The 57,671-nt window shown below is 69.7% G+C and carries 47 protein-coding genes (2 of these 47 cut by a window edge); 24 read left to right on the top strand and 23 right to left on the bottom strand.

Annotated features, from left to right (window positions below):
• The 5 genes from JGU66_20230 to JGU66_20210 form a co-directional block, all read right to left on the bottom strand.
• Positions 1–746: the 5' portion of a sigma-70 family RNA polymerase sigma factor gene (locus tag JGU66_20230; protein ID MBJ6763102.1), read on the bottom strand. The gene continues 88 nt to the left of window position 1, outside the view; 746 of the gene's 834 nt are visible here — the first part of the coding sequence; the start codon lies at positions 744–746; its stop codon lies beyond the left edge, outside the window.
• Between the two features lie 9 nt (positions 747–755).
• A complete protein-coding gene (locus tag JGU66_20225) occupies positions 756–1,151 on the bottom strand; it encodes a hypothetical protein (protein ID MBJ6763101.1) in 396 nt (131 codons plus the stop codon).
• A gap of 12 nt (positions 1,152–1,163) precedes the next feature.
• Positions 1,164–1,595 (bottom strand): tetratricopeptide repeat protein, encoded by a 432-nt coding sequence (locus tag JGU66_20220; GenBank protein ID MBJ6763100.1) that lies wholly within the window; start codon positions 1,593–1,595, stop codon positions 1,164–1,166.
• A 95-nt stretch (positions 1,596–1,690) separates the two neighbouring features.
• Positions 1,691–2,254, bottom strand: a complete 564-nt coding sequence (locus JGU66_20215; protein MBJ6763099.1) for a hypothetical protein — start codon at positions 2,252–2,254, stop codon at positions 1,691–1,693.
• Positions 2,255–2,393: 139 nt separating this feature from the next.
• Complete coding sequence (locus tag JGU66_20210) at positions 2,394–2,666, bottom strand: hypothetical protein (GenBank protein MBJ6763098.1); 273 nt, start codon at positions 2,664–2,666, stop codon at positions 2,394–2,396.
• A gap of 301 nt (positions 2,667–2,967) precedes the next feature.
• Here JGU66_20210 and JGU66_20205 point away from each other — a divergent pair, with 301 nt between their 5' ends.
• The 8 genes from JGU66_20205 to JGU66_20170 all read left to right on the top strand — a co-directional run bounded on the left by JGU66_20205 (position 2,968) and on the right by JGU66_20170 (position 12,156).
• Positions 2,968–3,624: an RNA-binding protein gene (locus JGU66_20205; protein MBJ6763097.1), complete on the top strand. Its 657-nt coding sequence runs from the start codon at positions 2,968–2,970 to the stop codon at positions 3,622–3,624.
• A gap of 188 nt (positions 3,625–3,812) precedes the next feature.
• The gene (locus tag JGU66_20200) at positions 3,813–4,289 is read left to right on the top strand and encodes a MarR family transcriptional regulator (protein ID MBJ6763096.1); all 477 of its coding nucleotides are present in this window, start codon (positions 3,813–3,815) and stop codon (positions 4,287–4,289) included.
• Positions 4,286–5,026 carry an ABC transporter ATP-binding protein gene (locus tag JGU66_20195; GenBank protein MBJ6763095.1) on the top strand — a complete coding sequence of 247 codons (741 nt, stop codon included), beginning with the start codon at positions 4,286–4,288 and terminating at the stop codon, positions 5,024–5,026. The genes JGU66_20200 and JGU66_20195 overlap by 4 nt, the downstream gene beginning before the upstream one ends.
• Positions 5,027–5,029: 3 nt before the next feature.
• Positions 5,030–7,132, top strand: a complete 2,103-nt coding sequence (locus JGU66_20190) for an ABC transporter permease (GenBank protein ID MBJ6763094.1) — start codon at positions 5,030–5,032, stop codon at positions 7,130–7,132.
• 3 nt (positions 7,133–7,135) lie between these two features.
• Complete coding sequence (locus JGU66_20185) at positions 7,136–8,437, top strand: ABC transporter permease (GenBank protein ID MBJ6763093.1); 1,302 nt, start codon at positions 7,136–7,138, stop codon at positions 8,435–8,437.
• A 5-nt stretch (positions 8,438–8,442) separates the two neighbouring features.
• Positions 8,443–9,225 (top strand): outer membrane lipoprotein-sorting protein, encoded by a 783-nt coding sequence (locus tag JGU66_20180; GenBank protein MBJ6763092.1) that lies wholly within the window; start codon positions 8,443–8,445, stop codon positions 9,223–9,225.
• Positions 9,222–10,853 (top strand): hypothetical protein, encoded by a 1,632-nt coding sequence (locus JGU66_20175; GenBank protein ID MBJ6763091.1) that lies wholly within the window; start codon positions 9,222–9,224, stop codon positions 10,851–10,853. Before JGU66_20180 ends, JGU66_20175 begins: the two co-directional genes overlap by 4 nt.
• Before the next feature lie 88 nt (positions 10,854–10,941).
• On the top strand, positions 10,942–12,156 hold the full coding sequence (locus JGU66_20170; protein MBJ6763090.1) for a hypothetical protein: 1,215 nt from the start codon (positions 10,942–10,944) through the stop codon (positions 12,154–12,156).
• A gap of 24 nt (positions 12,157–12,180) precedes the next feature.
• Here the strand turns inward: JGU66_20170 and JGU66_20165 are convergent, their stop codons facing one another.
• Positions 12,181–13,623 carry a hypothetical protein gene (locus JGU66_20165; protein ID MBJ6763089.1) on the bottom strand — a complete coding sequence of 481 codons (1,443 nt, stop codon included), beginning with the start codon at positions 13,621–13,623 and terminating at the stop codon, positions 12,181–12,183.
• A 182-nt stretch (positions 13,624–13,805) separates the two neighbouring features.
• Here JGU66_20165 and JGU66_20160 point away from each other — a divergent pair, with 182 nt between their 5' ends.
• Positions 13,806–17,306 carry a tolB protein precursor protein gene (locus tag JGU66_20160; protein ID MBJ6763088.1) on the top strand — a complete coding sequence of 1,167 codons (3,501 nt, stop codon included), beginning with the start codon at positions 13,806–13,808 and terminating at the stop codon, positions 17,304–17,306.
• 7 nt (positions 17,307–17,313) lie between these two features.
• Here JGU66_20160 and JGU66_20155 read toward each other — a convergent pair whose 3' ends face one another.
• Positions 17,314–17,784: a hypothetical protein gene (locus tag JGU66_20155; GenBank protein ID MBJ6763087.1), complete on the bottom strand. Its 471-nt coding sequence runs from the start codon at positions 17,782–17,784 to the stop codon at positions 17,314–17,316.
• 261 nt (positions 17,785–18,045) lie between these two features.
• Here JGU66_20155 and JGU66_20150 point away from each other — a divergent pair, with 261 nt between their 5' ends.
• The 4 genes from JGU66_20150 (at position 18,046) to sthA (ending at position 23,193) form a co-directional block, all read left to right on the top strand.
• A complete protein-coding gene (locus JGU66_20150; GenBank protein ID MBJ6763086.1) occupies positions 18,046–18,798 on the top strand; it encodes an rRNA methyltransferase in 753 nt (250 codons plus the stop codon).
• A 109-nt stretch (positions 18,799–18,907) separates the two neighbouring features.
• Positions 18,908–20,869, top strand: a complete 1,962-nt coding sequence (locus JGU66_20145; protein ID MBJ6763085.1) for a glycoside hydrolase family 15 protein — start codon at positions 18,908–18,910, stop codon at positions 20,867–20,869.
• A gap of 63 nt (positions 20,870–20,932) precedes the next feature.
• Positions 20,933–21,733 (top strand): rRNA pseudouridine synthase, encoded by an 801-nt coding sequence (locus tag JGU66_20140; GenBank protein ID MBJ6763084.1) that lies wholly within the window; start codon positions 20,933–20,935, stop codon positions 21,731–21,733.
• Between the two features lie 53 nt (positions 21,734–21,786).
• Positions 21,787–23,193: a Si-specific NAD(P)(+) transhydrogenase gene (sthA, locus tag JGU66_20135; protein MBJ6763083.1), complete on the top strand. Its 1,407-nt coding sequence runs from the start codon at positions 21,787–21,789 to the stop codon at positions 23,191–23,193.
• A 31-nt stretch (positions 23,194–23,224) separates the two neighbouring features.
• On the opposite strand, the gene JGU66_20130 is transcribed toward sthA, so the two are convergent.
• A complete protein-coding gene (locus tag JGU66_20130; GenBank protein MBJ6763082.1) occupies positions 23,225–23,530 on the bottom strand; it encodes a hypothetical protein in 306 nt (101 codons plus the stop codon).
• A gap of 25 nt (positions 23,531–23,555) precedes the next feature.
• Positions 23,556–23,918, bottom strand: a complete 363-nt coding sequence (locus tag JGU66_20125; GenBank protein MBJ6763081.1) for a nuclear transport factor 2 family protein — start codon at positions 23,916–23,918, stop codon at positions 23,556–23,558.
• Positions 23,919–24,064: 146 nt separating this feature from the next.
• Here JGU66_20125 and JGU66_20120 point away from each other — a divergent pair, with 146 nt between their 5' ends.
• On the top strand, positions 24,065–26,179 hold the full coding sequence (locus JGU66_20120; protein ID MBJ6763080.1) for an elongation factor G: 2,115 nt from the start codon (positions 24,065–24,067) through the stop codon (positions 26,177–26,179).
• 88 nt (positions 26,180–26,267) lie between these two features.
• Positions 26,268–28,199: an ABC-F family ATP-binding cassette domain-containing protein gene (locus tag JGU66_20115; protein ID MBJ6763079.1), complete on the top strand. Its 1,932-nt coding sequence runs from the start codon at positions 26,268–26,270 to the stop codon at positions 28,197–28,199.
• 36 nt (positions 28,200–28,235) lie between these two features.
• On the opposite strand, the gene JGU66_20110 is transcribed toward JGU66_20115, so the two are convergent.
• Positions 28,236–30,689 (bottom strand): ABC transporter permease, encoded by a 2,454-nt coding sequence (locus JGU66_20110; protein MBJ6763078.1) that lies wholly within the window; start codon positions 30,687–30,689, stop codon positions 28,236–28,238.
• Between the two features lie 273 nt (positions 30,690–30,962).
• On the opposite strand from JGU66_20110, the gene JGU66_20105 reads away from it, so the two are divergent.
• Positions 30,963–31,850, top strand: coding sequence for a flagellar motor protein MotB (locus JGU66_20105; GenBank protein ID MBJ6763077.1), 888 nt, complete (start codon positions 30,963–30,965; stop codon positions 31,848–31,850).
• A gap of 40 nt (positions 31,851–31,890) precedes the next feature.
• Here the strand turns inward: JGU66_20105 and JGU66_20100 are convergent, their stop codons facing one another.
• On the bottom strand, positions 31,891–32,379 hold the full coding sequence (locus tag JGU66_20100) for a peptidylprolyl isomerase (GenBank protein ID MBJ6763076.1): 489 nt from the start codon (positions 32,377–32,379) through the stop codon (positions 31,891–31,893).
• 69 nt (positions 32,380–32,448) lie between these two features.
• Positions 32,449–33,729: a dicarboxylate/amino acid:cation symporter gene (locus tag JGU66_20095; GenBank protein ID MBJ6763075.1), complete on the bottom strand. Its 1,281-nt coding sequence runs from the start codon at positions 33,727–33,729 to the stop codon at positions 32,449–32,451.
• 106 nt (positions 33,730–33,835) lie between these two features.
• On the opposite strand from JGU66_20095, the gene JGU66_20090 reads away from it, so the two are divergent.
• Complete coding sequence (locus JGU66_20090; GenBank protein ID MBJ6763074.1) at positions 33,836–34,474, top strand: 2OG-Fe(II) oxygenase; 639 nt, start codon at positions 33,836–33,838, stop codon at positions 34,472–34,474.
• On the opposite strand, the gene JGU66_20085 is transcribed toward JGU66_20090, so the two are convergent.
• From JGU66_20085 to JGU66_20060, 6 genes are all read right to left on the bottom strand, one after another.
• Positions 34,453–35,226: a site-specific DNA-methyltransferase gene (locus JGU66_20085; GenBank protein ID MBJ6763073.1), complete on the bottom strand. Its 774-nt coding sequence runs from the start codon at positions 35,224–35,226 to the stop codon at positions 34,453–34,455. The genes JGU66_20090 and JGU66_20085 overlap by 22 nt on opposite strands.
• A 64-nt stretch (positions 35,227–35,290) precedes the next feature.
• Positions 35,291–36,055 carry a hypothetical protein gene (locus JGU66_20080; GenBank protein ID MBJ6763072.1) on the bottom strand — a complete coding sequence of 255 codons (765 nt, stop codon included), beginning with the start codon at positions 36,053–36,055 and terminating at the stop codon, positions 35,291–35,293.
• Positions 36,056–36,121: 66 nt separating this feature from the next.
• A complete protein-coding gene (locus JGU66_20075; protein ID MBJ6763071.1) occupies positions 36,122–37,072 on the bottom strand; it encodes a DUF2381 family protein in 951 nt (316 codons plus the stop codon).
• Between the two features lie 83 nt (positions 37,073–37,155).
• Positions 37,156–39,264, bottom strand: a complete 2,109-nt coding sequence (locus JGU66_20070; protein MBJ6763070.1) for a protein kinase — start codon at positions 39,262–39,264, stop codon at positions 37,156–37,158.
• Between the two features lie 276 nt (positions 39,265–39,540).
• Entirely contained in the window at positions 39,541–40,722 is a 1,182-nt protein-coding gene (locus tag JGU66_20065) for a hypothetical protein (protein MBJ6763069.1), read from the bottom strand.
• Positions 40,719–41,888, bottom strand: coding sequence for a YcaO-like family protein (locus JGU66_20060; protein ID MBJ6763068.1), 1,170 nt, complete (start codon positions 41,886–41,888; stop codon positions 40,719–40,721). The genes JGU66_20065 and JGU66_20060 overlap by 4 nt, the downstream gene beginning before the upstream one ends.
• Positions 41,889–42,005: 117 nt before the next feature.
• On the opposite strand from JGU66_20060, the gene JGU66_20055 reads away from it, so the two are divergent.
• Complete coding sequence (locus JGU66_20055) at positions 42,006–42,485, top strand: peroxiredoxin (GenBank protein ID MBJ6763067.1); 480 nt, start codon at positions 42,006–42,008, stop codon at positions 42,483–42,485.
• Between the two features lie 5 nt (positions 42,486–42,490).
• Here JGU66_20055 and JGU66_20050 read toward each other — a convergent pair whose 3' ends face one another.
• Entirely contained in the window at positions 42,491–43,069 is a 579-nt protein-coding gene (locus tag JGU66_20050; protein MBJ6763066.1) for a TIGR02265 family protein, read from the bottom strand.
• A 222-nt stretch (positions 43,070–43,291) separates the two neighbouring features.
• On the opposite strand from JGU66_20050, the gene JGU66_20045 reads away from it, so the two are divergent.
• Genes JGU66_20045 through JGU66_20035 form a run of 3 tightly spaced genes read left to right on the top strand, consistent with a single transcriptional unit; the run spans position 43,292 to position 44,915 of the window.
• The gene (locus JGU66_20045) at positions 43,292–43,873 is read left to right on the top strand and encodes a sigma-70 family RNA polymerase sigma factor (protein ID MBJ6763065.1); all 582 of its coding nucleotides are present in this window, start codon (positions 43,292–43,294) and stop codon (positions 43,871–43,873) included.
• Positions 43,873–44,400: a zf-HC2 domain-containing protein gene (locus tag JGU66_20040; protein MBJ6763064.1), complete on the top strand. Its 528-nt coding sequence runs from the start codon at positions 43,873–43,875 to the stop codon at positions 44,398–44,400. The genes JGU66_20045 and JGU66_20040 overlap by 1 nt, the downstream gene beginning before the upstream one ends.
• Before the next feature lie 8 nt (positions 44,401–44,408).
• Positions 44,409–44,915, top strand: coding sequence for a hypothetical protein (locus JGU66_20035; GenBank protein ID MBJ6763063.1), 507 nt, complete (start codon positions 44,409–44,411; stop codon positions 44,913–44,915).
• Positions 44,916–44,941: 26 nt separating this feature from the next.
• Here the strand turns inward: JGU66_20035 and JGU66_20030 are convergent, their stop codons facing one another.
• On the bottom strand, positions 44,942–46,333 hold the full coding sequence (locus tag JGU66_20030) for a glutamate decarboxylase (protein MBJ6763062.1): 1,392 nt from the start codon (positions 46,331–46,333) through the stop codon (positions 44,942–44,944).
• Positions 46,334–46,534: 201 nt separating this feature from the next.
• Positions 46,535–47,692 carry a chemotaxis protein gene (locus tag JGU66_20025; GenBank protein MBJ6763061.1) on the bottom strand — a complete coding sequence of 386 codons (1,158 nt, stop codon included), beginning with the start codon at positions 47,690–47,692 and terminating at the stop codon, positions 46,535–46,537.
• 256 nt (positions 47,693–47,948) lie between these two features.
• On the opposite strand from JGU66_20025, the gene JGU66_20020 reads away from it, so the two are divergent.
• Positions 47,949–48,671 carry an outer membrane beta-barrel protein gene (locus JGU66_20020; GenBank protein MBJ6763060.1) on the top strand — a complete coding sequence of 241 codons (723 nt, stop codon included), beginning with the start codon at positions 47,949–47,951 and terminating at the stop codon, positions 48,669–48,671.
• A gap of 70 nt (positions 48,672–48,741) precedes the next feature.
• Here JGU66_20020 and JGU66_20015 read toward each other — a convergent pair whose 3' ends face one another.
• Both JGU66_20015 and uvrA read right to left on the bottom strand, forming a co-directional pair.
• A complete protein-coding gene (locus JGU66_20015; GenBank protein MBJ6763059.1) occupies positions 48,742–49,299 on the bottom strand; it encodes a redoxin domain-containing protein in 558 nt (185 codons plus the stop codon).
• Between the two features lie 33 nt (positions 49,300–49,332).
• The gene (gene uvrA, locus JGU66_20010; protein ID MBJ6763058.1) at positions 49,333–54,627 is read right to left on the bottom strand and encodes an excinuclease ABC subunit UvrA; all 5,295 of its coding nucleotides are present in this window, start codon (positions 54,625–54,627) and stop codon (positions 49,333–49,335) included.
• Between the two features lie 171 nt (positions 54,628–54,798).
• On the opposite strand from uvrA, the gene JGU66_20005 reads away from it, so the two are divergent.
• Together JGU66_20005 and JGU66_20000 are read left to right on the top strand one after the other, a co-directional pair.
• The gene (locus JGU66_20005) at positions 54,799–55,806 is read left to right on the top strand and encodes a trypsin-like peptidase domain-containing protein (GenBank protein ID MBJ6763057.1); all 1,008 of its coding nucleotides are present in this window, start codon (positions 54,799–54,801) and stop codon (positions 55,804–55,806) included.
• Between the two features lie 300 nt (positions 55,807–56,106).
• Positions 56,107–57,671: the 5' portion of a M4 family metallopeptidase gene (locus tag JGU66_20000; protein ID MBJ6763056.1), read on the top strand. 583 nt of this gene lie beyond the right edge of the window; 1,565 of the gene's 2,148 nt are visible here — the first part of the coding sequence; its start codon is at positions 56,107–56,109; the stop codon falls past the right edge of the window.

Raw genomic sequence — 57,671 nt, 5'->3', positions numbered from 1 at the left:
CCGCGGAGATGCCGCTCATCGGAGCCGCCATGTGACACCCTCCTTGCATCCGCCGAGGGAGGGAGTTCCTCTTCCTCGGTCAAAAGTTCCTTGAGCTTATCAATGGCGCGCGCATGAAGCCGCGACGCCCAGCTCTTCGATTGCCCAATCTCCGCGCCCGCTTCTTCCAGTGTACGGCCCTGGAAGTAATACCCCTGCAGGAGCTTGCGCTCCTTCTCCGGCAGCTTCTCGATGGCCGAGCGGACCCGGTTCTTCAGTTGCTCGGCCTCCATCCGCTGATCCGCCGGAAGAGACTCATCCACATACCCCGCCGCCTCCGCCCCATCCTGACCCGCAGCGAAAACCAGGGCCAGGCCCGCGACAGCATTCGAGATGTCACTGACATCATCGTCAAATGAGGTGCCGCGGTTGCTTGCGCCCTGCTCGCGATCGGAAAGATTTCCCAGATAGGCCGCCGCCCGCTCCCCTTGGTACGCCGTGCGCGCGTCCGCGCCCCGCAACACCCCCATCTTCCTCAGGCCGTCGAAGATGGCGCCCTTGATGCGGTAGTGGGCAAAGGTGAGGAAGTTGGCGCCCACCTTCGCGTCGAAGCGCTCGGCGGCCTCCAGCAGGCCAATCTGTCCGTAGGCCATCAGTTCATCCAGCTCGAGCTGGGCGCTGAACTGCTTGCGCACGGTCGCCGCGAGCGACCGTACGTAGGGCCCGTACTTCTCCAGGATGACCTTCCTGTCTTCACCCAGAGGCAAGCGGAGCGCTCACTCGGCCTTGGACCACAGCCGCTCGAGAACCTGGTTCAGCCGGGGATCATCCTGCAACGCATCCGCGATCCGGCTCGTCAAGGCGTCGGACTTCATGCGCAGTTTCTCCTCAAGCACCTCGGAGACGAGCGCCTTCGTCGCCTCTTCCTTGTTCTTGAAGCCCCCGTTCTTCAGCCGCCGGGCGATGGCGAACGCCTGCGCCGCGATCGGATCCATGGGCTGGGGGCCCTGAACGTTGCTGGAGCCTACCAGACCTGAGGGCCCGACAAGAGACTCCGCGCGGTCCACCTTGGCGCCGAAGGACGCGCCCGCCGCGGGTGCGCCGCCGGACGCCCCCTTCGCGCCACCCGCGCGGCCTTTTCCACCCCCACGTCCGACGCCACCGACAGCCATCAGCGCACCCCTTTACTTCTTGGGCGGAGGCAGGGCCCCCGCGTCCTTGGCCTGGATGAGCGCCTGGGCCAGACGACCGCCGTCGCCTTCCGGATCCAGATCCATGGCGGACTTCAGCTCCTTGAGCGCCTCGGGCACCTTCCCCATGAAGAGGAGCGCCTCGCCGGCGTGGGCGCGCGGCAGCGCGGAGTGCGGCGCGAGCCGCTGGGCCGCGCGGTACGCCTGGAGGGCCTTGTCATGCTTGCCCTGCGCGAACTCCACCGCGCCCAGGCCAATCTGGGGAACCTCGCTGCGCGGCATCAGGACGGCGGCGCCCGCGAACAGCTCCCGCGCCTTGTCGTAGTGGCCCATGTCCAGCCACAGGTAGCCCGACTCCAACAGCACCATGGCCTGCTGGCGCGTGAGGGGGACGAAGCTGTTCGAGATCTCCGAGGTCTCCGCCATGGGACGCCGCGCTTCCTTTCCAAGGGCCGGAAGCACGGAAGGCGGCCGTCGTGGCCGCCCTCCTTGCTCCGGTCAGTCGCCGCCAGCGTGGGATGCTAGCGGACGTTGCCGATCGAGTTCTTGATCGTATCGTGCCGCGACTTCATCACGTTGGAAACCGCCGTGAACACCTGCGACTCGTGCTGCATCGCAGCCTGCAGGTTCAGCAGCTTCACGTTGTCGTTCTGCATCTGGCCCAGGCTGAAGTTGCCGTTGACCTGGTCACCGACGCTGCCGCCCACGCCGCTGGTGCCCAGCGTGCTGGGGCTGCCCGTGGAGCCGCCCACGTTGGTGGACGCCACCGCGCCCGCGCCGGCCAGCAGCGACGCCGAGCCCGCGCCCGCGCTCATGGTGCCCGCGTACGGACCGCCCGCGATACCCGAGCCGGCGCTGCCGGAGAACGTCTGCGCGGACGAAACCGCCGCCGAAACGATGCTGCCGCCGGGAACCATTCCGGCCACCGCGCCCACACCCGCGCCCACCGCACCCGCCGCGTTGTTCAGGCCCGACTGAACCCGAGCGCCGAAGGTGGTGTTCGGGGTCTGACGCGCCGTCGTCATCTGGGTGTTGAGACGCATGTTGCTGGGGCCCATCATACCGCCGTCAATCTTCACGCTCATCACTGCCTCCACGCGCTGGTGCCAGCGAAAACCGGGAGCCGCTGGATGATCCAATGGCTCTTTTCTGATTATCGGTCCGAGGGATTCTCGGGTTGCTTGGTGCGGGTGAGAAAAGTGGCCTGACTCACCCGACCCTCAGTCATTTCCTGCCTTTACCGCCCTTCGATTCCGCCACGAGGCGCTCGCGGACGTCCACGAGCATGCTGAGCAGCTCCTCGGAGCGGGCGATCGCAGCCTGGACTTTCTTGCCCTGCTCGGCGCGCGGGCCCTTGAGGTCCGTGAGGGACGTCTTCACCGAGCCGAAGAAGGCGCCGACCTCCTCCGGGGTGGCCCGCTCGATGTACGACTCGATGGCGGGATAGGACGGAACCGGCAGCTCCGGGGCGGGCGACGGCTTGGCGGGCGGGGGCATCGCGGGAACGGTCTCCTGGCAAGGTGCCGGCCAAGAGGCCGGGAATGCACGTCTTGCGAACGGTAGGGGAAAGCCCTGTCCGCATCAAGCCACCCAGGCGCCTGCGTTCGACTCGCCGACACGCACGCCGGGCCCCTGGCCCGTGGCCCGGTGTGGGGGCGGACGCGCGACCCGGGCGCTCGGGGGCTGTGCCCGCAAGCCCCCGCACCTAGTTTTGACGTGGCGGGGGCCCACGCCCCCCTCGATCTGGCGGGGGGCCCACGCCCCCCTCCCGTCCCATGTCATCACGAGGAGGCTTTCCATGAAGAAGCTGGTTGGGGTGTTCGTATCGATGACCATGTTGGGCTCGGGCGCGGCGCTGGCGCAGGGAGACAGCGCCAGCCAGGACGCGCGGCAGCAGACCTCCGGCGCGGCGCAAGGCGGCTCTGGCGCGGCGGGCTCGGACAGCATGCAGGGCGCGTCCGGGACCTCGTCGTCGTCGGGCTCCATGGATCAGGGCGGCAGCGGCAGCGCGGGCAGCGCCAGCAGCATGACTCGGGATTCGATGGGCCAGCAGGAGCTGACCGGCAAGGTCGTCAAGGCGAACAGCAAGATGGTCTGGGTGGACCACATGGGCGCCGTCGTCCCGCTCGAGGTGGACAGCAAGACGCAGTTCACCGACCCGAGCCTCAAGGCCGCCAAGAACCTGAAGGAAGGCCAGGAGATCCGCGCCAGCTTCGAGGTGAAGGACACCAAGAACGTGGCCAAGAGCATTGCGCCCAGCAGCGCGCCGAGCACCGGCACCGGTGGCTCCAGCACCCCGGAGGGCACCTCGCCCGATTCCTCCGTTCACCCTGGCACCGGTGGCTCCGGGATGGGCACCTCGCCCGAGGACCAGGGCACCGGTGGCTCCACCAAGGACAAGGGCATGAACCCCGACACGAAGTCGGGCTCCTCGGCCTCGCCCGACACGTACTAGCGGTTCGCTCACGCCGCGCGCCGCACTTCCGGCCCCTCGTCTTCGCTCTGGAGACGAGGGGCTTCGAATGTCCGCCGTTCACGCCTTCGTGACACGGCGTTCAGTTCATTCAGTCTTGACTGAACGAACTGAACTCAATAAATGCCGACCTCGACGTTGAGTGACGCGAGGGGCGGCTCGGAGGCGACATGCAGCAGTTGAAGGCGGCTGAGCAACGCTTGGTCGAGGCCATGGGGCTGCACTTCGAGTCGCAAGGTGCCACGCGCATCGCCGGGCGCATCCATGGCTTGCTGATGCTCGCGGACGAGCCGTTGTCGCTGGACCGCATCGGGCGGCTCCTCAAGGTGAGCCCCGCGTCGGTCTCCACCAACATTCGCCAGTGCCTGGCCGCGGGGCTGGTGGAGCCGGTGAGCGTGCCCGGAGACCGCAAGCACTACTACGTCATCAGCACCCAGGGCTGGGAGACGCGGATGCGCAGCGCGGAGGAGTCCCTCAAGCGCTTCATCCGCCTGTGCAAGGAAGCCCTGGAGAACCCCGCGCTGGGCGACAAGCCGCATGTGCGCGAGGCCTATGACTTTGGAGAATTCTACCTGGCCGAGATGGCCGGCATTTCCGAGCGGTGGCGCGCCACTCGCGGGAAGGCCTCGAAAGGACGTACGTCATGAACGCCGGACAGTCCCCCATTGTTTCCATCGCCGATGTCACGAAGGACTACAGCCTGGGGAAGGTGGTGGTTCCCGCGCTGCGGGGCGTGGACCTGCAGGTGTTCCCCGGGGAGTTCATCTCCATCGCGGGCCCCTCGGGTAGCGGAAAGACGACGCTGCTGAACCTCATTGGCTGCGTGGACACGGCCACCGCGGGCGTGGTGAGCGTGGCGGGCCAGGACACCAAGAAGCTGACGGAGAAGGAGCTGACGAACCTGCGGCTCCACACCATCGGGTTCATCTTCCAGAGCTTCAACCTGGTGTCGGTGCTGAGCGTCTTCCAGAACGTGGAGTTCCCGCTGCTCCTGCAGCGCAAGCTGAACAAGGCCGAGCGCAAGGACCGCGTGATGCAACTGCTCGAGCAGGTCGGGCTCGCGCAGCACGCGAAGCACCGCCCCAACGAGCTGTCCGGCGGTCAGCGCCAGCGTGTCGCCGTGGCGCGCGCGCTCGTCACCCGGCCGCAGCTCGTGCTCGCGGACGAGCCGACGGCCAACCTGGACTCGGTGACGGGCCAGCACATCATCGACCTGATGAAGGAGCTGAACCAGAAGGAAGGCACCACCTTCATCTTCTCCACCCACGACGCGAAGGTGATGAACCACGCGAACGCCGTCGTGCGATTGGCGGACGGGAAGATCCTCGACCGGATCTCCTCCGCGGAAGCCCAGCGCGCCATGGCCGCTGGCGGGGGCCACTAGGTCATGGGACAGCTCAAACTCCTCATCCAGGTCGCGTTTCGCAACCTGTTCGCCAGCCGCATCAACCTGCTCATCGGGGCCATCATCTTCTTCGGCACCCTGCTCGTCGTCGTGGGCGGCGGCCTGGTGGACAGCGTCGACACGGCCATGAGCCGCAGCATCATCGGCAGCATCGCCGGACACCTGCAGGTCTACTCGGACCACTCCAAGGACGAGCTGGGCCTCTTCGGTCAGATGGGCGGCGAGCCGGACCTGGCGGCGGTGGATGACTTCAGCGTCATCAAGCCGCTGCTGGAGAAGCACCCCAACGTGAAGACGGTGGTGCCCATGGGCACCAGCGGCGCCATGGTGACCTCCGGCAACACCGTGGACCTGCTGCTCGCGCGGCTGCGTGAGCTGTACCGCCAGCGCGCGGACCACGGCGAGACGCCCGAGCTGCGCGAGAAGCTCGACAGCCTCAAGGGCCACGTGCGGCACATCGTCACGCTGCTGGAGTCCGACCTGGCCAACAAGGATGCCCTCTTGTCCGACGGAGCCCTGGAGCCCGTGGAGGAAGAGGCCATCGCGAAGGCCCGCTCGGATGCGTTCTGGGTCGGCTTCGAGCAGGACCCCTTCAGCTCGCTGGAGTTCCTGGAGAACCGCATCGCTCCCCTGCTCCCGGACGGCTCCATCCTCTACCTGCGCTACGCGGGCACGGACCTGGAGGCCTTCCAGAAGAGCTTCGATCGCATGGAGCTGGTGGACGGCCAGCCGGTGCCGCCGGGCAAGCGCGGCATGCTGCTGTCCAAGTACTTCTACGAGGAGTTCCTCAAGCTGAAGACGGCGCGCCGCCTGGACCTCATCAAGCGCGAGCGCGACATCAACAAGAAGCTCATCGCCAAGGACCCGGAGATGCAGCGCTGGGTGAAGGAGAACACGCAGCAGCTTCGCGAGTTCGCCCTGCAGTTGGATCCGCTCAAGACGAAGCTGGCCATCGAGCGGCTGCAGAACCACCTCGGGACGAAGGAGCCCAACCTGGAGAAGCTCCTGGCCTCGTTCCTCGCCACGACCGACGAGAACTTCGATGCCCGCTACGCCACGTTCTACAAGGACCTGGCGCCGCTCCTGGAGCTGTACCGGCTGCGGCTGGGTGACGCGCTCACCATCACCGCCTTCACGCGCACGGGCTACGTGCAGAGCGTGAACGTCCGCATCTACGGCACCTACCAGTTCAAGGGACTGGAGGAGTCGCAGCTCGCGGGCGGGCTGAACCTCATGGACCTGATGACCTTCCGCGACCTGTACGGCTACCTCACGCCGGACCGGAAGGCGGAGATCGCCGAGATCCAGAAGAAGAGCGGCGTGACGGCGGTGGCTCGCGAGAACGCCGAGGACACCCTCTTCGGCAGCGCCGCCGCGCCCCTGGTGGCGGATGCGACGCCGGGCCTGCTCAACGAGAAGGACGGCATGGACGGCATGGGCCACCTGCGGCGCGAGGACCTGGCCGAGCGCGTCTACAACCAGCAGGAGGTCGAGAAGGGAATGGTGCTGAGCGCGGCCGTCATCCTCAAGGACCCCTCGAAGTTGAAGGAGACGCTGGCCGAGCTTCAGCAGTCCGCGAAGGACGCCAAGCTGCCCCTGCGCGTGGTGTCGTGGCAGCAGGCCGCGGGCATCATCGGGCAGTTCGTGATGATGGCGAAGATGGTGCTCGCCATCGCCGTGCTCATCATCTTCGTGGTGGCCCTGGTCATCATCAACAACGCCATGATGATGGCCACCCTCCAGCGCGTGCGGGAGATTGGCACCATGCGCGCCATCGGAGCGCAGCGCTCGCTGGTGCTCAGCATGGTGCTGGTGGAGACGCTGGTGCTGGGGCTCGTCTTCGGGGCGGCCGGCGCGCTCCTCGGCAGTGGCCTCATGGCGATGTGGGGGCACTCGGGCATCCCCGCGGGCAACCCCACCCTGTACTTCTTCTTCTCCGGTCCCCGCCTCCACCCGACGCTCAGCCTGGGAATCCTCGTGGCTGCGTTCGTCATCGTGCTGGTGGTGTCCGCGCTGTCCACCCTCTACCCCGCGTTCCTCGCGGCGCGCGTGTCGCCCCTCCGGGCGATGCAGACGGACGAGTGAGCCATGTTCCAACTCTTCCTGATTGCCTTCCGCAACCTCGGCACCCATCGCCGGCGCACGCTGCTGTTGGGCGGCGCCATCGCGGGCGTCACCGCGCTGCTCGTCATCCTGCAAGGCCTGTCCAGCGGCATGCAGGAGTCGATGCTGCGCTCGGCCACCACGCTGATGACCGGCCACGTCAACGTGGGCGGCTTCTACAAGCTCGCCGCCGGCCAGTCCGCGCCGGTCGTCACCAACTTCCCCAAGGTGATGGAGCAGATTCGCAAGGACGTGCCCGAGCTGGACTACGCGGTGCAGCGCGGGCGCGGCTGGGCCAAGGTCGTCAGCGAGACCGGCTCCGTGCAGGCCGGTATCGGCGGAATCGACGTGACCACCGAGACGGGCTTCCGCAAGGTGCTCCAGATTCGCGAGGGCACCCTGGATGGACTGAATGAGCCCAACACGCTGCTCATCTTCCAGCAGCAGGCCGAGAAGCTCGGCGTGAAGGTGGGCGACACCGTCACCATCGTGGCGCCCACGATGCGCGGCATCAACAACACGGTGGACGTGCGCGTGGTGGCCATCGCGGCCAACGTGGGCATGCTGAGCAGCTTCAACGTCTACGTCCCGTCCGCGACGCTGCGCGCGCTCTACCGGCTGAAGGACGACACCACCGGCGCCATCCTCCTGTACTTGAAGGACCTCAAGCAGGTGCCCGCCGTGCAGGCGCGGCTGCGTCAGACGCTCGCGGCCGCCGGCTACGAGTTGATGGACAATGATCCGCGCGCGTTCTGGATGAAGTTCGACACCGTCAACCGCGAGGCGTGGACCGGGCAGAAGCTGGACATCACCAACTGGGAGGACGAGATCTCCTTCGTCAAGTGGACATTGACCGCGCTCAACATCCTCTCCGGCCTGCTCATCGCCATCCTGCTCGTCATCATCTGCGTGGGCATCATGAACACGCTGTGGATCGCCATCCGCGAGCGCACGCGAGAGATTGGCACCCTGCGCGCCATTGGCATGCAGCGCTCGCGCGTCGTCTGGATGTTCCTCATGGAGGCCCTGACGCTGGGCGCCCTGGGGACGCTGGCGGGCGCCGGGCTGGGCCTGCTCGTGTGCACCCTCGTCAACGCCGCGCAGATCGCCGTGCCCAAGGTGGTCGCGGTGTTCATCCTCAGTGAGACGCTGACCCTCGCCGTGAGTCCGAAGGTGATGCTGGGCTCGATGCTGTTCATCACCGCGTGCACCACCGCCATTTCGCTCATCCCCTCCTTCCTCGCCGCGCGGCTCAAGCCAGTCACGGCGATGCACCACATCGGGTGAATCCCATGTCGCTCTCGAAACTGCTGTCCGCCGCGGTGGTGGCCGCGGCGCTGCTGTCCGCCCGCGTGGCGTCCGCTCTGGACACGCCCACGATGACGAAGATGCTGCAGGTCATTGATGACCGGCAGCGCAATGGCGGCGACTACAAGGCGCTCGTCTATTTGGAGCAGAAGGAGAAGGACAAGACAGACGTGGCCCGCGAGGCGTGGGTGTACCGGCGCGACGCGGACGACAAGCTGATGATCCTCTTCTCCAAGCCCAAGGGAGAGGCCGGCAAGGGCTACCTGCGGCTGGACAAGAACCTCTGGAGCTACGACCCCAACGTGGGCAAGTGGGAGCGGCGCACGGAGCGCGAGCGCATTGCGGGCACCGACAGCCGCCGCGCCGACTTCGACGAGTCTCGTCTGGCCGAGGAGTTCGACCCCTCGGACAAGGGCGAGGAGACGCTCGGCAAGTACAAGGTCCACCACCTCATCCTCAAGGCGAAGGCCAACGTCGATGTGGCCTACCCCATGGTGGAGCTGTGGGTGGACATGGACTCGGGCAACATCCTCAAGCGCCAGGAGTTCGCGCTGTCCGGCCGGCTGATGCGCACGCTGTACTATCCGACGTGGCGCAAGCTGTTCAGCGAGTCCAAGAACGCCGACGTGTGGTTCCCGGACCAGATTCGCATCTATGACGAGGTGGAGAAGGCCAACTCCACCGTCATCGCCATCAAGAGCGTGGACCTCCACTCGCTGGAGGCGAACCTCTTCACCAAGGCCTGGCTCGAGAGCAAGAGCCGATGAGCTCCCGCACCCTTGGCAGGGCCACCGCGCTGGCCCTGGTGCTCGCGCACGTGGGCGCGCAGGCCCAGGAGCCGGCGTCTCGGCCGGATGAGAGCGCGCTGTTCGGCGGCGACGCGCCGGCGCCCGCTCCGGCCGCGACCTCTTCCGACGCTCGCCCCTCCGAGGACAACCTCTTTGGAGCAGGGTCGGGAGGCAATTCGGCGTCCCCCGCCGAGGCCGCGGCAGCGCCCGCGGATACGAATGGCTCGGACTCGGCGCCGGATCGGACCGGGTCCGCGCAGTCGCCGGACCTGGTGGATCGCGACGCGGCATCGCTGTCTGGGGGCGCCGCCCGCAACGCGTTCGATACCGCGGAGTCCACGGATGATCCGCTGAAGATTGGCGGTCAGTTCTACCTGCGCGCCAGCGCGTCTGGCGCGGCGGGGCGCTCGTTCTCCGATACGAGCCTCACCGCGCCCACGTTGGTGGATGGGTATTTCGATGCCCGCCCCACCGAGCGGCTGCGCGGCATGGTGGTGGGCCGGTTGAGCTACGACCCCACCCGGCCCTCGGGCGCCACGGCCACGGGCGGCAGCGCCTTGTCGCTCTCCGGCGCGGCGGCGGCGAATCCGCGCGTGCTGTTGGATCAAGCGTGGCTGCGCTTCGACATCGAGCGCACGGTGTTCCTCACCGTGGGCAAGCAGCACGTGAAGTGGGGCACGGGCACCATCTGGAATCCCACCGACTTCCTGTCGCCACAGCGCAGGGATCCGCTGGCCTTCGTGGACCTGCGCACCGGCGCGTCCATGATCAAGGTGCACGTGCCCTGGGAGTCCAAGGGCTGGAACTTCTACGGCATCGCGATGCTGGACAACGCGGGGCCGGCGGACAGCCTGGGCAAGATTGGTGGCGCGCTGCGCGCGGAAGCCGTGTTCGGCCCCGCCGAGGTGGGCGTCAGCGCGGTGGCGCAGAAGGGGCGCAAGACGCGGCTCGGCATCGACGTGTCGTCGGCGGTAGGCCCTATCGACATGTACGGTGAACTCGCGCTCAAGCGCGGGTCTGACTTGCCGGTCTACAAGTTGCCCGATGGCGTCTCCGTTCATGACGTGCTGAGCAGCGGCAACCTCGGCCTCATCACCGAGGACACGCCGACGGGACTCACGCCCCAGGCGACCCTGGGCGCGAACCACACGTTTGCCTATTCGGAGAACGACACCGCCGTGGTGGGCGTGGAGTACTTCTACAACTCCACCGGCTACACCACTCGCGAGGCGTATCCGTACCTGCTGTTCGTCAACCAGTTCGATCCGTTCTACGCGGCTCGGCACTACGCGGCGCTCTACGTGCTGCTGGCCCAGCCGGGGTCCCTGGACAAGACGACGTTCAACCTGTTCACGCTCGGCAACCTGTCCGACCGCTCCTTCACCACGCGGTTGAACGTGGTGCATCGCGCGCTCTCCTACCTCACGGTGGAGGCCTACGGCTCGGTGTACTACGGCCAGAAGGGCGGCACGTTCCGACTCGCGATGGATCTGCCGGAGATCCGCCGCTTCAATCCGGAGACCCAGCAGTCGGAGGTCATCTTGAAGCAGACCTCCGTGCCTGCCCCCACGTTCGACCTGGGCGTGGGCCTGCGCATCAACATCTGACGTTCCGGGCTCGCTCCCCCGCGCGACAAGCGGGCGGAGCGGCCCTCGCCGATGGGCGAGAGCGTCGCCGCGTGAACACCTTCGCGGCATGCCTCTGTGGATCGCCATCGCCGCCAGCCTGTGCCTCGGCCAGACGCAGGACACGCCTCCCAGCCCGCCCGAGGACCCAGGCATCCGCGACCCCGCCGCTGCCGCGCTCCAGGATTCCTATGAGCAGGCACGGGACGCCGTGGACGGCTATCGCCCGCCCGAGGGCTACACGGTGCAGGTCCCCATGGATCCCTATATGGCCGCGGGGGCCGTCGTTCCCCTGCTCCCCAATGGCGAGCCGCCTGTCACGACGGGCGAGATCGCCAATCAAGAGGCCGCGGCCCCCATCGCCCCACCCGTTGTCCGTGAGCCCGCCACCGGCGGAAGTGGATCCACGGACACCACCGCGAATCCTTCGGGCACCGAAGCGACGACCGGCACGGACACGGAGCAGTCACCGGCGTCGGGTGGATACGGCGCGCCGTCGGACACCTCCGCGCAGACTTCGAATGGCGGCACCGAGCAGTCCGGCACGACTCCGGCGACGAGCGGTGCATCGTCCACCGCAACTCAGGAGTCCGCGGCGCAAGCTGCGGGCACGGGCGGATCCGGCACGGCGCAGAGCGGTGCCACTCCCCAGGCGAACGCCGCTACCGCCACGGGACCGAACGCCGCGCCTCAAGACTCGAACGCGGTGGGCTTCGGTGGCGCGGAAGTCATCGAGCCCACGCAGCCGGGCGCGCCCACGGCCTCGCCCGCCACCAAGCCCGAGAACGCTCCCGCGACTCAAGACGAGGTCGCGCGACTGCGCGCTCGCGTGAAGGAGTTGGAACAAGACGTGGCCCAGCGCGATGCCCAGGCCCAGGCGCGCACGGATGCCGTGCAAGGCCAGGTGGATACCTACGAGCAGCGCGCCTACACCGATGAGCGGGCGAGGCAGGGGCGGCTCGCAGGCATCCAGTCCGCGGGACAGTGGATGGTCGCGGCCGATCAAGCCCTGGAGCAAGGCGAGGTGGACGTGGGCCACGCCCTCGATGTCGCGGACCAGAGCTTCGCCTCGGTCCGTGAGAGCGCCTCCGGCGCGGGACAGGGGCTCGTCGTCGTCCACTCCGAGCGGGCCCGCGCGCTCATCGAGACGGCCCGGGAAGCCGCCGCGCGACAGGATGTCTATGCCGCGCGGGTCGCCCTGCAGAGCGCGGGCTACGAGTTGGCCCAGGCTCGCGCCGCCAGCCTGGACCGTCCCGGTTCGAGCAACACGTTCCTCGAGCGCTGACGCGCCGAGGAACAGCGCCCGCGATTACTGCGCCTTGCGAAACACGAGCATGCCGCGAGCCGTGTCCACGCCGTACACGAGCCCGTCCGGCGCCACGCGGACGGCAGCCAGTCCCTCGTAGTACGCCGCCCCGCGCTTCTCGTTCTCTTCCCACGTGTTGAAGTAACCGGTCAGCTTGGGCGCCCCCGGGGCCGCGACGTCATAGACGCGCAGACCATCCTGGAAGTTGGCGACGTACAGCGTCGTGCCCGACATCGCCATCCCGCTCACCGAGACCTCCGGGCGCGACGCGAACTGCGAGACCTGCGCGATGGAGGTCGGCGTCGTCACGTCCAGCGACAGCACCGTGCCGCCCCACGCATCCGAGCCCTGGAAGGCCACCATGCGGTCGCCAATCGCGCCCACCGCCAGCGAGTTCGTCGCCGGGCCCGCGAAGCGCCCCACCAGCTTCGGCGTCTTCGGCGTGGTCACATCCGAGACCGTGAGCCCGAACGTCCAATGGCTCACGTAGAGCTTCTTGTTCACCACCGCGAGGCTCAGCGGCCGGTCACCCACCAGCGGCTGGCTGCCCTCCACCGTGTACCGCGCCACCAGCACCGGCGACGCGGGCGTGCTCACGTCGTGGATGATGACGTCCGCGTTCGGCGTGGGCGACGCCGAGTACAGCAGGTTGCCGTCCAGCACCATCGACTCGACCGCGACCGACTTGTCGGCCAGGAGCGACTTGTCGCAGCGCGGCTTCGTGGGGTCCGCCACGTCGCAGATCCGGATCCCCTTGCCATTGGTGCCCACGTAGAGCGTGGTGCCCGTCGCCACCGCGTCGTTCCAGGTCTCGCCGGAGATCTTCTGCTCGGCCACTTGCACCGGATGCGCCGGGTCGGACACGTTGTAGATGAAGAGGCCTTCCTCGCGCGCCGTCACGTAGGCGTAGTTGCCGGAGACGAAGACACTCGACGCCGCGCCGTGGGGCAGCGCCGTCTCGGAGACCAGGTCCACCCCGGAGCCCACGGACTCGCCCGCCTTGCGCACGACGCGCGTGGCCTCGAAGGTGCCACGGCGCGTCAGGGCGCCATCACGGCACACGCGCATGATGCCGGACATATGGGTCGGGCTCGTCGCGCGGCAGCCCGCGAAGGCGTACGTCAGCGGCGTCCCATCCGTCGCCGCCAGCTCACTGGTGAGGAACACCGTGTCCGGAGTGACCTGCTTGCTGGAGACCGCCAGTCCGATGATCAACGGCGCCCCCGGCGAATAGCGCAGGGTCGCGGGCGCGATGAGCCCGTCCTCGAACGTGAGGTTCATGTTCCAGATGCCCTCGCTCTGCAGAGACGCGAGGCTGGAACGGTCACAGGCCGACAGGTCGATGGCGTCAAGCTGACACTCGGCCTTCGTTTGGGGGGTGGAGTCCTTGCCGCAACCCACGACGAGCGCCACGGTGCCAGTCAATGCAAGAAGGCTGTTCTTCATGACCCCCATCCATACCGGGCGGGCCGACCCAACGAAAGTCCCGTCAAGCCGAGCAAGCCGGCCCGCTGGACGTACACCGTAACGCAAAGAAACAATCGAGCCGCTTGTACGTTCCGAGGAGGCGAGCGAGCCTTCTCCCAAGCCGTCGATACGCCTGTCTCCTCTACCCCAGAGGTGCCTTCGTGAACCCCCGTTCCAGCCTGACCGCCTTGCTGCTGGCCCTCCTCCTTCCGGGGGTGGCCGCCGCCCAGGTGTTCGTCATCCCCCGTCAGGCGGGCAAGACCCCCGTCAACACGTTCGATCTCGCCTGGCGCCACGTGGACATCCTCGTGGGCCCGGACGCGGAGGGACTCGCCAAGCCCCCGGAGCACACCGCGCATGATCAGCCTGGGGCCCCCCAGGATGCGAGCAAAGCCGCGGCCCCCATCGCGACGAAGTCGAGCGACGCCACCCCGCCGATCGCGCCGCCAGCGGACAGCAAGCCCATCCCCAGCGCGAACATCCCCGTCGACACGTCCGACGCGGGCCCGCTGCCCCAGGAGATCGCCGCGGCCAACGCGGGCCCGGATGGCGGCGTGCCCAACGCCGATGGTGGCGTCCTGGCGCAGGCGGGAGGTGACGGAGGGACCTCGGTGGTGAGCGGCCCGCTGCTGCTGGGCGACTCGGACGGAGGCTTCAACTACACCTACGCGAAGACGCTGGGCGCGAAGACCGGCGGCGTGCGCTTCTACTTCTACGAGCGCGAGCGCGAGGTCGCCGAGCGCGCCGTGCCCGTCATCGAGGAGGCATACCGCTACCTCGTGGGGCGCTTCAAGTACGTCCCCACCCAGACGTTCCCGTACATCCTCTACAACAGCTACGCCGAGTTCCTTCAGACCAACGTGTTCCCCGTGTCCGAGGGAACGCTGGGTGTCACCAGCACCGAGGACCTCAAGCTGACCCTGCCGTACCTGGGGGACCATCGCCTCTTCGAGGAGATCAGCAGCCACGAGCTGACCCACCAGTTCACCATCCAGAAGGTCCGCACCGTGGCCGAGCAGGCCAAGGTCTTCGGGGATCCGCTGAGCAACATGCCCCTGTGGTTCATCGAAGGGCTCGCCGAGTTCTACGCCAAGCGCGGCCTGGACCCCGAGACCGAGATGCTGGTGCGCGACCTGCTGGTCAACCCGGACCTGATGAAGGGCTATGCGTTCCTCGACTTCTTCTCGCCCGGGCCCTACGGCTACCTGTGGATCTACAAGGTGGGCCAGACCCGCGTCGCCTTCCTCGAGGACGAGTACGGCGACGGGATCTCGCAGCGCATCCTGGAGGAGTCGCCGCGGCTGGTGGGCGGCTCGCGCGACTCGCCGTCGCTCAAGTTCGAGGAGCTGCTGGAGCGGCTGACGGGAGATGATCCGAAGCGGCTGGCGGCGCGCTTCGAGAACTGGCTGAAGCGGCGCGCGTTCAAGACGTACCTGGGCTCGGAGCAGTCCGCGCCCGCGCTCGACTCACTCTCCGACCTGCCCGGCATCGTCACCGCGATGGCGAGCGGCCCGGATGGGTACGTGCTGGCCGTGCGCACCATCATCCCGGAGACGGGAGAGAGCCGCCTGTACCTGTTGGATCCGCGCATGCCCGAGAAGACGGTCCAGGTGGCCGCGGACGGCCAACCCGGCATCGAATCGCTGCATCCGGTCTCCGGCCGAAACTTCGCGGTGGGCAAAGACAAACTCGCGTTCGTCGCGGAGGTGACAGGGCGCGACGTGCTCTACGTGCAGGACTACGGTCACTCCGCGGAGAAACACGCCACGGATGTGCTCGTCCGACGCTCGGCGATCCGGACTGGCATCGATCGCGACCCGAGCCTCGCGGTGAAGCTGGAGACCGGCGGTCGGCGCGCGGTCCGCATCGACAAGCAAGGCATCGTCGCCGTGTACTCGCCCGCGTTCTCACCGGACGAGCGCTACCTGGCGTTCATCGGCATCGACGACAAGGGCCTGCGCGATGTCTACATGGTGGACCTGGCCGCGGGTGACAAGGCGGCGCCGCGCAAGCTCACGGACGACGTGTTCGCGGAGCGGCAGCTCACCTGGGGTCCCACCGGCATCATCTACACGTCGGACGCCACGTCGCATCGCAAGTACAACCTGTTCCGCATCAAGCCCGACGCGCCGGGCCCCGCCGAGCGCCTCACCTCCGAGGACCGCGACGAGGCGGATCCCGTCGCGCTTCCGGACGGGCGCATCTTCTTCGTCGCGTACACGCACAGCAGCTCGGACCTGCATGAGCGACTGCCCGATGGACGGCTGGTGCGTCGCACCGACCTGACCACCGGCGTGTTCGAACCAGGCCCCGGCCCCGAGGGCTCCCTCTGGATGTTGTTCCACCTGTCCGGCGAGCGACGCCCGTCCCTGCTGCGCCCGCCGCGCATGCTGGCGCTGGAGGAAGAGAAGGAGCCGCCCGCCGAGCCTCCCGGTCCGCTGGCGATCCGTCCCCTGACGGACGCGCAGCAGTATCGGCCGTTCGCCCGGCAGAACCTGGAGTTCGGGCCCATCTTCGGCTTCGCCGGAGCAGGCGGTGGCGGCTTCGTGGGACAGGTCTTCGCCTCCGCCACGGACCGACTGCGCAACCACCAGATGATCCTCACCCTGGCGGTGTACGGCTCGTTCGAGCTGACGGACGGCCTGCTGCTCTACGTGAACGACGAGAAGCGCGCGACGTGGGGCGGCGGTCTCTTCCAATCGCTCCGCTTCCGCGTGGATCAGACGTTCAAGGACGTGAACAAGGACCTCTTCTTCACGTCCGCCGAGCGCTACTTCGGCGTGTTGGGCAGCTACCGCTATCCGCTCAGTACCTTCCTGTACCTCCAGGGCGACCTGAGTCTGGGCGGCACGAAGTACTTCCTGGATGACCCCGTCGAGTTCTACCTGGCATTCCCCGAGCGCAACGAGGCGAACCAGGCGCTGCTCGGCGAGTGGCGGGCGAAGAACCAGGCCATCCGCTTCCAGACCGAACTGAGCGGGCGCCTGGGGTACGACAGCATCAAGTACCACTACGCCACAGGGCCGCTGTCCGGCAGCAGCGTGTTGATGGAGGCCACGGTGGGCGTGCAGCCCTTCAACGACGAGGCGTACAGCAACGTGCGGCTCGACGCGGAGCGCTACTTCCCTATCTACGGGCGGACGAACATCTTCGCGCGCCTGGGCACGGGCACGACGCTGGGCGGGCGGTACGCGCGCTCGTACTACCTCTCCAGCTTCGACACCCTGCGCGGCGTGAACTTCGGTGACGAGCGGTGGCTGCTCGGCCGGCACTTCGTCTACTCCACGGTCGAGATGCAGCTGCCCCTCAACGACATCATCCGCGTCGCGTTCCTCAGCGACCTGGAGGCCATCGTGGCGATGGACACCGGCGGCGTGGGCGACGGCGCGAAGGACCTGTGGGACCACCGCGTCCTCAATGCCGTGGTCGGCTTCAACGTGTCCCTGGGGCCCTTGCTGCTGCGCCTGCACTTCGCGCGGCCGTTCGACATCAACGCCGCGGCGGGCAAGCCCGACCCCGGCTGGGTGACGAACTTCTCGCTCGGCATCGCGGGGCTCAACGGCTTCTTCGATCAGCGAGACACGGGACGGCAGGCGCCCCCTGTCAACCGAGCGTCCCTGCCCGCGCTGGGGGGCGGATACCTCACGCCTGGGGTGCCCTGAAGCAGGCTCAGGACTGAGCGGCGACGAGGGCGGCGTTGGCGCGAGCCAGCGGCCCCCCGTCGCTGGGGATGCGCTCGAAGTCGCCGCGCAGCGCCTTGAGGGCGAACTTCTCCAGGTCGATCTCCCGGCGCGTGCGCACCCCGAGCGCGCGCATCACCCCGGCGAGCGGCCCGAAGCCCAAGAGCCCGTGCTGAAGGAGGAGCCCCGCGGCGACGCCGCTGAGCACGCGCCACCGGCCGCCGTCCTGGCGGCCCATCATCAGGCCCAGCACCGCCAGCGCCGATGCCCCCACGGACACGGCGCGGTTGAGGTCCCACTCCCGCTCCAGCTTCGCGAGGTACTGGCTCATCGCGACGCGGTCGCCGCGCTCCGCCATGGAGCGGACGCAGGCCTCCACGTGCGCGTCGATGCGCCGGTTCACCTGCGTCGGCGTGTGGGTCCGCACGGCATCCGATGACATCTGGTTCCACGTCTCCATCGCGCCTCCCTCCGTGAACACGGAGGAGGTCTGTCCCCCGTCGCCTCAAAAGTAGGGCGGCCCCCTCGCGCCTGGCATCGCGAGGCCGCCGCGCTCCGCCGCTCGCCCGGACGCCCTCCACTCCGGGGATGACCGGCTGCCCGGGTCCGGTGGGCGAGGCGGCGAGCAAGCCCTGCGGTGTACTCGGCGCAGCGGCCCCTTGCGGACAGGGCTCACTCGGGCGCGTCCTCTTCCGGAGGGTGGCGATAAGGTGCGCGCCGTATGGTGCTTCCCATCCGATTCGTCCTGATGCGCCCGCGCAACGCGGAGAACCTCGGTGCCGCCGCCCGCGCGCTGAAGAACTGCGGCCTGGCGGACTGGGCCTGGGTGACGCCCGAGGCCGAGGACCTCGCTCCTGCGCGGCGCCTCGCGGTCCACGCGGAGGACTTGCTGGAGGGCGTGAAGCGCCCAGATTCGCTGGAGGCGGCTGTCTCCGATTGCGTCTGGGTGGTGGGCACCAGCTCTCGCAAGGTGGAGGGCAAGCGGCGGATGTCGCCTCGCGCGGTGGGCGAGGAGCTGGTCGCCCGCGCGGCGCAGGGCCCCGTGGCGCTCGTCTTCGGAGATGAGCGCAGCGGCCTGACCAACGCGGAGGTCGAGCGCTGTCATGACCTGTCCGCCGTGCCCACCGCACCCGAGCAGCCGTCCATCAACCTGGCGCAGGCCGTGCTCCTGTACGCCTACGAGGTCCGGATGGCCGTGCTGGAGCGGTCCGCGCCTCCGCCGGGTCCCCTGCCCGTCGCGGCCACGGACGCGGAGCTGGCGCGCGTGGAGGAGACCCTGGAGACCCTGCTGACGTCCGGCGGGTTCCTCGTCGATGCGCATCCAGGCCGCACCGCCGTGCGCGACCTGTTCGCGCCGCTGCGCCGCTCGCGACTCACGCGCCAGGAGGCCCGCTTGTGGCTGTCCGCGCTGCACACCGTGCGCAAGCGCCTGCCCTCTCCGACCGCCGAGGAGACAGACGCGCGAGAGGACTGACGGCCACGACAGGAGCCCGGCGAGCGATCCTCCTCGCGGCGTCCTGGAAGCCAGCCAGCCCGAGCGGCCCGGGCGCTCGTCGCGTCCTTGCGTGCGCAGCATGTCGCGCATGACCTCCGAGAAGACGAAGTTCACGCGACCGGTGGGGAACGACTACCCCCCCATCTCCGACTATGCCTTCGTGAGCGATTGCCACTCGCTCGGGCTGGTGGCTCGGGACGGAACGTGGGAGTGGATGTGCTTCCACCGGTTCGACGCCAGCCCCGTCTTCGCCTGCATGCTCGACCGCGAGCAGGGAGGCTTCTTCCGCATCGCGCCCGTGGGCGAGGCTCGCGTCTCCCGCCGCTACCTGCCGGACACGAACATCCTGGAGACGCGCTTCGTCACCGACACCGGCGTGCTGACCGTGACGGACTGCCTGCCGTGCTGGGAGGACGAGCGCCAGCCCGGGAAGTTCGTCATCTCGAATCCTCGACACCTGCTGATCCGCCTGGTGCGCTGCGAGCAGGGCGAGGTGGACGTGGCGTTGACGTTCTCGCCCCGCTTCGACTTCGGTCGCACCACGCCGTTCCTCCATCGGCTGGCGGATGACCTCGCGGTCATCTTCGGTGGCGCGGACTCCCTGTTGCTGCAGAGCAACCTGGGCCCGCTCGTGTCGGACGCGAAGGGCGGCGCGGACTCGCGCGCGGTGCTCAAGGCGGGCGACACGCGCGAGGTGGCGCTCACCTGGAGACATCCCCAGGACATGAAGGCCGAGCGGCTGGAGGCCGATGACCTGCGCACGCGGGTGGAGCGGACCGCCGACTTCTGGCGCTCGTGGGCGGGGCGCTGCACGTACGAGGGAGCGCACCGGGACGTGGTGGTGCGCAGCCTGTTGGTGCTCAAGGGCCTGACGTACGCGGAGACAGGCGCCGTCATCGCCGCGGGCACCACGTCTCTCCCCGAGGAAATCGGGGGCGTGCGCAACTGGGACTATCGCTTCAGCTGGCTGCGCGACTCGTCGGCCCTGCTGTGGGCGCTCGGCGCGTTCGGCTACGAGGACGAGGCCCGAGACTTCGCGCGGTTCCTCCTGCGCACCACCGCGGGCCGCACCGACGAACTCCAGATTCTCTACGGCATCAACGGCGAGCGGCTGCTCCAGGAGACGAACCTCGGGTTCCTGGATGGCTACCGAGGCAGCAAGCCCGTGCGCACGGGCAACGGCGCGTTCGACCAGTTCCAGATGGACACCTACGGGGAACTCATCGGGCTGATGTTCTTCCTCGTGAAGCGCCTGGGCCTCACGTACTCGGTCCAGCAGGCCAACCCCATCAGCCGCTACTGGATGGAGTTCATCCGGCAGGTGGCCGACACCGCGGCGCGCCGCTGGAAGGAGCCGGACGACGGCATCTGGGAGACGCGCGGCGGCCGGCAGCACTTCGTGTTCTCCAAGTTGATGGCGTGGATGGCGTTGGATCGCGCCATCCAGCTCTTCGAGCGCGTGCCGGAGATTCCCGCGGACCTGACAGGCTGGGGGCGCGCCCGAGACGAGCTGCGCCAGGCCATCGAGACGCGCGGCGTGGACCCCAAGACGGGCGCCTTCGTGCAGGCCTTCGGCAGCACGGCGCTGGACGCCTCGGCGCTGCAGGTGCTGCTGACGGGCTTCCTGCCACCGGACGACCGCCGCGTGCGCGCCACGGTGGAGCGCATTGACGCGGAGCTGACCCGCGACGGCCATGTGTACCGCTACCTGGACCGCAAGGACGGACTGCCGGGCGGAGAAGGCACCTTCGTGTTCTGCACGCTGTGGCTCACGAGCTGCTTCGCGCTGAGCGGCGAGGTGGAGCGGGCCGAGGAGCGGCTCGGCCAGGTGCTGTCCTACGTCAATGACCTGGGGCTCTTGTCCGAGGAGATCGACCCGGAGCGCCAGGAGATGCTGGGCAACATGCCGCAGGCCTTCAGCCACGTGGGGCTCATCCACGCCATCGTCTCCATCGAGCAGGCCCGCCGCGCCCAGAAGCAGGGAACCACCGTGGGAGTGTCCCCTGTCCACCAGGAGGCCATGGAGGAGCCCGCCCCCGAGTCGCCGTGAGCGCACGTCGGACGCGTCATTGTCCAACGCCCGGCCACCGGGGCGGGTATGGTGCCGCCCCCCATGTCCCGCAAACCCGACAAGCCGAAGCCCCCTCGAGTCAGCCGTTGGGAGGGCCGGGAGAAGCCCGACTGGCTGTCGCGCGCGCTGGCGCGGGCAGGCGCCCTGCCCCAAGCGGAGGCCGAGGCCGCCATCCAGGCCGGCCGCGTGAGCGTCAACGGCCGCGTGGTGCGCATGCACCTGGCCCCCGTGCCTCCGGGCGCCGTGCTGCGCGTGGACGGCAAGTTGGTGTCGACCGAGGCGCCCACGCACGTGCTCGCGTTCCACAAGCCCGCGGGCGTGCTGTCCTCCACCGCGAGGCAGCACCGCGTGGGCACCGTCTTCGAGCTGCTGCTGCCCCAGCTCCCGGACGAACTCACGGGCTTCACGTGGCACGCGGTGGGTCGGCTCGACGTGGACACCACCGGGCTGCTGCTCTTCACCAACGATGACAAACTGGTGGCCCACGCCACCTCGCCGGACACGCACCTGCCCAAGCGCTACGTGGCCACCGTCTATGGCGGCGCGGACGACGCGAAGGTGGAGCCCTTGCGCCAGGGCATGCCGCTGGATGACGGCCCCGCCCGACCGGCCGAGGTGCGCGTGAGGGACGCGCGCACCGTCGAGGTCAGCATCACCGAGGGCCGCCACCACCAGGTGAAGCGGATGCTCGGCGCCGTGGGGCTGCCCACCCATGCGCTCCACCGCGAGGCCGTGGGGAGCATCGAGCTGCGAGACATCCCCGAGGGCGGCTTCCGGCTGCTGACGGAGGACGAGGTCCGCGAGGGCCTGCGCTACGCGGGGCGGGAGCCCAGCGAGCCCTGAGCGCTCCGCACGGAGTCTTCTAAGCCGAGGGTGGCTCGCATAGGGTGCCCGGCATGGCGGACTTCGATCTCGTGGTGATGGGCTCTGGCCCCGCGGGGGAATGGGGCGCGGTACAGGCGGCCCTGCAGGGCAAGCGCGTGGCGGTGGTGGAGCGCGAGCCCGTGCTGGGCGGCACCGCGGCCAACACCGGCACCCTGCCCTCCAAGACGCTCCGGGAGACGGCGCTCCACCTCTCCGGCTTCCGGGCCCGCGGCCTCTACAGCGTGGAGGCCACGCTCCGGCATGAGGCCACCGTGTCCGACTTCCTCTACCGGGAGCGGCGCGTGAAGCTCACCGAGCGCGAGCGCATCGCCCAGAACCTCCAGCGGCACGGCGTGACGCTGTATCAGGGCGTGGCCTCGCTCGTGGACGCGCACACGGTGGCGGTGACGCGCGCGGGCACGCCGGAGACGCGGCTCACCGCCGACTTCGTGATGGTGGCCACGGGCTCCTCGCCCTTCCGCCCGCCGCTCTACCCCTTCGGCGATCCGCGCGTGCACGACTCGGACGAGGTGCTCGACATCGGCGCGCTGCCCCGCTCCCTCGTGGTAGTGGGCGGCGGCGTCATCGGCTGCGAGTACGCCTGCATGTTCGCCGCGCTGGGCATCCCCGTCACGCTGGTGGAGGTGAAGGCCGAGCTGTTGCCCTTCCTGGACGACGAGTTCTCCGCGCGCCTCGCGCAGTGCATGGAGGCGCTCGGCGTCCGGATGCGCATGGGCCACACGGTGCAGTCCGTCCACGTCCCTGAACTCCACGCCGAGCCCATCCGCCTCACGCTCGCCACCGGCGAGGTGCTGGAGGCCGACCAGGTGCTGGTGGCCTCGGGGCGCTCGGCCAACACGGCCGGCCTGGGACTGGAAGCCGTGGGCGTGAAGCTGGGCGCCCGAGGGCAGGTGGAGGTGGGGCCGGACTACCAGACCGCCGTGCCCCACATCTACGCGGTGGGCGACGTCATCGGCTTCCCGGCGCTCGCGTCCACGTCCATGGAGCAGGCCCGCATCGCGGTGGAGCACGCCTTCGGGGCCAGTGAGCGGGTGCTCGCGCCCATCCTGCCGTTCGGCATCTATACCATCCCCGAGGTCTCCATGGCCGGGGAGACAGAGGAGTCCCTGCGCCAGAAGGGCATCCCCTACGTGTGCGGACGCGCCAGCTTCGACAGCAACCCGCGCGGGCAAATCATTGGAGAGCGCCAGGGCCTGCTCAAGCTCCTCTTCCACCGCGAGAGCCGCAAGCTGCTCGGCGTGCACGTCCTGGGAGAGCAGGCCACGGAGCTGGTCCACGTGGGGCTCACGGCGCTGCACGCCGGAGCCACCACGCGGCTCTTCGTGGAGATGTGCTTCAACTACCCGACGCTGTCCGAGGCGTACAAGGCCGCCACCTACGACGCGCTGGCGCGACTGGACGGCCGGGCCACGGACTGAGCCTCGGAGCCTGACCTTCGGGGGCCGGGCCTCAGGGCGTGCGCTTCAGCGGCCCCACGGTGAGGCCGCTGGCGGGCACCGACGGGCCCACGCGACGGGCCGGCGCCTCGTCCGCGCGGCGGCTCGGGGCCTCCGGCATGGACTCAGGCGCCTGGGCCGGGGCGCCCCGCAGCAGCGCGCGGATGCGCTCCCACCGCACCTTCTCGTCGGAGAGCAGGCGGCCCAGCTCCTCGCGGGCGGGCCCATCCTCCAGGCCAGCGGCCGCCTGGGCCACCTTGTCCAGGAAGGGCATCAGGTAGCCAAAGTCCTTGTCGAAGGCGCTCGGATCCAGGGCCATGGGGTTCTCCGTCAGAGGGGCGCGCTCACCCGTGGTACACGCGCGAGGCGACGATGCGGCCGTCCTGGACGTCCAGGACCTCGGCCACGGGCATGGGCGGCTCGCCTGGAGCGTGCCGCACGTACTCCATGAAGACCCGATCCCCGTCCGCCGTGAGGGCCGTCTCCTCATAGCGCAGGCCCGGAAGCCGGGCGATCGCGTCCCGCCACCAGGTCTCCAGGGCCGACCGGCCGACCAGCCGCCCTCCCGTCTGGGGGTGCAGCACCCGAATCTTGGGGGAGGTGTGGGTGGCGTCCTCGGCATAGAGGGCCACCAGGGCCGTCACGTCGTGGGCGTTGAAAGCGCGCAGCCAGGCGCGCGCCAAGGAGAAGTTTTCGCTCGCACTCATGGTTAGAAATATCCCTGGGAACAGGGAAGGTAGGTGCAGGTATGCACACCGTCATGCGGATTTGGCTGGAAACTGCGGCCTGTGGGAAGTAAGGGCCCCGCCTGCCCTGTTCGCTCAGTCATTTTCAATAAAAGAAGGACCGGATCGTGGCCTCCAACGTACCCATCGAGAAGATTCGTAACATCGGTATCTCCGCCCACATCGACTCGGGCAAGACGACCCTCTCCGAGCGCATCTTGTTCTATACGGGCAAGATCCACGAGATCCATGAGGTTCGTGGCAAGGACGGCGTGGGCGCCGTGATGGACTCGATGGACCTGGAGCGTGAGAAGGGCATCACGATCCAGTCCGCCGCCACGTACGCGATGTGGGGCGACTTCAACATCAACCTCATCGACACCCCGGGACACGTGGACTTCACCATCGAGGTGGAGCGCGCGCTCCGCGTTCTCGATGGCGCCATCCTGGTGCTCTGCTCCGTGTCCGGTGTGCAGTCGCAGTCCATCACCGTGGACCGGCAGATGAAGCGCTACCGCGTTCCGCGCATCGCGTTCATCAACAAGATGGACCGCGCTGGCGCGAACTATGACCGCGTGGCCGCGCAGCTGAAGGAGAAGCTGCACCACCACCCCGTCAAGCTGCAGATGCCCATCGGCGCCGAGGACCGCTTCCACGGCCTGGTCGACCTCATCAAGATGAAGGCGTTCTACTTCGACGGCGAGAGCGGCGAGACCGTTCGCGAGGAAGAGATTCCCGCCGACCTGCTCGAGGAGGCCAAGGAGCGCCGCCAGCAGATGATCGAGGGCGTCGCCGACGTGGATGACGGCCTGGGCGAGCTGTTCCTGTCCGACTCCCCCATCAGCGAGGAGCAGCTGGTGGCGGCCATCCGCCGGGCCACCATCGCCCTGAAGATGACGCCGGTCATGTGTGGCTCGGCCTACAAGAACAAGGGCGTCCAGCTCTTGCTCAACGCCATCTGTGGCTTCCTCCCGAACCCGAAGGAGGCGACCAACGAGGCGCTGGACCAGAAGAACAACGAGGCGAAGGTCATCCTCGAGTCCGACCCGAGCAAGCCGTTCGTCGGTCTGGCGTTCAAGCTGGAAGATGGTCGCTACGGGCAGCTGACGTACATGCGCATCTACCAGGGCAAGGTCGCGAAGGGTGACTTCATCGTCAACCAGAGCAACCAGAAGAAGGTCAAGGTTCCGCGCATCGTCCGCATGCACGCGAGCCAGATGAACGACGTCAACGAGGCCTCGGCCGGCGACATCGTCGCGCTGTTCGGCATCGAGTGCGCCTCGGGCGACACGTTCACGGATGGCGCCGTGAACTACACGATGACGTCCATGCACGTTCCGGACGCCGTCATCTCGCTCGCCGTGGCCCCCAAGGACCGTGGCGCGCTGGCCAACTTCTCCAAGGCGCTCAACCGGTTCACCAAGGAGGACCCCACCTTCCGCGTGCACCGCGATGAGGAGTCCGGGCAGACCATCATCCGCGGCATGGGTGAGCTGCACCTGGAGATCTACATCGAGCGCATGAAGCGCGAGTACGGCTGCGAGGTCCAGGCCGGTAAGCCGCAGGTGGCGTACCGCGAGACCATCAGCCAGAAGGGCGAGTTCTTCTACACGCACAAGAAGCAGACGGGCGGCTCCGGCCAGTTCGCGCGCGTGTGCGGCTACGTGGAGCCCCTGCCGGCGGACGCGGTGCAGCAGTACGAGTTCGTGGACGACATCGTGGGCGGTTCCATCCCCCGCGAGTTCATCCCGGCGTGCGACAAGGGCTTCCAGGAGGCCGTGAAGAAGGGCAGCCTCATCGGCTTCCCCGTCGTGGGCATCCGCGTCGTCATCAACGACGGTGCGTTCCACGCGGTGGACTCGTCCGAAATGGCGTTCAAGACGGCCGCCATCATGGGCTTCCGCGAGGGCTACGCCGCCGCCAAGCCCATCATCCTCGAGCCGATGATGAAGGTGGAGGTCTCCGCTCCCGAGGACTTCCAGGGCTCCGTGGTCGGTCAGCTCAACCAGCGCCGTGGCACCATCCTCTCCACGGAGACGGACCAGGGCTACGTGACGGCCGTGGCCGAGGTGCCGCTGAACACCATGTTCGGCTACTCCACGGACCTGCGCTCCGCCACCCAGGGCAAGGGCGAGTTCACGATGGAGTTCGCCAAGTACACGCCGGTCCCGCGCAACGAGTCCGAGGCCCTGATGGCCGCGTACAAGGAGAAGCTGGCGGCCGAGGCGGCGGCCCGCAAGTAGTCCGGGCTTCCGCGACGCGGCTCTGGCAGTAGGGAAGGCGCTCCCCGAGGTTGGGGGGCGCCTTTCGCGCTTTCGGAGGTCTTCGCACGTGACGCTGCTTCGCGCCGCCAATGTCCAGCTCAGCTTCGGCAGCCGCACCGTCTTCCAGGGCCTCACGCTCACGCTCGAGGAGGGCGAGCGGGTGGGACTGGTGGGCGTCAACGGCTCGGGCAAGTCCTCGCTGATGAAGATCCTGGCGGGCGCGGCCCGTCCGGACACGGGCGAGCTGCAGCTTCGGCGCGGCGCCCGCGTCACCTACCTGCCCCAGGAGCCCGTGTTCGAGCCGGGCGCCACCGTGGCCTCCGAGCTGTCCGTGTCCCAGGCCCCGCTCAAGGAGGCCCTGGCCACGCAGGCCGAGCTCACCCGCCGCCTGGAGGCCGCGCCCCCCGAGGCCCACGAGAAGCTCCTGGAGCAGCTCTCCGCGGTGAGCGACCGCATCGAGCAGCTCGGAGGCTGGGACACCGAGCACCACGCGAAGACGCTGTTGGATCGGCTGGGCGTGCGCGAGTGGGACCTGCCGGTGGCGCAGCTCTCCGGAGGCCTGCGCAAGCGCGTGGCCATTGCCCGCGCGCTGCTGACGCGGCCGGACCTGCTGCTGTTGGACGAGCCCACCAACCACCTGGACGCGGACACGGTGGACTGGCTGGAGGACGAGCTGGACAAGCTGCCCGGCTCGCTGCTGCTCGTCACCCACGACCGCTACTTCCTCGACGACCTGGTGGACCGCATCGTGGAGATCCAACCGGGCGGGGGCGTGACGTCCTACCCCGGCAACTACGCGGCCTACGTGGAGCAGAAGCTGGTGGCGCAGCAGAACGCCGAGGTCGCCCAGCACAAGCGCGAGCGGTGGATCTCCCAGGAAGTGGCGTGGCTGCGCAAAGGCGTGGAGGCGCGGCGCACCAAGAGCAAGGCCCGCATCGAGCGCGCCCAGAAGCTGATGGCCGAGAAGGGCTTCCAGCGCCCCAAGGTGGCCGAGCTGCGCGTGGTGGCCGCGCCCCGGCTGGGCCACACCGTCATCGAGGCCGAGGGGCTCCAGAAGTCCTTTGGCGAGCGCAAGGTGCTGGACGACGTCAGCCTGCTGCTCCAGCGCGGCGAGCGCGTGGGCCTGGTGGGGCCCAACGGCGTGGGCAAGACGACGTTCCTGCGCGTGCTGCTGGGAGAGCTGCCTCCGGACGGCGGCAAGCTCGTCATCGGGAAGAACACGAAGGTCGCCTACTACGATCAGCAGCGCACCCAGCTCGACCCCGAGCAGACGGTGTACGAGGCCGCCTCGCAGGGCGAGGAGTGGGTGGAGCTGGGCGACGAGAAGATCGCCCTGCGCGACTACCTGGACGACCTGCTCTTCCCGGTGCCCATGCAGCGCATGAAGGTGGGCGCGCTGTCCGGCGGTGAGCGCAACCGGCTGCTGCTGGCGCGCCTGTTCATCGAGGGCGCCAACGTGCTGGTGCTGGACGAGCCCACCAACGACCTGGACATCGTCACCCTCAACGTCCTGGAGCGGCTGCTGCTGGGCTTCCAGGGCAGCACGCTGCTCGTCACGCACGACCGGTACTTCCTCGACAAGGTGGCCACGTCCATCCTGTCCTTCGAGGGCAGCGGCCGCGTCGTCCGGTACGAGGGCAACTACGAGATGTACAAGCGGCTGAAGGAGCAGGCCGCGCCCGCGGGCGCCTCCCCCGCCACCAAGCCCGCGCCGAAGAAAGAGGAGCCCGTCGCGGCGGCCCCGGCGGCGAAGCAGGCACGCAAGCCGGGCAAGCTGTCCTACAAGGACCAGCGCGAACTGGACGGCATGGAGGCCACCATCGAAGCGGCTGAGCAGCGCAAGGCCGGACTGGAGGCCCAGCTCGCCGACCCCGCCGTCTACAGCAACGGCGCCAAGGTGGCCGAGGTGAACCAGGCGCTGGAGACGGCCGCCACCGAGGTCGACCGCCTCTACGCCCGCTGGCAGGAGCTGCAGGACCTGGCGAGCGGCGCCGCGTAGCGCCGTCCCGCCAGCCCCCTGCCCTTCGTCACCACGTCAGTCGTAGCGGAGCGCGATGATGGGGTCGACACGCGAGGCGCGCCGCGCCGGCAACCAGATGGACACCAGCGCCACGCTCAAGAGGAGCAGCGGTGCGCTGACGAATGACCAGGGGTCCAGGGCGCTGACGCCATGGACCACGCTGGACACCACCCGCGTGAGCGCCAGCGCGCCCGCCACGCCGACCGCCGCGCCCACCGCCACCGAGACGAAGCCCTGGCGCAGCACCAGCAACACCACCTGCCCCTTCGTCGCGCCGAGCGCGAGCCGCACGCCCATCTCCCGCGTCCGCTGGCTCACCAGGTACGACAGCACGCCATAGATGCCCACGGCCGCGAGCACCAACGCGAGCCCGGCCATGAGCCCCAGGAGCACCATGTTGAAGCGCTCCGAGCCGAGCGAGCGCTCCACATGCGACTCCAGCTTCAGCGTCTCCGTCACCGGCTGCTGCGAGTCCACCGACCACATCTCGCGCTGCGCATCCGCCATCACCGCCGCGTGCGTCCCCTTGGACCTCACCACCAGGCACTGCGGCAACAAGTGCACGAGCATCTGCGCGAGCTTGTCGGACATCTGTCCCGACGGGATGTAGGTGATGTTGGGCACCTCCTCATCCAGCCCGCGCTCGTACACGTCGCGCACCACGCCCACGATGCGACGCGGCACCTGATCTCCGAACGGCACCGAGTGCGCCAGGCGGATGTGCTGCCCCACCACCTCCTCGCCCGGCCAGTGCTTGCGCGCCATGTGCTCGTTGATGACCACCACGGGCTCCGAGCCAGCCCCGTCCGACTCCGTCAACAAGCGGCCCGACACGAGCACGATGCCCATCGCGGAGAAGTAGTCATGGGTCACCGGGCGATACTGCGCGCCTCCCGCGCCCGGGCCGTTATCGTTGCCGTCGTACTTGCCCTCGATGCTGAAGCTCATGCTCGGCCCCTGCTCCATGGGCAGCGTGGTGGTGAAGCCCGCGGCCTCCACGCCCGGCAAGGCCCGCACCCGCTCCACCACCTGCCGCTGGAAACGCTCCAGGACCGCGGGCTGCGCGTAGCGCGTCTCGGGCAATGACATGCGCATCACGTGCACGTTCTTCGGCTCGAAGCCCGGGTTCTTCTGGCTCAAGGACATGAAGCCGCGGATGAGCAGCGCCGCGCCCACCAGCAACACCACCGCGAGCGCCACCTGCCCCGACACCAGCCACGCCCGCGTCCGCCCTCCCGCGCGACCCGCGGTGGCCCGCTGCGCGCCCTCACGCAGCGCCCCCGACAACTCCGGCCGCGAAGCCTGGATCGCCGGCAACAAGCCGAAGAGCAGCCCCGTCATCACCCCCGCCACCATCGTGAAGGCCAACACGGTCCCGTCGATGCTCACCGACTCGCCGACGAGCATCTCCGAGGGAGCGAGCGACAAGAGCAACGGCAAGCTCACCACGGCGAGCCCCAACCCCAACACCGAGCCCACCAAGGACAAGAGGATGCTCTCGGTGAGCATCTGCCGGATGATCCGCCCGGACGAGGCGCCCAACGCCGCGCGCACCACCAACTCGCGCTGCCGGGCCGCCGAGCGCGCCAACTGGAGGTTCGCCAGATTCACACACGCGATGAGCAACACCAGCGACACCGCCCCGAGCAAGACCCACATCGCCGACTGCAAGTCGCCCACGAGGAAGTCGCGCAAGTCCTCCACCACGAGGTCCATCTTCTCCTCGAGGACCTTCGGCTCGTCGGCGCGGAGCTGGATGGACAGCGTGTTCAACGCCGCGTCCAACTGCTTGCGAGACAGGTCCGGCTTCAGTCGCGCCGTGAAAAACAAGTAATTGGAGCGGTCCCGGTTGGTCATGTCGAGCTGGAGCGGCGTCCAGAGTTCGGCGCCCGCGGGATAGGCGAAGCCCTTCGCGGCCACGCCCACCACCGTGTACGGCTCGTCATTGAGCGTCATCGAGCGGCCCAGCACGTTCGCCGCCCCACCGAACTGCCGCTGCCACAGGCCGTAGCTGATGATGGCCACCTTCGCCGCGCCCGGCACATCCTCCTCCGGGAGGAAGTCACGCCCCAGCTCCAACCGTGTGCCCATCGTGTCGAAGAACGACTGCGTCACCCGCGAGCCCGCCAGCCGCCTCGGCACCCCCTCCCCCACCATGTTGAAGCCGACGAGGAGCACCTCGAACGCCGTGACCTTCGTCATCACCGACGTCGCGTGCGCCTGCCACCACGCCAGGCCCACGACGGATTGCGAGGTATTCGTGCCATGCACGCCTCGGCGAACCACCTGCACGAGCTGCTCGGGGTTGCGATACGGCAGCGGACGCAGGAGGACGCCGTTCACCACGCTGAAGATGGCGGTGTTCGCTCCGATGGCCAGCGCGAGCGTGAGCACGGCCACGAGGGTGAAGCCGCGGTTCTTGAGCAACACGCGGCAAGCGAAGCGAAGGTCCTCGTACAACTTCGTCATGGTGGGGCACCTCGGAGCTGGTGCGGTGCCTACGGCGCGACGCCCCTCCCCATTGCCCGAGAACCGCGTGATTTCTCGAACAACCTCCGAGCGGCTTGCCGCGTCATGTCTCCACGAAATGAACAACAGAAATTCAAAAAACGACCAGCCGTGGTGACTCGCCACGTATGTGTTCCGGAGGTGCGGACCATGCCCCGGCCCCGCACTCTGTTCCGTTCGAAGAAGGAGTTCCCCTCAGTGCCCCGCTCCCCGTTCGCGTTCCTGGTCGCTGCCCTGTCTCTCGCTTTCGCCCCCACCGCCGCGCGAGCGGAAGGCGGCGAAAGTCTGAATTCCCTGCCCCGGTTCGACCTCCAGCGACTGCGGATGGATCCGTCGGCGCTGGGCTCGCTGATGGTGGGGACGGGACGGACGCTGCCGCAGGGCATGGCGCGCGTCTCGTTCAACTTCCACTATGAGAACCTGCCCATGCGCTTCCAGACGCGCTGGGAGCCGGGCGCGGGCGTGGGGTTGGTGGAGAACAAGATGACGCTGTCGCTCACCGCGGCGTACGGCGTCTTCTCGTGGCTGGACGTGGGCGCCGAGCTGCCCTTCATCATCTCCCAGAATGGTCAGCCCACGCTGGCGTACTCGCAGCCGCAGTCGAGTGGGCTCGCCACCCCGTGGCTGAGCGCGCGCGTGGCGCTGCTGCGCATGACGCATCAGGCGCCGCTCAACCTCGCGCTGGCGATGACCGCGGGGCTGCCGGTGGGCAGCGAGGCCGCGCTCGGCCGCGAGGACCACGTGTATCAACCGCGCCTGCAGCTCGGGTACGTGGGCGAGGGCTTCCAGGTGGGCGGCGAGGCCAGCCTCTACTTGCGCCAGAAGCGGGACCTCACGCCGGTCTCCTATGAGAACAAGGACATCGTCGGCAACGAGCTGCGGCTGGCCGCGACCGTGACGTCGCGCGAGGGCGAGACGACGCGCGGCGAGGTGAGCGCGCTGGTGGGCCTGCCCCTGCAGGGTGGCCGCATCGGCGCGGAGCTGCTGGTGGCCATCCGCCGCCACACGCTCCCGGGCCTGGACCTGTACGTCATGGGCGGCCCGGGCGTGGGCGCGGGACTCGACACGCCCACCTTCCGCTTCGTCGCGGGCGCATCCTTCGCGACGGACAAGGTGGACTGAGTAGCCCGGCCGCGCGCGGACCGGGCCGGCGGACCGGGCCTCAAGCCGGGTGGTGGTGGCCGTCCGGGCCGTGCGCGTGACCATGGGAGCGCTCCTCGACGGAGGCGTCCCGAACCTCCTGCACGGTGACGTCGAAGTGCAGCGTCTTGCCCGCCAGCGGGTGGTTCATGTCGATGACCACCGAGTCCGGGTGCACTTCCTTGATGAGCAGCGGCAGGTCACCCTGGTCCGTCTGGGCCATCAGCGTCATGCCCGCCTTGGGCTCCATGCCCTGAGGCAGCATGGCCCGCGCCACGGTGCGCACGCCCTGCGGATCATGCTCCCCGTAGCCCTGCCCCGGGGGCACCACCACGGTGCGGCTCGTCCCCGATTCCACGCCCTCCAGGGCGTTCTCCAGCCCCGGGACAATCTGCCGATGGCCGTGCAGGTAGGCGAGCGGCTTGCCGGGCGCGCTCTGGTCGATGACCTGCCCGTCGCCCAGGTGCAGGCGGTACTCCAGCGAGACGACTCGGTCCTTCGCGACCTTCATGGACGGCTCCTTGCGTGGGCGACGACTGCGGGACTGCTGCGTGGAAGGTGGGGGTGGGCGCGCATTCCGTCAGGGCGAAGTGGGCTCCGACGCTCCCTCTGCATCCGAGGGAGCAGCCGGTTCCGCGCGCGCCACGTAGACGGCTGCGGCCAGATCGCCGGTGACATTGAGCACCGTGCGACACATGTCCAGGAACCGGTCCACGCCGAGGATGAGGCCCAGGCCCTCCACCGGAATCTTGAACATGCCCAGAATCATCGCGATGACGGGGATGGAGCCCGCCGGCACACCGGCCGTGCCAATGCCCGCCATCACACAGATGAACATGATGATGGCCTGCTGCTGGAGGCTGAGCGGCACGCCGTAGACCTGCGCGAGGAAGAGCACCGTCACGCCCTCGAAGAGCGCGGTGCCGTTCTGGTTCATGGCCGAGCCGGCGGTGAGGACGAAGCGCGACACGTTGCGCGGCAGCTTCAGGTTCTCCTCGGCCACCTTCAGCGCGGTGGGCAGCGTGGCGCTGGAGGAGGACGTGGAGAAGGCGGTGATGATGGCCAGCCGGCAGTCACGGAAGAACTGGATGGGATTGCGCCCGCCCAGGAAGCGCACGGACAGCGAGTACACGACGAACATGTGCAGCCCGAGCGCCAGCAACACCACGCCCACGTAGGACGCGAGCTGCCGGAGGATGTCGAAGCCCAGGCGCGCCGTCATGGAGAACATGAGCGCGCCCACGCCCACCGGCGCCAGTCGCAGCACCATGTCGATGAGCCGCATCATCACGTCATAGAGGCCCTGGATGGTCTCTCGCAGGCGCACCGCCGGCTCGCCGGGCGTCAGCGCCAACCCGATGCCGAAGAGCAGCGAGAAGACGATGAGGCCAATCATGTCGCCGTCCGCCGCGGCCTTGATGGGGTTCTTCGGAACCATCGACACCAGGATGGCCGCCGGCGACGTGCTCTCCAGGGCCGGCGCCGCGCTCACCGGAACGCCGCCGTGGGCCAGGGCCCTCGCCTCGTCGCTCAAGCCCACGCCCGGCTTGAGCGTGTTGACGAGCACCAGCCCGATGAGCACCGAGATGACGGAGAAGACGACGGTATAGCCGAGCGTGCGCGCCCCCAGCCGGCCCACCTGCTTCACGTCCAACTCCGCCACCCCCATCACCAGCGCGGCGAAGAGCAGCGGCACCACCAACATGAGCAGCAGGCTGATGAAGATCTGCCCCACCGGCTGGGTGAGGTTGGTGATGCACCAGTCCAGCCAGGGAGCGGCCTTGCCCGCCAGCGCGCGAGCGGAGAGGCCCGTCACCGCGCCGATGGACATGCCGAGGAGCATCTTCTGGTGCGGCTTCATCCGAGAATCTCCGCGCCCACCCTGTCCGGTGGGCATTGGGCCGCGCAGCCTAGCGACGAAAGGGAGTGGCGCCCACCCTCACTTCGACGGAAAGCTTGCGCCCCGCGTGCGAACCCTCGTCCAGCTCACCGAAGCCGCCCTGCCTGCTCCCCTCTTCCACCGCCTGCTGCGACGCGTGGGCGCCGTGGGGCAGGAGCGCCTGCGCCACACCTACCAGACCACCTTCTGGTACGACTTCGGCCCGCCCACCAACGTGGTGGAGCAGGTCATCCACACGCTGCGTCCCGCCATCGCCGCGCGCCGGCGCATCGCGGGCGTGGAGTGGTGGTTGTCACGCATGAGCCCCAAGGACGTGCGGGTGGACTTCCATCAGGACCTGGATGAGCGGCTCGCGCGCGCGGGTGGACCTCTGGTGCATCCGCGCATCTCCTCGGTGCTGTTCCTCAACCGCGTGCGCGGCGGCGCGCTGGCGGTGACGCGCGAGCTGCCGTGCGAGGACAACCCCTCGCTCGCGCCCTCGCGGCTGGACGACCTGACGCTGGTGGCGCCGCGCCCCAACCGGCTCGTCGTCTTCGACGGGACGCTCACGCACGGCGTGCTGGATGCGAACAACGACATCCCCGAGGGCCGGTTGCCCGGCACCGCGCGGGAGCGCCGCACGCTGGTGATGAACTGGTGGACCGCGCGCCCCACGGACGTGCCGACGTGGGCGTCGACGCGGCACTACCGCGCGCTGGCCATCTGACGGGCCGTCTCGCGCAGGCGGTGGGTAATCCGCTCCGCCCACTCCGGCTCGACCTCCATGCACGCGGGGCGTCGCCCCAGGCGCAGCGCCGCCGAGGGCATGGAGCCGCTGCCCGCGAACGGATCCAACACCGTGTCGCCGGGCCGGCTGTACGCGCGCACCAGCGGCTCCAGCACGGAGAAGGGCTTGTGGTGCGGGTGTCCGCCCCAGCGCGCGGCCTCCGCGTCGTCGTCATAGCCTCCGACGACAGCCCACACGGGCGACACGTCTCCCGGGGCCAGCGGCGCGGGCGGCGCGCGCGCGATGACGAGCGCGACTTCGTACACGCGCAAGAGCTGCTCGTTGGCGTTCTTGTCCGTGGTGCGCTTGCCCCAGGTGTACTCGCCCCACAGGTGCCCGTAGCCCACGCCGCGCGCGGCGGTGAGGATGGGCTCCTTGCCCAAGAGGTTCGTCCAGATGACGAGCGGCGCGTCCGGCGTCAGGTGCGCCACGGCGCGCCCGAGCCACGCCTCGGAGAACGTGCGGTAGTCGCGCACTGTCTCGAACCGGACGATGGGGTTGCGATCAATCTTCTTGTTCGCGCGCGGGTCTCTCAGGTCCCCGCCCTTGCGCCGCCGCGTGAGCAGGCAATACGGCGGATCCGTGTGCAGCAGGGTGGCGCGGGTGTCGCCAAGGGCGGCGAGGTAGCCCTCCGGCTCGCGCGCGTCGGCGCGGACGCAGCGCAAGGACTCGGGCGTCAGGTCGGCAGTCATCGTGAGGGGCCCCACCCTACACGTCGCCGCGCGAGGCTCAAGGCCCGCATGGTGACAGCCGCCCTCAGCCGCGCACCCCGCCGCCATGAGCGTCCGCGGGAGGGCTGAACCCCGTGCGCACCACGATGGCATAGCGGGGAATGGGCGGCAGCTCGGCGAGCGCCCGCCGGAGCGACGCCTCGCGCCCGCGCTCCCGGGACGCCTCACCGGACAGGCGATACACGAGCCCCCACGCGAGCCACAGCGCCGCGCCCAGCCCCAGGGGCCACTCCCACGCGCCCGCCGTCCCGCGCCACGCGAGCACGGCCGCGCCCAGCCCGCCCACCGCCACGAGCACGGCCACCAGGCACCCGGACACGTGCAAGGGCGCCGTCCAGCGGCTCGGGGGCGGCTCGCCCGGAAAGCCCTCCTCCTCCAGCCGCACCGCGTGAGGGGTGTACACGTAGAGGTCCACCGAGCAGTCACCCGGCGGCACCTCCACGTCCAAGAGCGGCGGCGCGTCCTCGGGCGTGCTCCCGGACACCGCGCCCACGCCCACCAGCCACAGCCGCCCCGAGGGCGCCCGGAGCCACAGCCCCGTGCGGGACACGCGCGCATACTGGGCCGCGGTGGCCGGCGCGGGCTCGTCCACGTAGAGGGCCACCTCGCCGGCGAAGTGCCGCGTGCCCTCGGTCTCCAGGAAGCTGCAGTCGCCCCGCTCCGCCGCCACGGCGTAGCCGCGATGGGCCACGAAGTCAGGGCCCACGGTGGCGCGCAGCCGGGCGCACACCTCGCGGTCCACCAGCAAGCCAGGGCCGTCCTCGACGCGCGCGTCACAGCCAAGCTTCATGCGGTGGAGCTCTCCTGTGCCAAGGAGGCGCGCGGCTCGGGTGCCGCGGCACGCCCACCTCGGAGTCTACGAGGAGAACACCACTTCGAACGAGGCCTGTCCCCCGCCGTCCGCATCCGAGAGCTTCAGCGTGAGCAGGTTGAAGTCCTCGAGCCTCCCATCCTCCACCAGCGTCTCCACGAGGAGGCTCGTGAACAGGTGGGGCACATCGACACCGGACTGCCACTGGAAGCGGTGCTTCACCTCCCGGCCTCGCCGGTCCAACAACACCGGACGCCCGGTGGACCAGCGCTCCGCGCCTTTGGCCTGGATCACCAGCCGCACGGCCAGATGCGGGAGCATCACGTAGCGCGTGACAGAGAGGACCTGCGCCGTACATGCCCCCCGGCACACCACCGAAGGCTGCCTCACCAGGTTGAGCGAGAGCGGGCCCACCACCGTGCGACTCAGCAGGTCCATCAAGGGCCCGGTGTCTTCCGTCGTGGCCGGAGGGGTCCGCTCACACGCCGACGGAGCGGCCCCCTGGACCTGGCGCAGCTCGGTCCGGAGCGACTCCACCTGGGCCTCCAGCTGCGCCACCTCCACCCGGTAGGACTCCACCGTCCGAGGTCGGCGGTTGACCTCCACCTGCCGCTCCACGGGCTGACCGGGCTCGGCGGCCCTCAGCAGGAAGGTCGCGCGCGTGGGCGCGGCGCCGTCCCGATAGGACACGCTGAAGCGCAGCCGCTCACCGGGCCGTAGGTCGGCGGACGGCAGCACCACGACATGAGACGCCCCGCCCGCCAGCCGCGCGAAGCGCTCGCGCCCCTCCAGGTCCAGTCGATCCGCCTGGATGTCCGCATCGAAGAGGAAGGTGGTGGACAACCCCGGACCAATCACCACCTCCGGAACCACCCCACCGCTCCCAGAGGTCAGTTCGATGCGACGCACGGGCGCGTCCTGCGAGACCGGGGGAGCGACAGCCTCGACCCTGGAGCCAAGGAGGACCGCGAACGCGATCAGACACCGGAAGCGCACGATGGAGAGGCTCCTCGCAAGAACCTACGGAACGTACGGGGCTCTATCACGGAGGGCTGACAACGCGTATCTGCGGAGGCGGTCTATCTCACAAAAGCATCGTAATCCTGCCCGAATCTGGGGACTGGCAGCAGGACGATCGGGTTGAAGAACTCGCGCTCGATGTTGGTGTCGCCCTTGCTGAGCGGATAGCCGAAGCGGTTCGTGCCTCGGAAGAAGGCTTGCATGCAGACGGGGATGCGCCGGCCATCCGGCAACTGGGCCTCGTTGACCCACATGTGCGTCGCATCGGCGGTGAAGAAAATCCTTCCGACGTAGCGCGTCCCCTCGGGGAGTGAGTGCCAGGAGTAGTCCCCGAGTTGCAGGGCGAAGATGGGGCCTTCCTTGACGGTGACAGCCTCGTTGCGGCCGTTGATGAGCAGGATGTCCATCTGCTGGTGGCGCTTGAGCCCCACCGAGCGCATCGCCTCGATAGCGCCGGCGGGGCATGGCTCCAAGGGCTGCTCGGCAGCGAGCTTGACGGGCGCGGTGGCGCACGCGGCACCCAGACACGCGGCGACAGCGGCTCCCGAGGCCTTCTTGAGCGCGCCATGCGACTCCGGCCGGCGCTTCTTCGCGATGGGCTCGGGAGCGGGCTCCACCGAGTCAGACGTGCGGACGAAGGACGCATCAAGCGGCTCGGGGAGCGCCGTCCCGGCATCGGCGGGCGGCGCCGCCACGAGCGCGGCGTTTGCGGGAGGGAAGGCACGGGTCACGGGGGCAATTCCTTTCTTGGGGGCAACAGGCGCCGTCGCACCTCCGGAGTTCGGGGCGAGGCGAATCCACCCCAGCGTCACCAACCCCAGGACAAGCAGCGCGCTCGCACCCAGCCTCACGGCGGCACGGCGGCGCTCACGGCCCGGAGCAGACCGCTCGGGGCGCGCGTCAGCGAGACTGCTGAGGTGCTCTTCCGCGAAACGGCTGAGGTGCTCTTCCGCGGGACTGACGACCTGCTCTTCCGCGGGACTGCGAGGACGTTCTTCCGCGGGACGGCTGAGGTGCTCTTCCGCGGGACTGACGACCTGCTCTTCCGCGGGACTGCGAGGACGTTCTTCTGCGGGACGGGCTCGGAGAGGGGCGGGCGTGGGGGCCTCGGACTCCTCAAGTCCGGGGGCGCCCGTCGGGGGAGCCAGGGACTCCGATGGAGACAGCGGGCCCTCGGCCTCGTCGTCGTCCTCTTCCATCTGGGGCGCGAGCCGCAGCCCTGGCCCCTCCCCTGGCACGTCCAGGGACACCCGCCACGCGGGCTGCCGCTTCTCCTTCGCCGCGTCCCACAGGGCCTGCAAGAGCGCCTCGGCGCTCAGGTAGCGGTCCTCGGGGCGCTTGGCCAGCAGCCGCAGCGCGATGTCCCCCAGCACGGGCGGAACCTTGGGGTTGAGCACGTGCGGCGGCCGAGGCGTCACCGTCTCGATGGCCGGCAGCAGGCGGTCATACGGGAGCTTCGGATCGAACGCGTACCCGTCCGTCAGCGCCTCGTAGAGCAGCGCGCCCAGCGCATACAAGTCACCCGGGACGCCCGCATCGAAGTGCGCGCCCTTCTGCCACGAGCCCTCGCGCAGGAAGGCCACGCACTCGGGGGGCAACAGGTGCGGGGATGCAGGCGCCACGCCCACCGTCAGCGTGGACACGCCCGGCATGCGCACGGTGCCCAGGTCGATGAGGACGGGCCGCTCGTCCTCGCGGCGCACCAGCAGGTTGTCGCCCTTGAGGTCGCGGTGGTGCACGCCGCGCCGGTGCAGGTCCGCCACGCCTCGGACAATCTCGGTGTAGACGGAGAGCAGGTGCGCCGCGGTGGGCTTCACGCGCCAGCGCCACTCGTGGAACGTCTCGCCGTCCACGAAGTCGGTGACGAAGTAGAAGTACCCGTTGGGTGGGTCCGGCCAGCGGTCCACCGCGTGCACGCGGGGGAGCTGCGGGTGGGGAGAACACGCCAGGAGGGCCGCCACCTCGCGCGCGAGCCGACCGTTGATGTCCTCTTCCTCGGAGGCGTGCGGACCCGCCGGCCTCAGCGCCATCTTCAGCGCGAAGTACTGGCGGCCGCGCTCCACCTTGAAGACCCGGCCGAACCCTCCCGCACCCAACGAGCCCACGATGCGCCAGGGGCCCACGTGGTTGTCCGGACCGAGCTGATCCGGATGAAGAGGCGTCGTCATCGGTGAACACCTTCCAGGAGCGGCCCTACCGCTCCAGTCCCCATCTGCGGGCCGGCATCCGACTCCCCAGCATGGCGGCAAGCGCGAGCCACCCACGCCCATCCAGGCGTCGGCACGTTCGCGGGAACCACCCAGGAAGCGGGTCTCATCGAAGGAAACCTCCGAGGTTGACCCTATCTACTCATACGGGCTTGTCACGTTTTCTTCACCACCTGCCAGGGTGGGTCATCGCGTACGCGAACCCAACCTGGTGGGATCTTTTCGAGCCGGGACGCCTCAGTCCACGTCCGGCGAATCAGGTGTTTGCGCGTCGGCCTCCGCCAGGGCGCGCGCGGCCTCTTCCCAGTGCCCCCGCAGGCGCGCCTCGGTGGCCAAGGCTTCGTCCCAAGACGGCCCATCCGGCAGCAACCGCGACGCATGCGCCAGCGCGAGCCGCTCCAGGGCAAGCTCCTCGCACAGCCGCCTCACCCCGGCGCCATCCAGGCCGCAGGCCGCGAGGAACGCGGCGCGTCGAGCCGGACGCACGCCCCGCTCGCGCCACCACGCGGCCTCCTCGGCGGCCACCTCGTCGTCCGTGGCCACCAGGCCCAGCGTCCGCGCCCAGGCCGTGAGCAGCGCCCGACGCAGCCCCGCCTCCGCCCAGGCCGAGGCGTCCGGCGCCCGACGCAACAGGTCCAATACCCGAGCGGACTCCACCGCCCGCCCCCCCACCCGCGTCACGTCCTCCAGGAGCCGACGCCGCCGCACCAGCGAGGACGGGTTGCTGCGCGGCCCCGGGCTCGGAGCGGGCGCCGAGGCGACGAACTCGCGCGCGGCCTGAAGGCAGGCGATGGCGTCCTTGCGCTTGAGGTCCTCCACGCCACGCGCGAACCACGCGTCCCACGCACGGAGCGAGGCCGCGGACCAGGCGGGCCGCACGGCCTCCAGCACGCGGGGCCAGGTGCGGTCCTGGTAGAACAGCGCGCCCGCGGCCTCCACGAGCGCACGGGCCGCCGCGGGGCCCAGTGCACGCGCCTTGCGAGCACACGCCGCCGCGTGCCGCACGTTGACGAGCGGCAACGTGAGCGGGCGCCAGTCGTGCTCGGCGTCGGCGTGGAGCAGCGCCACCTCCGCGTCGTCCACCACGACGCCGTCGCGGTACCACGCGAAAATCTGTCCCACGCCCACCATGCCGTGCGGGGCCAGCTCCGCGGCGCGCAGCGCGCCCATGCTGGAGGCGCCGAAGACGGCCACGCCCTCTTCCATCGCGGCCAGCAGTTCGTGGTGCCAGACGGAGGGCTGGGACTCGAAGACGCCGTCGATGAGCGCGATGACTCGGGGCCGCAGCGACATCGCCCGCCACACATCACCCTGGCGCGCGGGCGGCAACACCGTGCAGCCCGGCGCGAGCCTCCGCGCCTCCGCCACGGGCAGCGACGGCCCCAGGAAGACGACCAGTTCCCCTTCGCGACGCTTCACAGCAGCTCCGAGACCCGCATGCCTGGGATGATCACCTTCCACACGTGCAGGCCCGGCACGGGTGCATCCATCGCCACGCCGGCCACGTCCCGGAAGCCCGCCCGAGCCAGCCGCGCGAGCACCCGCTTCACCTGGGCCGCCACCGGACGCGCGGCCTCGGCTGGCAAGTCCGGCACCTCGCGCGCCGCCCGCCCCGGCACCACCTCCGCGAGCGCCTGCGCGAACCCCAGCGCCGCCTCGCGATCCGTCGCGGCCACGTCCTCACGGGCGCCGTGGATGTCCGTCAGCCGCGACTGGGCCGCCTCCAGCAGCGCCTTGCACAGCGCGTCGTCACGCCGGAGCGCGCAGGCATATCCCGCGGTGAGCGGCACCGGCCCGCCGTCCCGGTCCACCAGCACCGCCGCCGCCACGGGCAGCCCCACCGTGCCCGACGTTCGCCCGGGCGGGGTCGCATCGAAGAGGTAGGCGTCGAAGCCTCGCTCCCGCAGCGACGCCACCAGCTCCGCCGCACGAGGGGCCGCGGTCTCCAGCCCCTTGGGCTGCAAGAGCCGCCGCATCACCCCCTCCTCCGTCCAACCGTCCGGCAACGCCCGCGCGAGCTGATCCCGCTCGATGGCCTCGCACAACGCATGCAGCAGCGCGCGCGAGGACTCCGGATGCGCGCCCGAGCCATTGCTCGTCCACGCCACCGCCACGGGACCGAGCGCCGTCGCCCCCGCGGGCGGGCAATACACGCCTTGCGCGGGCACCCACACCGGCTCGCCCGAGCCCAGGTCCGTGGCCTCGCGCCACGCACAACTCACCCGGTCGTTCCACAGCCGAGGCACCACCACCGCGCCGGCCGAACCCAGCCGGTCCGCGCCCCACAGCGTCCCCAGCCGCCCCTCCAGGTGGGCCCGAGCGCCCCAACGCAGGCGCTCCTGCGGAACCGTCTCCGCCGCCCACAGCTCCGCCGTCTCCAGCAGGGCGCCCCAGGCCGCCTCGGCGAACGAGCGACCCTTGCCATTGCACACCTGGAGCACATGGCCGCCCGGGCGCACCGCGCACGCCACCTCGACGCCCGTGCGGTCGAGCCCGGTGACTCGCGCCACGCGTGTGACACCCAGGGCTCGGGCCAGTTGTTGGGCGGAAGGCTGCGGGGCGGGGACGTCCCTGGGAGGCGACACGGCGGCGGACCTTAATCAGAAAACTTTCCGCCCGACACACGCGCGAATGCCGTCGTCGGAACGTGCGCGAAACGTGGTAGGGGTGGCCCGCCGGGTTGCCCCAGGAGCCGGAATCGCATGATTGCCATTGGAGACCTCGCGCCGGACTTCGCCGCGACGGACTGTCACGGGCAGCCCGTGCACCTGTCCGCCCTGCGCGGGCGACGCGTCGTCCTCTTCTTCTTCCCCAAGACATTCACCATCGGCTGCACCATCGAAAACCGTGCGTTTCGAGACAACCACGAGTTGATTCGAGGGCTGGGCGCGGAGTTGGTGGGCGTCTCGGTGGACACCGTGAAGACGCAGTGCGAGTTCGCGCAGCAGGAGGACATCCACTTCGCCCTGGTGGGCGACGAGGACCGGCGCATCAGCCGCGCCTATGACGTGCTGTGGCCCGTGCTCAACGTGGACCGGCGCGTCACGTACATCCTGTCCCCCGCGGGCCTCGTGGAGCACATCATCCACCACGAGGTGCGCGTGTACCGTCACCTGGACGACGTGCTGCGCTACCTGCGCCAGCACCCGCTGCCCGCCGAGGACGAGCCCGCGCCGGCCTGAGTCCGTCAGCGCCACGCGCACGTGTACTCGCAATGCGCCGCGCCGAGCGCTCGGCACACCGGATGGGCCACGCGCACGTCGCGCCCGCCAGACAGCTCGATGGCGCGCTCGTGCCAGCCGACGACGGTGAGGCAGTCCGTGGCGGTGACGCTCTCCGCGCCGAGCGTGCGCAGCACCGCTGAGTTGGGCCCCGTCTTCTCGTACTCGCGCGAGCCCACCGCGTAATAGAACCGGTAGATGCGCGGCGCCTGGCTCAAGAGGAAGTGCGGATCCCCGGGCCGGAGGAAGACCTGGTGCGCGCCGTGGAGGTTCTCCTCGGCGGAGGCGCGGCCCATGTCCACGAAGGCCCGGGGGGTGTCCTCGGGTGACACCACCTCGGCGATGGTCGCGTCCAGGCGCAGGTTCAGCGACAGCGGGTACCACGCCGCGGGCACGAGGAGCGTGCGCAGGATGGCCTGGTCCTCCGGGGGGAGGCGGCGGAGCACCTCATCCACGCGGGCCTGTCCTCCCAGTTGGCGCAGCATGTTCAGCCGGGAGACGAGCACGCCTCCCTTGATGCGTGAGCCTGTCCCTCTGGCATCCATGCCCCCTCCTCGGGTCCAGCGAGGGTCCGCCGGAGTGTCCCCGAGCGTCCGGACAGGCGGCAATCACCCTGCCTTCCAGTCCGAGCCAACGTGCGACAGTGGCCACTCTCCGGCGCTCGGGCGGCGCGGAAATGCAGCGGAAATAACCTTTTGCCCCCATGGCGGGTTGAAGGCGGCGTGAGTGGCACACACCCAGGGCTGGCGGCAGTGGCGGGAGGACGGGTGGACCCGCCCTCCGACGAAGCCCTGTGTGAGGCCTTCCTGGCGGGGGATTCGGCCGCGTTCGGCCGGCTGGTGGAGCGGCACCGCACGCTCGTCCTCTCGCTGGTGCGCCGCTATGTGACGCGCCCGGAGGACGCCTCGGACCTGGCGCAGCAGGCGTTCCTTCGCGCGCTGGAGGCCTCGCGTCGGGTGTTCGCCCGCTTCACGCCGCTCACGTCCGCGCCGTTCCGCGCGTGGCTGGTGCGCGTGACGCTCAACCTGGCGAAGAACCACGCGCGCCAGGGACTGCGCTGGCGCCCGGTGCTGGTGGAGGCGGTGGCGGATGACGTGGCCGCGGACGGCACGGAGGGCGCGCACGAGGCGCTCGAGCGCGCCGAGCGGGCGCGGCGGGTGCGCGCGGCGGTGCTCACCCTGCCCCACCGCCAACGCGAGGTCCTGACGTTGCGAGTGGACGGGGAGCTGCCGTTCAAGGACATCGCCGAGACGCTGGGCATCACCGAGAACAATGCGAAGGTGCAGTTCCACCACGCGGTGAAGCGCCTGCGCGCGAGCGTGACGGAGCTGAACGAGGGGAGCGCGTGATGGGTGCGTGCGCGGAGTACGAGGAACGATTGAGCCTCCACGCGGCGGGAGCGCTGGAAGGCGAGGAGGCCGCGCAGGTGCGCGCGCACCTGGAGACGTGCGCCGCCTGCCGCGCCGAAGCCGCCGAGGCCGCCCAAGTGCTGGGCCTGGTCGCGCTCCCGGCGCGCAGCCCCGCCGAGGCGCGCGAGTGGGAGGCCCTGCCCGCACGGACCCAGGCCGCGTGGCGACGCGAGCGCTCACGCCGGGACGGATGGCGACGCGCGGCGGGAGGACTCATGGCCGCGGCGGCGGGCGTGGCACTGATGCTCGCCGTCACGGGCCACTCGCCGCTGGCGCCTCGGCCGGTGGTGCCCACGCCTCCGGTGGAGGCCACTTCGCCGGCGCAGCCGGTGGATACGCAGACGGTGGCGGACTTCGAGGCCTGGGCGGGCCTGGAACCGCTGACCGACGAGCTGGAGACCGACGACGGCCTGCCCTGGGACGACGAGGACGGCAGCCTGGACCTGGACATGGGAGAGACGCTGTGAGGACGACGATGAGAGGCGTGGTGCTGGCGGCGACGGTGCTGCTGCCGACGATGGTCTGGGCCCAGGCGCCGATGGCGACCCCACGCGAGGAGCGGCGTGAAGAACGCCGCGCGGAGCGACTGGAGCGCTCCGAGCAGCGCAGCCGGCTGCGTCGCGTGCTGGAGCTGACGGACGCGCTGGAGTTGGACAACGCCCAAGCGCTGAAGGTGGAGGACACGCTGCGACGCTTCGATGAGAAGCGCCGGCCCTTGCGCGAGCAGGTGCGCGAGGCCGCGCGCACGCTCATCCTCGCGGCCCAGGGCGACAACGCAGCGCTGGCTCAGGCCGACGCCGCGGCCCAGCGAGCCTTCGAGGCGCGCGCGCAGATTCTCGCGATGGACCGCGACCTGTACGCGGCGCTGGCCAAGGAGCTGCCCGCCCAGAAGCGAGCGCGGCTGGCGCTGGCACTCGCGCGCGCGGGCAACGGCCGAGACATGAAGCTCCCGTGGAAGGCGGAGCGCGGGGGGGACGACTGAGCGCGCCGTCCCCCCCGCCCCGTGACTCAGTGGTGGTAGCCCGAGCCCTCGGCCGCGGACAGCGACTTGGCCACCGGGTGCTTGCGGAGGAACTCCAGGCTGGTCCGGATGTCGTTCATCAGCATGCTCGCCAGGTCCATGCTGACGCCGTGGCGCACGAGGATGCGCTGCACGACAATGTCCTGGCAGTCCTTGGGCAGTGAGTACGCGGGCACCTGCCAGCCGCGCTCACGCAGCCGGTCCGCCAGGTCGAACAAGGTGTAGCCCGGCTTGGCGCCATCCTTCAGCTTCCAGCACACGCCCGGGATGCCGCCCTTGCCGTCGTAGACGATCTCGAACGGACCGGCCTTGGCGATCTCCCGCGCGAGGTACTGGCCCACGTCCGCGCACGACTGCTGCACCTTGCGGTAGCCCTCACGGCCCAGGCGCAGGAAGTTGTAGTACTGGATGACGATCTGCCCGCCGGGCCGCGAGAAGTTGAGCGCGAAGGTCGGCATGTTCCCGCCCAGGTAGTTCACCCAGAAGATGAGTTCCTGCGGCAGGTCCACGCGGTCGCGCCAGACGACCCACCCGCATCCCAGCGGCGTCAGGCCGAACTTGTGGCCCGACGTGTTGATGGACTTCACGCGCGGGAGCTGAAAGTCCCAGACGACATCCTTGTGGATGAAGGGCGCGAGGAAGCCGCCGCTGGCCGCATCCACGTGGATGGGGATGTCCAGGCCCGTGCGCTTCTGGAGATCATCGAGCGCCTGGCTGATGGCCTCGACAGGCTCGTACTGGAGCGTGAAGGTCAACCCGAGCGTGGGCACCACACCGATGGTGTTCTCGTCGCAGCGCTTCAGCACCTCCTCGGGCGACAGCATCATCCGGCCGTGCGCCATGGGCACCTCGCGCAGCTCCACGTCGAAGTAGCGCGCGAACTTGTGCCAGCAGATCTGCACCGGGCCGCAGATGAGGTTGGGCTTGTCGGTGGGCTTGCCCTCCGCCTCGCGGCGCTTGCGCCAACGCCACTTCATCGCGAGGCCGCCCAGCATCGCCGCCTCGCTGGAGCCCGTGGTGGAGCAGCCCATCGCGTTCGCGGCCTCCGGCGAGTGCCACAAGTCGGCGAGCATGTTCACGCAGCGCGTTTCAATCTCCGCGGTCTGCGGGTACTCGTCCTTGTCGATCATGTTCTTGTCGAGGCACTCGTCCATGAGCTTGTGGACTTCCGGCTCGCTCCACGTCTGGCAGAACGTGGCCAGATTCTGACGGGAGTTGCCGTCCAGCATCAGCTCGTCGTGCACGACGGCGTAGGCATGCGCGGCGCTGTGCTCATCGTCCGGCATGCGGTACTTGGGCATCGCGACGGACAGGTCCGTGGACGCATAGACGTCATCGAACTCCGCGTGCTCCGCTTCGTCCTTGCTGTGCAGGGCCATGGCTCACCTCGTCGTCATCGGGAATCGCGCCCCAGGGGGCGGCATGCTTCATGGTTGGGCTCGCGTCAGGCACCGACAAGCGACCCGCCTCACGAAGAGGCCCCGCGTGCCCTGCCCGCCCCTCCCACCAGTGCGACCGCCAGGAGCCAGGCACGCGAGCGGACCTCCGCTCCAGCGTCCGGGGATGGACAGGCGAGCCACTCAGCCCTGGTGTCGCCCCGCCTGACGCCACGCGCGCACGAGCACGAGCCCCACCACGAAGCCACCGGCGAGGCCCAGCCCCACGAGCGCGAACAGCCACAAGAAGACGCGATCCACCAACCGCGTGGCGCTCGCGAACGACTGCTCCACCCACCCGCGTCCCACTCCGTCGAGTTGCTCCAGCGTCGCCACGCGCTCGCTGTGCAGCCCCACCATGATGGCGACGCGCTCACCGCTCAGGTCCGCGAGCACCGCTTGCCGCTCCCCGGTGAGGAACTCCTGGAGCGCCACGCGCTCGCGGTCGACCGCCGCCGTCACGGCGACGCGCTCGCGATCCACCAGGGCGGGCAGGTCCGCCATCCGCTCCCCCATGCTGGCGAGGATGTCCACCGTGCGCGACAGCTCGGAGACGGAGGTGCGCAGCGCGGGCGACTCCAGCGCGTCCACCGCCACCAACTCCGCCTGCCATCGCGCCTGACGCGGCAGGCTCGCGGCGTAGAGGTCCACGCGCGCGGTGAGCTCTTGCGTGTCCTCGACGAGCCCGGCCGCGCTCTGGAGTAGGCCTCCGCCGGAGACGTCCGCGACGGCGGCGAGCAGCGACGCGGTGGACTCGCGCGTGACGAGCGGCCCCGTGAGCGGATGTGCCTGGGCCCACGCGTGCACATGCGCGCGCGCGGGCGAGACATCCGAACGGCCGGTGACCTCCCGCCACTGGGCCTCGACCTGCGCCTCCATGTCCTTCAGCGAGCGCGTGGCCTGGGCGAGGAGTTCAGGCGGGGCGCGATCCGCCCACGCAGGCAGCGCGTCCTCCAACTGCGCGAGCAAGGCCCAGGCATCCACCAAGGCCGCCACGGGATCCGCATGGAACAGCGCGCCCTGCATGGCGGGCACCGCGTTCGCCTTGAACGTGAGCATCGCCCGCGCCACCTCGGGTGAGTCCGAGCGTTCGGCGAGGCCATCCGCCATCGCCTCGATGAGCCCGGAGAAGCGGCGCGCCAGGTCTCGCACCCGCGTGCGCAGCACGCCCACGGACAGGTCCGAGCGCCCCACCCGCTCGGCCAGCTCGGAACGAGGAGGCTGCACGGACGCGCACGCCGCCAGCCCCAGCGCGAGCACCACACCGAGCACGAGGCGCGGGCTCCGGATATGAGTCGCCATGGGCGGGCGCAAGCTGCGCATCGGGCCAGGGCCCGCCGAGCATCCCCGTGGGCGCAGGCAGACGCCTGCCAGTGAACGAAGCCAGGGGCTCGGCCCGTTCGCGCGACGCCCCGCCTCCCCGTCCGGCACTCCCCCGAGGGCGGTGGGCGACCTCGCGGGCGGCCCCCATCCTTCCCGGCGCAAGGGCGGCGAGCGCCCTGCGTGCCTCATCGAGCCCGCGGGAGCGGGTCCGTCACGTCAAACCAAGGAGCATCCCATGCGACTCACGCGCCTGCTGCCTCTCGGTCTCTTGGCGCTCGCGGCACCTGCCCTGGCGGCCTCTCCCTCCGAGGGCTCCACCGCGGCGTCCTCCACCTCGGGCTTCACGGAGGAGGACCTGTACCCGACGCAGCGATTCATGTTCAACGTGGGCGGCGGCGTGTCCTTCCCGCTCGCGGACTCCGCGGACCACTTCCAGGTGGGCGGCGGCTTCCAGCTCGGCGCGGGCTTCAAGTTCCTGCCGCGCCTGGGCGTGGAGGTCGAATACGTCTACACGTCCTACGGCTTGAAGAACGACGTGCTCAACACCACGGGCCTCGACGGCGACCACACCATGCAATACGGCGCGCTCGACGCGGTGGTGGACGTGATGCATGCGCGGCCCGTGGGCGTGTATGCCATTGGCGGCCCGGGCATCTACTACCGCCAGGTGCAGCTCAACCGGGTGGACGGCGTGGGGCTCGTCCCGTTCTGCGACCCCTGGCTCCTGGTGTGCTCAGCCGAGCCCGTGGCCGTCACGCAAGTGGTCGGCTCGCGCAGCTCCACGGACTTCGGGCTCAATGGCGGCGTGGGCGTCACGCTGCGCATCTACGGGCCGCTGCGTTTGTACGTGGAGGGCCGCTACCACTACATCTTCGGACCGAAATTCACCGCGCAGGACGGCTCGACGAAGCGCGCGAACGGTGAGTACATCCCCATCATGTTCGGCCTTCGCTACTAGCGACATGCCTGACGCCGCCGCGTCCCAGGGGCGCGGCGGCGAGTCAGGCCTTGCAGCGCGACCTCGAGCGCTACTTGGCGGCGAGCGCGCTGTCGAGCGCGGCCTTCAGCTCGGCGCTGTCCGGCGTGATGGCGCTGGGGAAGGCCGCCTTCACCTTGCCGTCCTTGCCCACCACGTACTTGTGGAAGTTCCACTTGGGCGCGCCGTGGTCGCGGGCGAGGAACTCGTAGACGGGGGACTGGCCGTCGCCCTTCGTCTTCACCTTCTCGAACATGGGGAAGGTGACCTTGAAGCGCAGCTCGCAGAACTTGGCGATCTGCTCGGACGAGCCCGGCTCCTGGCCTCCGAAGTCATTGGACGGGAAGCCGAGGATGACGACGCCCTTGTCCTTGTAGCTCTCGTAGAGCTTCTCCAGGCCCGCGTACTGCGGCGTGTAGCCGCACTCGGACGCGGTGTTGACGACGAGGACGACCTTGCCCTGGTACGAGGAGAGCTTCTCGGGCGTGCCGTTCAGTCGATTGGCGGACAGTTCGTGGAAGGACATGACTTTCTTCTCGGGGGCACCCGCGGAGGCGGCCGTGGACAGCGCGGCCACCGCGGCGACAGTGATGAGGAAGGGAGTCTTCATGGCGGCCCAGGATGCCGCATGCGCCGCCACATTTCACCGACCATCCGAGCGCGCGCGCGGCGACTCCGCGGAGAAGAGCGTCTTGAGCACCCGCCCCGTCGGTGTCTTGAGCTTCCCCACCTCGCGCGGCGTCCCCGTGGCGACGATGCGCCCCCCGGCCTCGCCGCCTTCCGGCCCCAGCTCGACGACGTGGTCCGCCGCGGCGATGACGGAGGGGTGGTGCTCGATGACGACGAGCGTGTCGCCGCGGTCCACCAGCCGGCCCATGAAGGTGATGAGCTTCTCCACGTCGCCCACATGCAGGCCCGTGGTGGGCTCATCCAACACATACAACGTGGGCTCGTGGCGAGAGCTCGCGGTCAGCTCGGCGGCCAGCTTCAAGCGCTGCGCCTCACCGCCGGAGAGCGTGTTGGAGCCCTGCCCCAACTGCAGATACCCCACGCCCAGGTCAGACAGACACGCCAGCGGCGCGGCCACCTTCGGGATGGCATGGAAGACATCCTTGGCCTCATCCGCGGACAGCCGCAGCACGTCGCCCACGGAGAGGCCGTGGTAGCGAACCTCCAACGTGGCCGCGTCGAAGCGCGCACCGCCGCAGGCCTCGCACGGCGTGACGACGTCCGGCAGGAAGGACATCTCATGGGAGATGGCGCCCTGCCCCTCGCACACCGGGCACCGTCCGCCGCTCGCGGTGTTGAAGGAGAAGCGCGCGGCGGTGAAGCCACGAATCTTCGCTTCGGGCGTGGCGGCGAAGGCGCGACGAAGCTCGTCCCAGAGGCCCAGGAACGTGGCCGGCACCGAGCGCGGCGTGCGACCGATGGGTGACTGATCCACCGACAACACCCGCTTCACCGCCTCGGCACCGCGCAGGGCATCGAACGCACCGGGCTTGCCGGTGACGAGCCCCAGCTTCTCGCGCAGCGCCGGATACAGCACCTGGCGGATCAACGTGCTCTTGCCGGAGCCCGACACACCCGAGACGACGTTGAGCCGACCCACGGGCAACCGCAGGTCCACGCGCTGAAGGTTGTTGGCGCGCGCACCGGTGAGCTCCAGCCACTGCGTGGGCTCGCCGCGTCCAGAGGGCGGACGCACGCGCGCGGCCCGCAGCGCCAGAGCGGTCGGCGAGCCACTCTCGAGCACATCCTCCGGTGCACCCTCCGCCAGGATGTGGCCACCGCCTCGCCCCCCGGTGGGCCCCAGGTCGAGCAGGTGATCCGCGGCGCGGATGGTGTCCGCGTCGTGCTCCACCACCAGCACCGTGGAGCCGGTGTCCACCAACGCACGCAGGTTCGCGAGGAGGAGATGCGTGTCGCGCGGATGCAAGCCGATGGTGGGCTCGTCCAGCACATACATGGCGCCAGTGAGACCGGCGCCGAGCTGCGCGGACAAGCGCAGCCGCTGCATCTCTCCACCGGAGAGCGTGGACGCGTTGCGATCCAACGACAGGTAGCCCAGGCCCACGCGCTCCAGGAACTCCAAGCGACGCAGCAGCTCCAGTCGAGACGGCTCACCAATCAGGGCGCGGTCGCCCTTGAACTTCCACGCACGCACGCGCGGGAGCATCGCGGCGACGGAGGCCTGGACCACCTCGTGGTAGCGCGCGCCCTCCAACCGCACGCCACGCGGCACGGGGGCCAACCGGCTGCCTCCGCAATCGCGGCACGGCGCCACCTCGCCTTCGGCCACCGCCGTGGGGCCACCCTGGACGCCCGTGCCTTCGCACGCCTCACAGCGCCCCTGCTTGGTGTTGAAGGAGAACCAGCGTGGATCCAACTCCGGCACCGCCGTGCCGCAGCGCGGACACGTGCGCTCGCTGGACAGGAGCGTCTCACCCTGGGCGTTGCGCACCTTGAGGGCACTCTGCCCCCACACGAGCGTCTGCTCGAACCGCTCGCGCGGCAGCTTCGAGAGCCGGCCCTCATACATGACCAGGTCGATGTCGTGCTCGCGCGTCTTGGCCAGTCGCGGCGGATCATCCGTGGACGCGAGCTGCCCATCCACGATGGCCGTGGTGATGCCCGCCCGCGCGGCGGCGGTGAAGACATCCAGGTAGGTCCCCTTGCGCGAGCGCACCGCCGGAGCGAGCACCGTGCCGTCGCCCTTCATCGCCAACACCTGGGCATACAGCGCCTCGGGCGTGGTGGCGCCGATGGGCGTGTCATCCACTGGACAGTGCGGCGCGCCCAGCTTGGCGAAGAGCAGGCGCAGGTAGTGCGCGACCTCGGTGACGGTGGCCACGGTGCTCGTGCCGCCCGCGCGCGAGGTGCGCTGCTCCAGCGCCACGGTGGGCGGGATGCTGCTGATCCGCTCGACGTCCGGGCGCGGCAGCGTGGGGAGGAACTGGCGCGCGTAGGGCGTGAGCGTCTCCAGGAAGCGCCGCTGTCCCTCGGCGAACACCACGTCGAACGCGAGCGAACTCTTGCCCGAGCCGCTCGGCCCCGTGACGACGGTCATCTTCCCCAGGGGGATCCGGCACGAGACATCCTTGAGGTTGTGCTCGCGCGCATGCTCCACCTCGATGGCCGCGACCTCCGTGCCCGGACGCCGAGCCTTCGCGCCGCGCGGAGTGGGACGTCCCTCATCCCGAAGCGCGGCGGCGGTGGCACTGCCCCGCGCCTTGGCGACCTCCGCGGGGGTGCCCTCGGCCACGAGCCGTCCGCCGTCGCGTCCGCCTCCCGGCCCCAGGTCGATGATCCAATCCGAGCCGCGCATCACCGCGACGTCATGGTCCACCACGATGACGCTGCCGCCCTTGTCCACCAGCGCGTGGAGCGCGGCGAGCACGTGGCGCACGTCCTCGGCATGCAGGCCCGCGCTCGGCTCATCGATGAGGAACAGCGTTCCTTGCGCGGGACTCGCGAGCGCGCGCGCCAGCTTCAGCCGCTGCGCCTCACCACCGGACAGGGTGGACAGCGGCTGGCCCAGCGGCAGATAGCCCAGGCCCAGGCGCTGCGCGGGCCCCAGCGTGCGCTGCAGCGCCGAGTCGTCACCGAAGTGCCTCAGCACCTCGTCCACCGTCATCTCCAGCACCTGCGCGACGCTGAAGCCCTGGTGGCGAACGGCGAGCACCTCTTCCTTGAAGCGCCGGCCCCGGCACGTCGCGCACAGCAGGGCGACGTCCGCGAGGAACTGCATCTCCACCGTCTCGTAGCCCTCGCCCGCGCACGCCTCGCAGCGGCCCTTGTCCACGTTGAAGGAGAAGTGCGCCGCCGTGAGACCTCGCACCTCGGCCTCGGGCTCGGAGGCGAAGCGCTCGCGCAGCCGGTCCCAGGCCTTGGTGTACGTGGCCGCGTTGCCGCGCGACGTGCGCCCCAGCGGAGACTGATCCACGAAGGTGATGGCCTTCACCGCCTCGGCGCCTTCCACGGCAGCCACCGCGCCCGCGGCCTCCACGTCCTTCTCGCCCAGCCGGCGCGCCAGGTGCCGATAGACAATCTCGTCCATCAGCGTGCTCTTGCCCGAGCCGCTCGGCCCGGTGATGGCGCACAGCACGCCCAGCGGCACGCGCACGGACACGTCCTTCAGGTTGTGCTCGCGCGCGCCCTTCACCACCAGCTCGCCCTTGCGCTCGCGGGGCGTGCGCGGCGTCACGCTCGACTCCGCGAGCATCCGTCCGGTGGGCAGGTCCTTCTTCTTCGCCAGCGCCTCCGGAGGGCCGTCGAAACACAGACGTCCGCCCTGCCGGCCCGCGCCCGGCCCCAGCTCCAACACCCGGTGCGCGGAGCGGATGACCCACGGGTCATGCTCGAGGACGAGCGCGATGTTGCCTCGGTCCGCCAGCTCCGTGATGGCCTCGGTGAGCGGCGGCACATCTCCGGGGTGCAGGCCCACGGTGGGCTCATCCAGCACGAAGAGCGCGCCGGTGAGCGAGGTGCCCAGCGCCGCCGTCAGCGACACGCGCTGCGCCTCGCCACCGGACAGCGTGCGCGCGGGCCGGTCCAACGTGAGGTAGCCCAGGCCCACGCGCTGCAAGTAGCGAAGACGCCCAGACAGCTCGCGTCGCGCCAGCTCGCCTTGCCCCGTGGTGGTGCGCAGCGCCTCCAGCCGCGCCAGCGCCTCGGCCAGCTCCAATCCATGCCACGCCGGGAGATCAATCCCACCCACGCGCCAGGCACGCGCCTGCGCGTTGAGACGCCCGCCGTGGCAGCTCTCGCACAACGTATAGGCCCGGTAGCGCGCCAGCAGCACGCGCACGTGCATCTTGTACGTGCGGCTCTCCATCCAGCGGAACCACGCGCGCACGCCGGGGTAGGCCTTGCCATCGCGGTAGTCGCCCTCGCCCTCCAACACCAACTCGCGCTGCGCGGCCGTCAGCTCGCCCCAGGGCTTGTCCCAGGGGATGTGGCGCGCGTGGCACCAGCGCTGGAGCATGGTCCGCTCCCACTCGCTGGAGGCGCCGGTCCACGGGCGGATGGCCCCCTGAGACAGGCTCAGCGCGGGGTTGGGAATCACCTTGGCCCAGTCGATGCCGATGATGCGACCGAATCCCTTGCAAGGCGCGCACGCCCCCACCGGGCTCTGGTAGCTGAAGAGACCGGGGCGCGCGGGCTCGAACTCGCGAGCACAGCGCGGACACACCAGGCCCCGCCGCAGCCGTCGTGGGGGCACCTCTGGAACGAGGAGCCACGCATCGCCGTCAGCGCGAGCCCACGCATCCTCCAGCGCCTGGGTGACGCGTGAGAGGTTGCCGCTCGACAGCTTCACGCGGTCCACCACCACCTGCGCCACGCCCGTCGCGTCCGTCGCCTCGGCCGGACGCAGCGACTCCAGCTCGCGCACCTCGCCTTGCACCACGAGCCGGTGATAGCCGTCCTTGAGCAGTCGGGTGCGCGCGTCGAGGAACGCCGCGGTGTCGGGGATGCGCAGCGGGAAGGTGAGCACCGCCTGCACATCCGGATGCGCGGTCAGCGCGGCGGTGGCGGCCACGCGGGCATCGGTGCGCACGGCCACCTCGCCGCAGTCCGGACACACGGGCATGGCCTCGCGCGTGAACAGGGCGGACAGGTACGGCTCCACGTCCGCGAGCGTGGCCACCGTGGAGCGCGAACTCTTCACCGGCGCGCGGCGATCCACCGCGACGCCCGCCGCCACCGGCTCCAGCGCGTCCATGGGCGGCCGCTCCAGGCGCTCCAGGAACTGCCGCGCGTAGGGGCTGAAGCTCTCCACGAACCGCCGCTGCCCCTCCGCATAGAGGGTGTCCAGCGCGAGGCTCGACTTGCCGGCTCCCGAGACGCCGGTGATGCAGACGAACTCGCCCTCGGCGAGGTCCACCGAGAGCCCCTGGAGGTTGTGGGTGCGAGCGCCGACGAGGTGGGTCTTGTGCATTCGGGGCGGACGTTTAACGAGCCGACACTTCCGAGCCAAGGGCAAGTGTCATGGCAAGCACTCGAGGGCCCGCGGCCCCCGCTGATGGAGCAGGCAACTCCGGGCCCTGCTACAAACCCTTCGGGCTCCGGCTGCCGAGCCCTTCTCGCCGTCCTGTCACGGGAGGCCCCCATGCCCGAGGCCGCGTCCAAGACCCTGGCTCGGGAGGTGCTCCTGCGCGCGAGCGCCTCCGTGGTGCTGTTGGATGTGGATGGGCATCCCGCCACCGGCTTCGTCGCATCGCAGTCCGGGCACCTCATCACCAGCCTGCACGCGGTGGCCGGCGCGCGCGTCATCATGGCCTGCCTTCCAGATGGTGCGCGCGACGAGGTCCCGCGGATCATCGCGGTGGATGAGCGCCGGGACCTCGCCGTGCTCCGCCTGCCCACGGCCCTGCGGGTGCCCGCGCTCGCGCTGGGCCAGGGCCCGCTGCCCGCCGAGGGGGACCCGCTCGTCATCCTGTGCGCGGTGGCCGGGGCGCCCCCCGAGGCCCGCACGCTCGAGGTCCGCGCCGTCCAGGTCCTCGGTGACTGGCTCACGCTCCTGGAATTGACCCACACCCTCCCCGAGGAGACCTCGGGAGGCCCTGTCCTGGACGCCCGCGGCGACGTGGTGGGCGTGGCCACCGCGGCGGTGGCGAACGGGCGCGCGCTGGGGTTGGTGATTCCCGCGCGCTATGCCTCGCCCCTCCTGCTCGGCGAGGACAGCCTGCCCCTGTCCGCCTTGGAGACCTCGCGCAAGCGCGTGCGCCGGGTCCGCCAGGTGCCCCACCACCCCGTGGGCCTGCTGTCTGGCTGCCCGCCCGACGCCGTGGAGGCCGTCGCCACCACCCTGGGGCAGACCATCAACATGGGCGCGCCCGCGTACAACCGCGGCGACGTGGACGGCTGCTACCGCCTCTATTGCGGCACCGCCGAGCAGCTCATCGACGAGCGCCAGGACTGCCCGGGCGTCCAGGGCGCCCTGCGCGAAGGACTCCGCCGCTGCGAGGTGCTCACCGAGGCCGATGATCGCGCCTGGGCGCTGCGCGACACCTTCGATGGCCTGCTGGACGTCATTGGACGGTGGATCCAGCACCGCACGCCGCCCGCCGCCACCGCCCCCACGGCGCGCCGCCCGCCCAAGACGTACCTCAACTAGCGACCCGGGCTGATCCACCGCGGGCCCGATTTATCGCGGGATTTCTGCGAAATTCGCCCGGACGCGCCGTGCTTTCCGACCATCGCGCGGGTGAAAAACCCTGTCTCACGCCGGGCTGATACATGTTTCAGCCCCCGCGTCAGGGCCTCAATTCACCCTTAAATCAAGAATAAGCCGCAAACACACAACAGCTTCACTGGAATCGCACGGCTCCCCTGATTCTTTTGTCAATCCGGTGGAAACTCGCGGACCGCTGTCCCGATAACTCTACATTCACCCTGCCGTCGCGAGCGCCCCACCATGTCCATCCGCCGAACCGACAGCCCGAAGTCGCCCACCCTCCGCCCCACCACCGCCGCTGACGCCAAGGCCACCAACACCGCGAAGCCCGCGGCGAAGCCGATGGTGACCAAGGATGGGTTCAGCGCTTCCACGCGCCCGTCGGAGCTGGCGCGCGCCGAGCAGACCCTGACGCCGCTGGCCGCGCAGCCCAAGGTGGGCCGGCTCGCCCTGGACAGCAAGGAGGCCCAGTCGGCCATCCAGACCTCGCTGGCCTACCTGACCCCGCCGCAGACCGCGCAGACGCTGATGGCCAACCGCTCCGGCGCCACGCTGTCCCCCAAGAGCGTGGACCGCGACGAGCTGGGCATGACCCACGTCCGCCTGGACCGCATGCACGAGGGCGTGAAGGTCTTCGGCGAGCAGCTGATCTCCCACCTGGACAAGGACGGCAAGGTCTCCAGCGTCACCGGCAACCAGAACCCCATCCCCGCCGGCCTGGGCAGCCAGAAGCCCGCGCTGTCGCCGCAGCAGGCCATCGAGGTCGCTCGCAAGGACTTCGGCGCCAAGCCGGACAAGCAGCCGGCCGCCGAGCGCGTGATCTACCAGGACAAGGCCGGTGAGTATCACTCCGCCTACCGCGTGGAGATCACCCAGGTCGAGGGTCAGAAGGACCCCCGCAAGATGAACTACCTGGTGGACGCGAACACCGGGAAGGTCTTCGAGAGCTTCAACCAGATCGACGGCTTCTCGCGCTCGGCCAAGGCGAAGGCGGCCGGCGCCACGGACCCGTCCACCACGCCGGTGCAGGTGACGGGCTCGGCGGCCCCCAAGGCGGCCATCCCGGACATGGGCAAGGTCTCCTCCAAGGTGACCCTGACGGACGACGTCGCCATCGACAAGCTCAAGCTGTCGCTGGACATCGACCACACCTACCGCGGCGACCTGAACATCACGCTGACCAGCCCCTCGGGCAAGACGGCCACGGTGCTCAGCCGCTCGGGTGGCAGCGCGGACAACGTGAAGCAGGACTTCGACCTGTCCGCCTTCACGGGTGAGAAGACCAAGGGCGAGTGGACGCTGACGGTCGAGGACAAGGCCAAGCGCGACACGGGCACGCTCAACAAGTGGAGCCTGACGGCCACGGGCAAGAAGCCCACCACCCCGACGGACCCGGGCACGCCGGGCGGCACGGGCAAGGCCGACGACACCACGATGTACAGCGGCAAGGTCGACCTGGGCACCACCAAGAACGCGGACGGCACCTACAGCCTCGACGACTCGACCCGCGGCAAGGGCATCTCGACGTACGACGCCGGCAACAAGGAGCGCGCGTCCGGCCAGACGAAGTTCGTCGACGGCAACAACGTCTGGGGCGAGACCACGGACCCGACGCGCGCCAAGGCCGCTGTCGACGCCCACTACGGCGCCGAGATGACGTACGACTTCTACAAGAACATCCTCGGCCGCGACTCGATCGACGGCGCGGGTGAGAAGCTGAACTCGTACGTCCACGTGAGCAACAACTACGTGAACGCGTACTGGGACGGCGAGAAGATGAGCTACGGCGACGGCGACGGCAAGGA

It is taken from the genome of Myxococcaceae bacterium JPH2 (genome assembly GCA_016458225.1).
GTDB lineage: Bacteria > Myxococcota > Myxococcia > Myxococcales > Myxococcaceae > Citreicoccus.
This window is presented reverse-complemented; position numbering and strand designations above follow the sequence as displayed.

Bases quoted from the DNA above. Each gene is read 5' to 3' on its own strand.
- JGU66_20020 (MBJ6763060.1), top strand. From the start codon at position 47,949: ATGCGACTCACGCGCCTGCTGCCTCTCGGTCTCTTGGCGCTCGCGGCA.
- JGU66_20110 (MBJ6763078.1), bottom strand. From the start codon at position 30,689: ATGACGAAGTTGTACGAGGACCTTCGCTTCGCTTGCCGCGTGTTGCTC.
- JGU66_20210 (MBJ6763098.1), bottom strand. From the start codon at position 2,666: ATGCCCCCGCCCGCCAAGCCGTCGCCCGCCCCGGAGCTGCCGGTTCCG.
- JGU66_20225 (MBJ6763101.1), bottom strand. From the start codon at position 1,151: ATGGCTGTCGGTGGCGTCGGACGTGGGGGTGGAAAAGGCCGCGCGGGT.
- JGU66_20015 (MBJ6763059.1), bottom strand. From the start codon at position 49,299: ATGAAGACTCCCTTCCTCATCACTGTCGCCGCGGTGGCCGCGCTGTCC.
- JGU66_20180 (MBJ6763092.1), top strand. From the start codon at position 8,443: ATGTCGCTCTCGAAACTGCTGTCCGCCGCGGTGGTGGCCGCGGCGCTG.
- JGU66_20215 (MBJ6763099.1), bottom strand. From the start codon at position 2,254: ATGAGCGTGAAGATTGACGGCGGTATGATGGGCCCCAGCAACATGCGT.
- JGU66_20190 (MBJ6763094.1), top strand. From the start codon at position 5,030: ATGGGACAGCTCAAACTCCTCATCCAGGTCGCGTTTCGCAACCTGTTC.
- JGU66_20005 (MBJ6763057.1), top strand. From the start codon at position 54,799: ATGCCCGAGGCCGCGTCCAAGACCCTGGCTCGGGAGGTGCTCCTGCGC.
- uvrA (MBJ6763058.1), bottom strand. From the start codon at position 54,627: ATGCACAAGACCCACCTCGTCGGCGCTCGCACCCACAACCTCCAGGGG.
- JGU66_20185 (MBJ6763093.1), top strand. From the start codon at position 7,136: ATGTTCCAACTCTTCCTGATTGCCTTCCGCAACCTCGGCACCCATCGC.
- JGU66_20200 (MBJ6763096.1), top strand. From the start codon at position 3,813: ATGCAGCAGTTGAAGGCGGCTGAGCAACGCTTGGTCGAGGCCATGGGG.
- JGU66_20070 (MBJ6763070.1), bottom strand. From the start codon at position 39,264: ATGACGACGCCTCTTCATCCGGATCAGCTCGGTCCGGACAACCACGTG.
- JGU66_20145 (MBJ6763085.1), top strand. From the start codon at position 18,908: ATGACCTCCGAGAAGACGAAGTTCACGCGACCGGTGGGGAACGACTAC.
- JGU66_20155 (MBJ6763087.1), bottom strand. From the start codon at position 17,784: ATGGAGACGTGGAACCAGATGTCATCGGATGCCGTGCGGACCCACACG.
- JGU66_20085 (MBJ6763073.1), bottom strand. From the start codon at position 35,226: ATGACTGCCGACCTGACGCCCGAGTCCTTGCGCTGCGTCCGCGCCGAC.
- JGU66_20030 (MBJ6763062.1), bottom strand. From the start codon at position 46,333: ATGGCCCTGCACAGCAAGGACGAAGCGGAGCACGCGGAGTTCGATGAC.
- JGU66_20050 (MBJ6763066.1), bottom strand. From the start codon at position 43,069: ATGGATGCCAGAGGGACAGGCTCACGCATCAAGGGAGGCGTGCTCGTC.
- JGU66_20025 (MBJ6763061.1), bottom strand. From the start codon at position 47,692: ATGGCGACTCATATCCGGAGCCCGCGCCTCGTGCTCGGTGTGGTGCTC.
- JGU66_20125 (MBJ6763081.1), bottom strand. From the start codon at position 23,918: ATGAGTGCGAGCGAAAACTTCTCCTTGGCGCGCGCCTGGCTGCGCGCT.
- JGU66_20175 (MBJ6763091.1), top strand. From the start codon at position 9,222: ATGAGCTCCCGCACCCTTGGCAGGGCCACCGCGCTGGCCCTGGTGCTC.
- JGU66_20220 (MBJ6763100.1), bottom strand. From the start codon at position 1,595: ATGGCGGAGACCTCGGAGATCTCGAACAGCTTCGTCCCCCTCACGCGC.
- JGU66_20130 (MBJ6763082.1), bottom strand. From the start codon at position 23,530: ATGGCCCTGGATCCGAGCGCCTTCGACAAGGACTTTGGCTACCTGATG.
- JGU66_20140 (MBJ6763084.1), top strand. From the start codon at position 20,933: ATGTCCCGCAAACCCGACAAGCCGAAGCCCCCTCGAGTCAGCCGTTGG.
- JGU66_20055 (MBJ6763067.1), top strand. From the start codon at position 42,006: ATGATTGCCATTGGAGACCTCGCGCCGGACTTCGCCGCGACGGACTGT.
- JGU66_20035 (MBJ6763063.1), top strand. From the start codon at position 44,409: ATGAGAGGCGTGGTGCTGGCGGCGACGGTGCTGCTGCCGACGATGGTC.
- JGU66_20040 (MBJ6763064.1), top strand. From the start codon at position 43,873: ATGGGTGCGTGCGCGGAGTACGAGGAACGATTGAGCCTCCACGCGGCG.
- JGU66_20170 (MBJ6763090.1), top strand. From the start codon at position 10,942: ATGCCTCTGTGGATCGCCATCGCCGCCAGCCTGTGCCTCGGCCAGACG.
- JGU66_20165 (MBJ6763089.1), bottom strand. From the start codon at position 13,623: ATGAAGAACAGCCTTCTTGCATTGACTGGCACCGTGGCGCTCGTCGTG.
- JGU66_20205 (MBJ6763097.1), top strand. From the start codon at position 2,968: ATGAAGAAGCTGGTTGGGGTGTTCGTATCGATGACCATGTTGGGCTCG.
- JGU66_20080 (MBJ6763072.1), bottom strand. From the start codon at position 36,055: ATGAAGCTTGGCTGTGACGCGCGCGTCGAGGACGGCCCTGGCTTGCTG.
- sthA (MBJ6763083.1), top strand. From the start codon at position 21,787: ATGGCGGACTTCGATCTCGTGGTGATGGGCTCTGGCCCCGCGGGGGAA.
- JGU66_20095 (MBJ6763075.1), bottom strand. From the start codon at position 33,729: ATGAAGCCGCACCAGAAGATGCTCCTCGGCATGTCCATCGGCGCGGTG.
- JGU66_20100 (MBJ6763076.1), bottom strand. From the start codon at position 32,379: ATGAAGGTCGCGAAGGACCGAGTCGTCTCGCTGGAGTACCGCCTGCAC.
- JGU66_20150 (MBJ6763086.1), top strand. From the start codon at position 18,046: ATGGTGCTTCCCATCCGATTCGTCCTGATGCGCCCGCGCAACGCGGAG.
- JGU66_20195 (MBJ6763095.1), top strand. From the start codon at position 4,286: ATGAACGCCGGACAGTCCCCCATTGTTTCCATCGCCGATGTCACGAAG.